The 55,502-nt window shown below is 63.7% G+C and carries 54 protein-coding genes and 1 riboswitch (2 of these 55 only partly in view); of the genes, 32 read left to right on the top strand and 22 right to left on the bottom strand.

Annotation, left to right across the window (positions count from 1 at the left end; translation table 11 throughout):
- Window positions 1-341: the 3' portion of a dihydrolipoamide acetyltransferase family protein gene (locus ACU8YE_RS04710; RefSeq protein WP_446928195.1), read on the top strand. Its footprint begins 787 nt before the window's first position; 341 of the gene's 1,128 nt are visible here — the last part of the coding sequence; its start codon lies off the left edge, out of view; the stop codon is at window positions 339-341.
- Complete coding sequence (locus tag ACU8YE_RS04705; RefSeq protein ID WP_446928194.1) at window positions 338-598, top strand: acyl carrier protein; 261 nt, start codon at window positions 338-340, stop codon at window positions 596-598. Before ACU8YE_RS04710 ends, ACU8YE_RS04705 begins: the two co-directional genes overlap by 4 nt.
- A 143-nt stretch (window positions 599-741) precedes the next feature.
- On the opposite strand, the gene ACU8YE_RS04700 is transcribed toward ACU8YE_RS04705, so the two are convergent.
- Window positions 742-2,559, bottom strand: coding sequence for an adenosylcobalamin-dependent ribonucleoside-diphosphate reductase (locus tag ACU8YE_RS04700; RefSeq protein WP_446928286.1), 1,818 nt, complete (start codon window positions 2,557-2,559; stop codon window positions 742-744).
- A 28-nt stretch (window positions 2,560-2,587) separates the two neighbouring features.
- Here ACU8YE_RS04700 and ACU8YE_RS04695 point away from each other — a divergent pair, with 28 nt between their 5' ends.
- A complete protein-coding gene (locus ACU8YE_RS04695; RefSeq protein WP_232039615.1) occupies window positions 2,588-2,788 on the top strand; it encodes a hypothetical protein in 201 nt (66 codons plus the stop codon).
- 290 nt (window positions 2,789-3,078) lie between these two features.
- Here the strand turns inward: ACU8YE_RS04695 and ACU8YE_RS04690 are convergent, their stop codons facing one another.
- The 6 genes from ACU8YE_RS04690 to ACU8YE_RS04665 form a co-directional block, all read right to left on the bottom strand.
- Window positions 3,079-3,282, bottom strand: a complete 204-nt coding sequence (locus tag ACU8YE_RS04690) for a YgaP family membrane protein (protein WP_232040264.1) — start codon at window positions 3,280-3,282, stop codon at window positions 3,079-3,081.
- Window positions 3,283-3,465: 183 nt separating this feature from the next.
- Window positions 3,466-4,284 (bottom strand): c-type cytochrome, encoded by an 819-nt coding sequence (locus tag ACU8YE_RS04685; protein WP_260801650.1) that lies wholly within the window; start codon window positions 4,282-4,284, stop codon window positions 3,466-3,468.
- Between the two features lie 55 nt (window positions 4,285-4,339).
- Entirely contained in the window at window positions 4,340-5,158 is an 819-nt protein-coding gene (locus ACU8YE_RS04680; RefSeq protein WP_232039620.1) for a sulfite exporter TauE/SafE family protein, read from the bottom strand.
- An 18-nt stretch (window positions 5,159-5,176) separates the two neighbouring features.
- Window positions 5,177-5,608: a DUF6691 family protein gene (locus ACU8YE_RS04675; protein ID WP_446928193.1), complete on the bottom strand. Its 432-nt coding sequence runs from the start codon at window positions 5,606-5,608 to the stop codon at window positions 5,177-5,179.
- A gap of 1 nt (window position 5,609) precedes the next feature.
- Window positions 5,610-6,044 carry a YeeE/YedE family protein gene (locus ACU8YE_RS04670; protein ID WP_260801649.1) on the bottom strand — a complete coding sequence of 145 codons (435 nt, stop codon included), beginning with the start codon at window positions 6,042-6,044 and terminating at the stop codon, window positions 5,610-5,612.
- The gene (locus tag ACU8YE_RS04665) at window positions 6,038-6,376 is read right to left on the bottom strand and encodes an ArsR/SmtB family transcription factor (RefSeq protein ID WP_232039626.1); all 339 of its coding nucleotides are present in this window, start codon (window positions 6,374-6,376) and stop codon (window positions 6,038-6,040) included. Before ACU8YE_RS04665 ends, ACU8YE_RS04670 begins: the two co-directional genes overlap by 7 nt.
- Window positions 6,377-6,458: 82 nt before the next feature.
- On the opposite strand from ACU8YE_RS04665, the gene ACU8YE_RS04660 reads away from it, so the two are divergent.
- From ACU8YE_RS04660 to ACU8YE_RS04650, 3 genes are all read left to right on the top strand, one after another.
- Window positions 6,459-7,319: an MBL fold metallo-hydrolase gene (locus ACU8YE_RS04660; protein WP_446928192.1), complete on the top strand. Its 861-nt coding sequence runs from the start codon at window positions 6,459-6,461 to the stop codon at window positions 7,317-7,319.
- A gap of 289 nt (window positions 7,320-7,608) precedes the next feature.
- A complete protein-coding gene (locus ACU8YE_RS04655) occupies window positions 7,609-8,469 on the top strand; it encodes a sulfurtransferase (RefSeq protein ID WP_414562130.1) in 861 nt (286 codons plus the stop codon).
- A 66-nt stretch (window positions 8,470-8,535) separates the two neighbouring features.
- The gene (locus tag ACU8YE_RS04650; protein ID WP_414562128.1) at window positions 8,536-9,060 is read left to right on the top strand and encodes a hypothetical protein; all 525 of its coding nucleotides are present in this window, start codon (window positions 8,536-8,538) and stop codon (window positions 9,058-9,060) included.
- A gap of 108 nt (window positions 9,061-9,168) precedes the next feature.
- On the opposite strand, the gene ACU8YE_RS04645 is transcribed toward ACU8YE_RS04650, so the two are convergent.
- Genes ACU8YE_RS04645 through ACU8YE_RS04610 form a run of 8 tightly spaced genes read right to left on the bottom strand, consistent with a single transcriptional unit; the run spans window position 9,169 to window position 20,614 of the window.
- Window positions 9,169-10,353 (bottom strand): acetate/propionate family kinase, encoded by a 1,185-nt coding sequence (locus ACU8YE_RS04645; protein WP_446928191.1) that lies wholly within the window; start codon window positions 10,351-10,353, stop codon window positions 9,169-9,171.
- Entirely contained in the window at window positions 10,350-11,795 is a 1,446-nt protein-coding gene (locus tag ACU8YE_RS04640) for a bifunctional enoyl-CoA hydratase/phosphate acetyltransferase (RefSeq protein ID WP_446928190.1), read from the bottom strand. Before ACU8YE_RS04640 ends, ACU8YE_RS04645 begins: the two co-directional genes overlap by 4 nt.
- Window positions 11,796-11,804: 9 nt before the next feature.
- Window positions 11,805-12,317: a hypothetical protein gene (locus ACU8YE_RS04635; RefSeq protein WP_232039638.1), complete on the bottom strand. Its 513-nt coding sequence runs from the start codon at window positions 12,315-12,317 to the stop codon at window positions 11,805-11,807.
- A gap of 10 nt (window positions 12,318-12,327) precedes the next feature.
- A complete protein-coding gene (locus tag ACU8YE_RS04630) occupies window positions 12,328-13,479 on the bottom strand; it encodes an ABC transporter permease (RefSeq protein ID WP_433867974.1) in 1,152 nt (383 codons plus the stop codon).
- A gap of 12 nt (window positions 13,480-13,491) precedes the next feature.
- The gene (gene rbbA / locus ACU8YE_RS04625; RefSeq protein WP_446928189.1) at window positions 13,492-16,335 is read right to left on the bottom strand and encodes a ribosome-associated ATPase/putative transporter RbbA; all 2,844 of its coding nucleotides are present in this window, start codon (window positions 16,333-16,335) and stop codon (window positions 13,492-13,494) included.
- Window positions 16,272-17,345, bottom strand: coding sequence for an efflux RND transporter periplasmic adaptor subunit (locus tag ACU8YE_RS04620; protein WP_440477278.1), 1,074 nt, complete (start codon window positions 17,343-17,345; stop codon window positions 16,272-16,274). Before ACU8YE_RS04620 ends, rbbA begins: the two co-directional genes overlap by 64 nt.
- On the bottom strand, window positions 17,342-18,805 hold the full coding sequence (locus ACU8YE_RS04615; RefSeq protein WP_446928285.1) for an efflux transporter outer membrane subunit: 1,464 nt from the start codon (window positions 18,803-18,805) through the stop codon (window positions 17,342-17,344). The genes ACU8YE_RS04620 and ACU8YE_RS04615 overlap by 4 nt, the downstream gene beginning before the upstream one ends.
- A 60-nt stretch (window positions 18,806-18,865) precedes the next feature.
- Window positions 18,866-20,614 carry a PHA/PHB synthase family protein gene (locus tag ACU8YE_RS04610; RefSeq protein WP_446928188.1) on the bottom strand — a complete coding sequence of 583 codons (1,749 nt, stop codon included), beginning with the start codon at window positions 20,612-20,614 and terminating at the stop codon, window positions 18,866-18,868.
- Between the two features lie 502 nt (window positions 20,615-21,116).
- Between ACU8YE_RS04610 and ACU8YE_RS04605 the strand changes: the two genes are divergently transcribed.
- Together ACU8YE_RS04605 and dbpA are read left to right on the top strand one after the other, a co-directional pair.
- The gene (locus tag ACU8YE_RS04605; protein WP_322018862.1) at window positions 21,117-21,302 is read left to right on the top strand and encodes a hypothetical protein; all 186 of its coding nucleotides are present in this window, start codon (window positions 21,117-21,119) and stop codon (window positions 21,300-21,302) included.
- 14 nt (window positions 21,303-21,316) lie between these two features.
- Complete coding sequence (gene dbpA / locus ACU8YE_RS04600) at window positions 21,317-22,714, top strand: ATP-dependent RNA helicase DbpA (RefSeq protein WP_322018860.1); 1,398 nt, start codon at window positions 21,317-21,319, stop codon at window positions 22,712-22,714.
- 49 nt (window positions 22,715-22,763) lie between these two features.
- Here dbpA and chrA read toward each other — a convergent pair whose 3' ends face one another.
- Window positions 22,764-23,999: a chromate efflux transporter gene (gene chrA / locus ACU8YE_RS04595; protein WP_446928187.1), complete on the bottom strand. Its 1,236-nt coding sequence runs from the start codon at window positions 23,997-23,999 to the stop codon at window positions 22,764-22,766.
- Window positions 24,000-24,123: 124 nt separating this feature from the next.
- Here chrA and ACU8YE_RS04590 point away from each other — a divergent pair, with 124 nt between their 5' ends.
- From ACU8YE_RS04590 to ACU8YE_RS04580, 3 genes are all read left to right on the top strand, one after another.
- Window positions 24,124-25,506 carry an ethanolamine ammonia-lyase subunit EutB gene (locus ACU8YE_RS04590; RefSeq protein ID WP_446928186.1) on the top strand — a complete coding sequence of 461 codons (1,383 nt, stop codon included), beginning with the start codon at window positions 24,124-24,126 and terminating at the stop codon, window positions 25,504-25,506.
- A 20-nt stretch (window positions 25,507-25,526) separates the two neighbouring features.
- Window positions 25,527-26,318, top strand: coding sequence for an ethanolamine ammonia-lyase subunit EutC (gene eutC / locus ACU8YE_RS04585; RefSeq protein ID WP_446928185.1), 792 nt, complete (start codon window positions 25,527-25,529; stop codon window positions 26,316-26,318).
- Between the two features lie 64 nt (window positions 26,319-26,382).
- A riboswitch (glycine riboswitch) is annotated at window positions 26,383-26,488 on the top strand.
- Window positions 26,489-26,633: 145 nt separating this feature from the next.
- Entirely contained in the window at window positions 26,634-27,887 is a 1,254-nt protein-coding gene (locus ACU8YE_RS04580; RefSeq protein ID WP_446928184.1) for a D-amino acid dehydrogenase, read from the top strand.
- Window positions 27,888-27,954: 67 nt separating this feature from the next.
- Here the strand turns inward: ACU8YE_RS04580 and ACU8YE_RS04575 are convergent, their stop codons facing one another.
- Complete coding sequence (locus tag ACU8YE_RS04575) at window positions 27,955-29,019, bottom strand: porin (protein ID WP_316870906.1); 1,065 nt, start codon at window positions 29,017-29,019, stop codon at window positions 27,955-27,957.
- A gap of 125 nt (window positions 29,020-29,144) precedes the next feature.
- Window positions 29,145-31,028 (bottom strand): bifunctional sugar phosphate isomerase/epimerase/4-hydroxyphenylpyruvate dioxygenase family protein, encoded by a 1,884-nt coding sequence (locus ACU8YE_RS04570; RefSeq protein WP_446928183.1) that lies wholly within the window; start codon window positions 31,026-31,028, stop codon window positions 29,145-29,147.
- Window positions 31,029-31,159: 131 nt separating this feature from the next.
- Here ACU8YE_RS04570 and ACU8YE_RS04565 point away from each other — a divergent pair, with 131 nt between their 5' ends.
- From ACU8YE_RS04565 to ACU8YE_RS04545, 5 genes are all read left to right on the top strand, one after another.
- Window positions 31,160-31,927 (top strand): IclR family transcriptional regulator domain-containing protein, encoded by a 768-nt coding sequence (locus ACU8YE_RS04565; RefSeq protein WP_009240699.1) that lies wholly within the window; start codon window positions 31,160-31,162, stop codon window positions 31,925-31,927.
- Between the two features lie 230 nt (window positions 31,928-32,157).
- Window positions 32,158-33,543, top strand: a complete 1,386-nt coding sequence (locus ACU8YE_RS04560; RefSeq protein ID WP_232039654.1) for an MFS transporter — start codon at window positions 32,158-32,160, stop codon at window positions 33,541-33,543.
- A gap of 18 nt (window positions 33,544-33,561) precedes the next feature.
- Window positions 33,562-34,395, top strand: a complete 834-nt coding sequence (locus ACU8YE_RS04555; protein WP_260801633.1) for a shikimate dehydrogenase family protein — start codon at window positions 33,562-33,564, stop codon at window positions 34,393-34,395.
- Between the two features lie 4 nt (window positions 34,396-34,399).
- Window positions 34,400-35,590 carry an MFS transporter gene (locus ACU8YE_RS04550; protein ID WP_446928182.1) on the top strand — a complete coding sequence of 397 codons (1,191 nt, stop codon included), beginning with the start codon at window positions 34,400-34,402 and terminating at the stop codon, window positions 35,588-35,590.
- 83 nt (window positions 35,591-35,673) lie between these two features.
- Entirely contained in the window at window positions 35,674-36,750 is a 1,077-nt protein-coding gene (locus ACU8YE_RS04545; protein ID WP_316870901.1) for a 4-hydroxyphenylpyruvate dioxygenase family protein, read from the top strand.
- 77 nt (window positions 36,751-36,827) lie between these two features.
- Here ACU8YE_RS04545 and ggt read toward each other — a convergent pair whose 3' ends face one another.
- Together ggt and ACU8YE_RS04535 are read right to left on the bottom strand one after the other, a co-directional pair.
- Entirely contained in the window at window positions 36,828-38,558 is a 1,731-nt protein-coding gene (gene ggt / locus ACU8YE_RS04540) for a gamma-glutamyltransferase (protein ID WP_446928181.1), read from the bottom strand.
- Window positions 38,559-38,702: 144 nt separating this feature from the next.
- Window positions 38,703-39,179 (bottom strand): Lrp/AsnC family transcriptional regulator, encoded by a 477-nt coding sequence (locus ACU8YE_RS04535; protein ID WP_232039659.1) that lies wholly within the window; start codon window positions 39,177-39,179, stop codon window positions 38,703-38,705.
- Window positions 39,180-39,304: 125 nt separating this feature from the next.
- On the opposite strand from ACU8YE_RS04535, the gene ACU8YE_RS04530 reads away from it, so the two are divergent.
- The gene (locus ACU8YE_RS04530) at window positions 39,305-40,483 is read left to right on the top strand and encodes a cystathionine beta-lyase (RefSeq protein WP_446928180.1); all 1,179 of its coding nucleotides are present in this window, start codon (window positions 39,305-39,307) and stop codon (window positions 40,481-40,483) included.
- 11 nt (window positions 40,484-40,494) lie between these two features.
- On the opposite strand, the gene ACU8YE_RS04525 is transcribed toward ACU8YE_RS04530, so the two are convergent.
- A complete protein-coding gene (locus ACU8YE_RS04525; RefSeq protein ID WP_433867962.1) occupies window positions 40,495-40,947 on the bottom strand; it encodes a winged helix-turn-helix transcriptional regulator in 453 nt (150 codons plus the stop codon).
- A 132-nt stretch (window positions 40,948-41,079) separates the two neighbouring features.
- On the opposite strand from ACU8YE_RS04525, the gene ACU8YE_RS04520 reads away from it, so the two are divergent.
- The 8 genes from ACU8YE_RS04520 (at window position 41,080) to ACU8YE_RS04485 (ending at window position 46,138) form a co-directional block, all read left to right on the top strand.
- Window positions 41,080-41,982 (top strand): DMT family transporter, encoded by a 903-nt coding sequence (locus ACU8YE_RS04520; RefSeq protein ID WP_446928179.1) that lies wholly within the window; start codon window positions 41,080-41,082, stop codon window positions 41,980-41,982.
- 155 nt (window positions 41,983-42,137) lie between these two features.
- Window positions 42,138-42,407, top strand: a complete 270-nt coding sequence (locus ACU8YE_RS04515) for an H-NS family nucleoid-associated regulatory protein (protein ID WP_232039663.1) — start codon at window positions 42,138-42,140, stop codon at window positions 42,405-42,407.
- Between the two features lie 123 nt (window positions 42,408-42,530).
- Window positions 42,531-43,061 carry a hypothetical protein gene (locus ACU8YE_RS04510; protein WP_027679009.1) on the top strand — a complete coding sequence of 177 codons (531 nt, stop codon included), beginning with the start codon at window positions 42,531-42,533 and terminating at the stop codon, window positions 43,059-43,061.
- A gap of 228 nt (window positions 43,062-43,289) precedes the next feature.
- Window positions 43,290-43,556: a BufA1 family periplasmic bufferin-type metallophore gene (locus tag ACU8YE_RS04505; protein WP_260801628.1), complete on the top strand. Its 267-nt coding sequence runs from the start codon at window positions 43,290-43,292 to the stop codon at window positions 43,554-43,556.
- Window positions 43,557-43,578: 22 nt separating this feature from the next.
- Window positions 43,579-44,448: an MNIO family bufferin maturase gene (bufB, locus tag ACU8YE_RS04500; RefSeq protein WP_446928178.1), complete on the top strand. Its 870-nt coding sequence runs from the start codon at window positions 43,579-43,581 to the stop codon at window positions 44,446-44,448.
- Window positions 44,435-45,193 carry an HvfC/BufC family peptide modification chaperone gene (locus ACU8YE_RS04495; protein ID WP_446928177.1) on the top strand — a complete coding sequence of 253 codons (759 nt, stop codon included), beginning with the start codon at window positions 44,435-44,437 and terminating at the stop codon, window positions 45,191-45,193. Before bufB ends, ACU8YE_RS04495 begins: the two co-directional genes overlap by 14 nt.
- Window positions 45,190-45,660, top strand: coding sequence for a DoxX family protein (locus tag ACU8YE_RS04490; protein ID WP_322018846.1), 471 nt, complete (start codon window positions 45,190-45,192; stop codon window positions 45,658-45,660). The genes ACU8YE_RS04495 and ACU8YE_RS04490 overlap by 4 nt, the downstream gene beginning before the upstream one ends.
- A 61-nt stretch (window positions 45,661-45,721) precedes the next feature.
- Window positions 45,722-46,138, top strand: coding sequence for a BON domain-containing protein (locus ACU8YE_RS04485; RefSeq protein WP_260801625.1), 417 nt, complete (start codon window positions 45,722-45,724; stop codon window positions 46,136-46,138).
- A gap of 13 nt (window positions 46,139-46,151) precedes the next feature.
- Here ACU8YE_RS04485 and ACU8YE_RS04480 read toward each other — a convergent pair whose 3' ends face one another.
- Window positions 46,152-46,574 (bottom strand): hypothetical protein, encoded by a 423-nt coding sequence (locus tag ACU8YE_RS04480; RefSeq protein WP_446928176.1) that lies wholly within the window; start codon window positions 46,572-46,574, stop codon window positions 46,152-46,154.
- Between the two features lie 97 nt (window positions 46,575-46,671).
- On the opposite strand from ACU8YE_RS04480, the gene ACU8YE_RS04475 reads away from it, so the two are divergent.
- From ACU8YE_RS04475 to ACU8YE_RS04445, 7 genes are all read left to right on the top strand, one after another.
- Window positions 46,672-47,073 carry a MerR family transcriptional regulator gene (locus ACU8YE_RS04475; protein WP_446928175.1) on the top strand — a complete coding sequence of 134 codons (402 nt, stop codon included), beginning with the start codon at window positions 46,672-46,674 and terminating at the stop codon, window positions 47,071-47,073.
- A gap of 154 nt (window positions 47,074-47,227) precedes the next feature.
- Window positions 47,228-48,598, top strand: a complete 1,371-nt coding sequence (locus ACU8YE_RS04470) for a TolC family protein (protein ID WP_446928174.1) — start codon at window positions 47,228-47,230, stop codon at window positions 48,596-48,598.
- Between the two features lie 4 nt (window positions 48,599-48,602).
- A complete protein-coding gene (locus tag ACU8YE_RS04465) occupies window positions 48,603-49,748 on the top strand; it encodes an efflux RND transporter periplasmic adaptor subunit (protein ID WP_446928173.1) in 1,146 nt (381 codons plus the stop codon).
- A gap of 2 nt (window positions 49,749-49,750) precedes the next feature.
- Window positions 49,751-52,846 (top strand): efflux RND transporter permease subunit, encoded by a 3,096-nt coding sequence (locus ACU8YE_RS04460; RefSeq protein WP_446928172.1) that lies wholly within the window; start codon window positions 49,751-49,753, stop codon window positions 52,844-52,846.
- Between the two features lie 90 nt (window positions 52,847-52,936).
- Complete coding sequence (locus tag ACU8YE_RS04455) at window positions 52,937-53,413, top strand: Hpt domain-containing protein (protein WP_232039675.1); 477 nt, start codon at window positions 52,937-52,939, stop codon at window positions 53,411-53,413.
- A 290-nt stretch (window positions 53,414-53,703) separates the two neighbouring features.
- Window positions 53,704-55,359, top strand: a complete 1,656-nt coding sequence (locus ACU8YE_RS04450; protein WP_316879530.1) for an OFA family MFS transporter — start codon at window positions 53,704-53,706, stop codon at window positions 55,357-55,359.
- Between the two features lie 28 nt (window positions 55,360-55,387).
- Window positions 55,388-55,502 carry the 5' end (the start) of an FdhF/YdeP family oxidoreductase gene (locus ACU8YE_RS04445; protein WP_446928171.1) on the top strand. 2,225 nt of this gene lie beyond the right edge of the window, so the window shows 115 of its 2,340 coding nt (coding positions 1-115); the start codon lies at window positions 55,388-55,390; its stop codon lies beyond the right edge, outside the window.

Genomic DNA, 55,502 nt, shown 5'->3' with positions numbered 1-55,502 from the left:
CTCTCACCCGGTTGATGCAGGAACTCACGGATCTGGTCAAGCGCTGCCGGGCCGGATCATTGAGAAGTGCCGAGATTTCTTCCCCCACCATCACCGTGACCAATCTCGGCGATCAGGGGGTTGCACAGGTGTTCGGCATCATCTATCCGCCACAGGTTGCGTTGGTCGGCTTCGGCCGCATCGCGGAGCAACCATGGGCTGAGAACGGCGTGCTGAAGATCATGCCAGCCGTTACTGCAAGCCTCTCGGCGGATCATCGGGTCTCCGATGGCCACCGAGGGGCCCTCTTCCTCACAGAGCTACGCGAACAGCTGCAACACCCGGAGGCGCTGGACCAATGAAGGAAGGTGACATCCGTGCAATCGTGATCTCGGCGCTGCGAGCAATCGCCCCCGAGATCGATGCCGCTACGCTACGTGCCGACCGGCCCTTGCGCAGACAGGTAGACCTCGATTCAATGGATTGGCTCAACTTCCTGTTGGGCTTGCATGACAAGCTGAAAGTCGAGATTCCCGAATCCGACTATGCACGCCTGGTGACGCTGGATGATGTCGTGGCCTACATCGTCAAGGCAAGCGCGTCCACTCAACCCCGGTAGCCGCCGCTTTCTCTGCAGGCAACTATCGTCGCCGCGGGCCCGCTCCGCCTGACTTCTCGAGCGTGCCCCCCGGCCCGATCAACCACCGACCGTTCGCCTATGCGCCCCATGGTCCGGTCGCCCTTGCCCCGGAATCGGCATGCTCAGCAGAAGCATGCGGGTCGACCATCAACGATCGGCAACACGGACAGCACATCGTCCAATTCCGCATCCGGCCTGAAGATCGTGACGCCCTTGAGCCGCAGCTGCCACGCATGAAAGAGCAGCGACTCAACATAGCCGCAGGATGTGTCAGTGGGGACAAGGATCGTCTTGGAGATCGAAGCATCAACGAACGGCTGCAGCGTCGCCACCATGCGCAGATGGTCAAAGCCATCGACTTGCCTCGCGGTGACGAAGTAGCCAGGCAACATGGCACGCTGTCCATACTGCGCACGGAAGCTCCGATAGGCGCGGTTCTCTACGCCATACAGCAGTGGTGCGCCATGCTGAATGCGCACTCGACGTTGATACACCCAGTCGAACGCTGGCTCGATGCCACTGGAGCAGTTGTCTCCGAACGCAAGACTGACACTCCCAGTGGGCGCGAGAGACAGCAGGTGGCTATTGCGCAGGCCATGCCTTGCAATGGCTTCTCGCACAGCCCGTGGTAGCGAAGCGCTGAAGTGCCCGGATGCCAGGCTACGCTCGGCCTGAAACAGCGGATACGGCCCGCGCTCGCGCGCAAGCTCGGCTGAGGCTGCGTACGCGTTGTCGCGCAGGCAGCGCGCGATCTGAGATGCCATATTTCGTGCCTCAGGAGCACCGTAGGGCAGGCGCATCATTGTCAGCGCATCGGCAAGCCCGGTCACGCCTACGCCGATCCTGCGCTTGGCATGGGCCTCCTGCCTATGTTCAGCCAACGGCCAGCGGGTGACATCGATCGCGTTGTCGAGCATTCTGACTTGAATGCGCACTACCCGGCCCAATCCGATGAAGTCGAACATGGGTTGCCCGCCCGCGCCAAACGGGCATCGCACCCACCTTGACAGATCGATGGGGCCAAGCACACAACCGCCCCATGGAGGCAACGGTTGTTCACCACATGGGTTGGTCGCCGAGATGGTTTCAATCCCAGCAAGGTCGTTGCCTGCGTTAATCGTGTCGATGAAGAGTAGGCCCGGTTCTGCGCTATGGCGCGCCGCTTCCGCAAGCATGCGCCAGAGTTGCCGTGCAGGTATGACTGCGTAGCACCAGCTTCCGTCAGGCAGCACGTGGGCGCCCTCTTCCAACCGCCGAGCATTAGGCGCAGCGCGATGTTGCAGCTGCCACAACCCATCATCGGCAACGGCTTGCATGAAAGCATCGGTAACAGCCACCGATATGTTGAACGTTGACCAGCGCTTTCGTCCACGCTTGGCGGCGACGAACGCTGCGAGGTCGGGATGGTCACAGCGCAGCACAGCCATCTGCGCCCCTCCTCGCGTGTCGCCTCGTGCCAGCGCCACACACGTTCGATCGAAGGCATCGATGACCGCACAGACGCTCCCCATCCCGCCATTTGATGTTGCCTGCTCGGAATCGACTGGGGCGATGACCGAGAAATCGTAGCCCACCCCGCCACCCATCTGCAGCGTGACGCGCGCCTTCTGCAAAGCCTGTTCAATGTCAGATGCATCTGCAACAGGCTGTCCGCTCAGCGCGACAGGATGAACGAAACAATTCACCATCGTCCCTGACTTCGCACCTCCCGCGTTCGCCATGATCCGCCCCGCGCCAATCGCACCTTGCAGCAGGTTGGAGTAGAACAAGCGAGTGACACGCGTGCGAAGTTGGGGATCCTCCGCAGCAGCAAGGGCACGCGCGACGCGTTTGAAGACGTCCTCGCATGTTGTCTCGCCTGGAGCGAGATAACGATCCGCCAACACAGCGGCGCCCAGAGGCGATGCTGGCATTCTCGAGATCGAATGCTTTGCCCGCATCGACATGCTCCATAGCATGGATACACTCATGCTAGCCAACCCCAATCTGCGGGCGTTGATCCGCATCACGCCGATGCACTTGCATGGAAAGCAGAATATGGCTCAGGCAGCTAACCGCGTAGTACGGCGAGCCCAGCTCCAGAACGCGCGCTTTCGAGTCAAGATGGCGCAGGCCGCACTGGAAAATTTGCGCGAACTGGAGAACCACTCGGCAGCGGCCAAAGACTGAGCACGCTTGCCTGGGCACAGAGCGCTCACATGAAACGGCGATCAAAGCGCAGGCTTGCTGATCTTGAAATCACTGATGGCGATGCTGACGTCAACACCATCGCCCTTGCCTGCCGACCCGAGTGACGCCCAGCCCTTGGTCAGACCCCTAGCCTTGCCAGGCTTGAGACGCCGATACTTCCGCTGACGGCGAAATAGCCAGAGGCCTTGGCTCACGCCTCTCCCTTCGGGAGATGTCGCTCAGTGGGGACAACAGCAGTTGGTCAGGAGAGCTGACCAACTGCTGTGACGTTACTTTGCTTCAGACTTCGGCGCAGCGCACGTTTTCACGCCCAGAATGCTGTAGGCGGGGCAGATGCGCACGATGCCTGTCAGGAGTGGCACGATGCCAATCCAGCCCCAGGCGCCAATGCGCCCTGTCGCGGCCAGGCCGATCAAGACCAACCCGACAACAATTCGAATAACGCGGTCGATCGTTCCAACATTTGCTTGCATGGCGGACTCCTTCATTCAACGACGATTGCACAGGCTTCTTCACCAAGACTGAACGTGCTGCGCAATCCGTTCAGAGGTTGGGCGTCTCATATGCGCCTTGCAAAAATTCTTAACGCAAGTCAAAAGCGGGGTCATGATGTAGCGCAACACTTTGCCAAGTGATTCGCCGTCGGGCCGCCAGCGTTAGCGTGCGTCCTTCGGCCTGTCACCTTTGGGCCAGTCGTTGACACGTGGCGCGTAGTCGGGGCGAGGTTGCTGGGTAAAGAACGCGGCGACATCCACGGCATCCTGCGCTGACAGCGTGCCGCCCTGGCCAAGCGGCATGTTGTGCTTCACGAACGCAGCGGCGGTGTACAGCCGGGCCATCCCCGCGCCCACGTTGAACGAATCATTGCCCCACAGTGGCGGGAAGATGTAGCCACCTTGCGGATTCTTGGTGCCCTGCCCCTCTGCGCCATGGCAGGACGCGCACTGCGCTTCGTAGACGGATTTGCCGTGCTCGCGGTTTGGAACGAGCGAGGTGTCAATCTTTTCGAAACCCCGGCCGACCACATTGGTGCCGGTAGGCACGCCTGTCGACAGCCACTTCATATAGGCCATGATGGCGTTCATCTCTGCCGAGTCGAAGGGCAGCGGTTTGCCGTTCATCGAGCGCTGGAAGCAATCGTTGATGCGCTCCTGGAGCGAGATGATTTTGCCGCTGCGAGACCGGTACTCCGGAAAGGCCCCGGTGAGCCCGACCCAAGGCGATGCATAGGCCGTCGTCCCGCCATTCAGATGGCAACTCGTGCAGTTCAGGCCGTTGCCCACGTTTCGGGGCAACTGTTTGTGGGTATCCGTCAGCAGCTCCTTGCCGCGCTTGATGGCGTCGCCCATGGGTCCCTGTGGGATCGACGACTCTTCCGGCACGTGCATCGGGACGGCCTGAGGTTGCGATAGCGCCGGCATGCTGATTGCCGCCAGAAGCGCTACGACCAGGGTGTGCGGTTTGATTGAGTTCAAGAGTGTCTCCTTTGTATGAGGCGTACCTTTCCAGGGTACGTTTGTGTGTTTGGCTTTACGCTGCCAACGCGACCTTCGCCACCATCCCGATGGCAATAAGACCTGCGATGAACGCGAAACCCTGCTGCAGCCTGTGACCGCTCAACTGGCTAGCCACGACCCGGCCACCCAGCATGGCAAGCATGGCGCCTGTGGCAAAAGGCACGCCGATCTGCCAGTTCATTCGGCCCGACAAGGCCGTTGTAATGACGCCTGAGGCGGACACCAAGGTGATGACTGCCAGAGAGGTCGCCACGATGGAGTGCACCGGGGCATTGGTGGCCTTCTTGAGCGCGGGAACGATGACGAAGCCCCCACCCACACCCAGCAGACCCGAGAGGAAGCCCGCGCCAATGCCCGAAAGCGCGAGCGCGCGGGTGCAGGAAGCAGTCCAGACAAAGCGGCCGGTCTGGTTATCCAGTTGGCACGGTTGCGGGTGCTGCTCGGCTTCCGCTTTGTGTCGAGCACTCGCGCCAGCCTGCTTGAACATGCGCAGCGCAACAAAGGCCAGCACGGCAGCGAAGAGCAGTGTCAGCGGTCCGTTCGGAAGACGGTGCGCGAGCCACAAGCCGGCGGGTGAGAAGACCGTACCGGCCACGGCCATCAGCATAGCGGCGCGGTAGCGCACGATGCCCGCTCGCAGCCCGATGGCCGCCCCAACGGCCGCAGACAGACCCACTGCAAGCAGGGCGACCGGCGCGGCCTCTGCAACATTGAGACGCAGGACGAACAGCAGAAGCGGAACCGCGAGGATCGCCCCACCTGCGCCAGTCAACGCCAGGATGAGGCCGACCACAGCGCCAAGTGCTGCGCTGCTGACAACGATGTTTTCCATTGACTCCCCGTAGCCTGCTTATGCGTGTTGTGCGCTGGATTTCATTCGCTCAAAGACCTCGAAAACAACCATGCCAGCCACCATGGCGGCGACGAAACCAATCGCTTTCGGATAGCCCGCACCCAGGGCCACGAGCGCGGGGCCCGGGCAAAAGCCTGCCAGGCCCCAGCCGATACCAAACGAGGCGCTGCCCAACACCAGCCGCAATGTCACGACCGTGTTTGCTGGCAACTGCATGGACAATCCGAGCAACGATCGCTTGCGGCGTTTGGCAATGAAGAACGCGAGTGAACCCACGGCAATCGCGCCGATCATCACGAAAGCAAGAGAGGGGTCCCACCGGCCTGCCAGGTCGAGAAACCCCTGCACCTTGGCCGGATTGGCCATCCCGGAAATCATTAAGCCCAGGCCAAAAAGCAGGCCAGCGAGCAGTGCGGTAATGGCAGCCATGTCAGCCTCCAATCAGATGCCGTTGCACGAAGACGGTCAGGAAGCCAGCCGCCATGAAGGTCGAGGTCGCAACCAGGGAGCGAACGGAGCCGCGCGAGATACCGCACACCCCGTGGCCGCTTGTGCAACCGCTGGCGTAGCGCGTGCCTAGGCCCACCAGAAAGCCGGCGACCAGGATTTCACTCCAGCCCGCCTGGATATCTGCAACGGGCGGCCTGCCGAGCAAAGTCGCAATGACCGGGGCACCGATCAGACCGACAAGGAAAGTCACGCGCCACACCATGTCGGTGCGTGGCAGGGTCAATAAGCCGCCCAGGATGCCGCTGATGCCTGCGACACGGCCGTTGAACAACACCAGCACGGCCGCCGCCGCACCGATGATCAGTCCGCCGGCCAGCGACAGGCCGGGTGTGAAGTTTGTGATGTCAATCAGCATGTTTTTTCCCCTTTGCCGTCGGCGCAGAACTGTTCGTACAGGACAGTCATGACTGCGAGCGCCGGCCCACTTTCGACCGAATAAAAGATGTTCTTCCCATCACGACGTGACACCACCAAGCCGTTCTCGCGCAGGATGCCGAGCTGTTGCGAAAGCGTCGGCTGCCGGATGCCCAACCGCTCTTCCAGTGCGCCCACGGACAGTTCCTCTTGCGACAACTGGCACATCAGCAGCAGTCGGTCAGGATTGGCGAGCACCTTGAGTAAGGCGCAAGCGTTCGTCGCGGCGGCTTGCATGCTGACGAGGTCAATAGCAGCTTGATCGTTGTCCATAAGTGCTTTCGGTTTGCATGCGTATAGTATATAAAAAAATATATTATTTTCCAGTAGATTGATGTGCGGCATAGGAGGCCCCATGCAACCGATTGTTCAGCCGTTCTTTGACCCGGCAACCTGGACAGTGACCTACGTGGTCCATCAGGAAGCGCGCTCCGAGTGCGCGATCATCGACTCGGTCCTGGATTACGACCCCAAGTCGGGCCGGACGTCGACGGCCAGCGTCGACCGGGTCGTCGCATTTGTGCGCGAGCGTGCGTTGCGCGTCGAATGGATTCTTGAGACGCATGCACACGCAGATCACCTTTCCGCCGCGCCCTATCTCAAGCGTCATCTGGGTGGCCGCATCGGCATCGGCCAGAACATCCGCGGTGTGCAGGCGGTGTTCAAACAACTCTTTAATCTGGAACCGGAGTTCCAGCCAGACGGATCACAGTTCGACCATCTGTTTGAAGACGGCGAGACGTTTTCCGTCGGCGGGTTGACCGCCAAGGCGATTCACGTGCCAGGCCACACACCTGCCGACATGGCGTACCAATTCGAGGATGCGGTCTTCGTCGGCGATACGCTGTTCATGCCGGACGTTGGCACCGCGCGCTGTGACTTCCCGGGCGGCAATGCACACGAGCTGTTTCACTCCATCCGTAAGCTGCTGGACTTGCCAGGCGAGACCCGGCTCTTCATGTGTCACGACTACCCGCCCGAAGGACGGGGGCCGGCCTGGGAAACGACGGTGCGTGACGAACGCAATCGCAATATCCATGTGCACGACGGCGTGACCGAAGCGCAGTTTGTCGCCATGCGACAGGCCCGCGATGCGACGCTGGCGATGCCGACGCTGATTCTGCCTTCGGTGCAGGTCAACATCCGCGCAGGAGAGCTGCCCCCGCCCGAAGAAAACGGGGTTCGCTACCTGAAAATCCCGCTGAACGCCCTCTGAGACCACTTCGCGCGCTCGCCTGCGCGGCAGGTGGCAGGCAGTCCGGGGGAGGCAAAGAGAACGGGCAATTCCGCAACCGTGCAAATTTTGATCGGCCACCTGCGGCGCTGCAGGTGGCCGCTGGTCGGCTTGCCCATTGGCATGATGCGAAACGTGGTCCGTTGCACCCGCGCGCCCAGTTGACGGCCATCAATATCGACTCCGCCACAGTGCCTACATTTTCTTCAGGCGCTTGATTGGCGATTGCCTGCGCCGAAACGCCTTTGTCCATCACACGATGAGGTCGGCCATGCACGAAAGAGTTCTCATGTCTCCTGTCGAGTTGGCGGAGATGATGAAAACCGAGCCACTCGTACTCATCGATACCCGGGACGCGGCCAGTTTTGCTGAAGCGCATTTGCCTGGCGCGGTGAATATCCATGAAATCTTTACTTATTTGGCGACGTCAACGCCGCAAGGCGTGGCGGCATTGCGGCAGGCATTCACCGAAGCCTTTGGCAAGGCTGGTTTGTCCGGGAAGGAAACAGCTGTTGTCTATGAGCAATCGATGACGACCGGCTTTGGGCAGTCTTGTCGGGGCTACGTTCTGCTGCGCTACCTCGGTTATCCGAGAGACAAAATCAAGGTGCTCCACGGTGGCTTCAGCGCATGGCGCGCGGCGGCGCTACCTAGCACGACAGACGTGCCGGCCCCAAAGCCCGCCAACTTTCCCCTGGCAATGCAAGGAAGCCACATCCTCGTCGACCTCGACGAGATGAAAGAGGCCGTCGCCGACCCGCTTGTCGTCAAGCTCGATGTACGGGACGTGGACGAGTGGATTGGCGAGAGTTCATCGCCCTACGGCAAGGATTTCTGCCCGCGAAAAGGCCGTATTCCAGGCTCGGTCTGGCTTGAGTGGTATCGCATGATGAAGCCGACCCCGACTGGGCAGATGTTCAAGTCACCGGCAGAGATTCTTGCCGAATGCGCAACGGTCGGGATTCGCCAGGAAACCCCCGTCATTGTTTTCTGCTTCAAAGGCGCGCGCGCATCCACAACGTTCGTCGCGCTGGAGGAAGCCGGCATCAAGAACGTGCGGCTGTATCTCGGTTCCTGGAACGAGTGGTCCCGGGACCCTTCCCTTCCGATCGAGGAGGGATTGCCCTACTGAGGGCCATCGCCATTGCACGCCACCCTAATCGGATTGGCCTTCATATTTCGCTTCAGGAGATACGTGATGAAAAAAGCAGTGTTGCTGACCATGCTGTCATGTGCGGTCATTTCCAGCGCGCCCGCCTTTGCTCAACAGGCCACTCCCGCGAACAAGGGCGGTCAGACCGCGCAGACGCAAACGAACGTGGCTGAGTTCGACAAAAAGACGGCGGCCGTTCGAGAGAATATGAAGAAGATGCAGGAAGAAATGGACAAGGCCCGCCAGACCCAGGATCCGAAAGAGCGCCAGAAACTGCTCGATGAACATTGGGCAACGATGCAGAGCACGATGGGCATGATGCGCGAGCTGTGGGGCCCCGGAATGATGGGCGGTCCTGGAATGATGGGTGGCCCAGGAATGCGCGGTGGCCACATGATGGGCGGCGGCCCGATGATGGGGTGGCGAGGGATGGGAGGCTACTACTCGCGCCTCACACCCGAGCAGATGAAGGAACGCCAGTACATGTCGGACCAGTACATGGACCTTCACTACGAGATGATGGAGCAGATGATGCTGAACCATCAGATGTGGAGGCAAATGCCACGGTAATGCCGATTTCTGCCAGCCCGTGTCCACTCAGCCAGGTGGACATGGGGCGATGCCGCCCGAGATTGCGTAACCGCCTGCCGAGACCATCAGCGATTTCGCCACGAAGACTCATGAGCATGGATTGCACTGAACCGCATGCCGTGCTGCCACCCACTCCTCGTTTGTAGGCTCGACTGCCACGCGAATGCGGCTCGCTGAACTGGAAATGATCGACGCATGCGCCTGGTTGGCCTCGTCATCCAGGTAGGCACCCAAATAGCCAAGCGCGCTTACAACGCGTTCGCGCACTGCGGCGTTGTGTTCGCCAATACCGGCCGTGAAGACCAAACAATCCAGGCCGCCGAGTACGGCCACCAGGGCCCCGATCTCACGAACGATCCGGCGTACGTAGAGCGCGAGCGCCGCCTGCGCGCGCGGGTTGTCGGCCTCGCGCGCAATCAGTTCGCGCGGGTCGGAAGACAGCCCTGACACCCCAAGCAGCCCCGATTCGTGATACAGGACGTGCCCGACCTGTGCGGGGGATAGATGTTCGGTCTCCATCATGTAGAGCACGGCCCCCGGATCAAGCGCGCCACATCGCGTCCCCATCATCAGGCCGTCGAGGGCGGAAAACCCCATGGTTGTGGCGACGCTCTTCAGCCCGTGCATTGCACACAGGCTGGCGCCGCTGCCCAGGTGCGCGACGATGGTTCGCCCGAGTGCGATAGCGCCATGTCGTTCCGGCAAAGCAATCGACATGTATTCGTACGACAACCCATGAAAGCCATAACGTCGCAGACCGCGCTCCCATGCCGTATAAGGCAGCGGCAGCATCGTCTCGACCTGCGGCAGCGTGCGGTGGAAAGCGGTATCGAAGCAGGCGACTTGCGGCACGTCAGGCAAGTCCGACAGAAGCGCCTCGATGGCCTCCAGAGCAAACGGCTGATGCAGCGGCGCCAGCGGAATGTAGCTGCGTAGATCGGACAGCACATCGGCGCTCACGCGTACCGGCGCGAAGTATTTGGAACCGCCATGCACCACCCGATGTGCCACGGCCATCAGCCGGCGGCCGTCCAGCCTGTGCTCGACACGCCGGCGAATGTGCACGAGCGCGGCATGGTACGGCTGCGCACTGTCAAGCTCCAGCGCTTGTGTTGGCGCGCCAGCCTCTGCTGCCGTGGGGTGCTCGGTGCCGATCCCCTCCACTTTGCCGCTCCACATGGGTGCGCGCGGCAATGGATGCGCGGTGGCATCGAACAACGCAAACTTGATGCTCGACGAGCCGCAGTTCAGTACGACGATGCAATCGTTCATGGCGGCAAGTTGCGGTAACGGTGAGCCAGCAAGGTGGCAACGGCACACGACGCGATGCGCGACTCGCGCGAGTCGGCACGGCTGGTCAGCACAATGGGCACGCGGGCGCCGAGCACGATGCCTGCACTGGCCGCACCGCCCAGGTATTCCAACTGTTTGGCGAGCATGTTGCCGCTTTCCAGATCGGGCACGACCAGCACATCGGCCTGCCCTGCGACTTCCGAAACAATGCCCTTGATACGCGCTGCAGCGGCAGATACCGCATTGTCGAAAGCCAGCGGTCCGTCCAGCACACCGCCCTCGATCTGACCGCGGTCCGCCATCTTGCACAGTGCGGCCGCATCAAGCGTGGCGGGCATGCGCGGGTTCACGGTCTCGATCGCCGCCAAGATCGCCACCCGCGGCCGTTCAACCCCGATCGCATGCGCCAGATCGATGGCGTTGCGGACGATGTCCGCCTTTTGATCCAGGGTCGGCGCGATGTTGATGGCGGCGTCCGTCACGATAAACGGGCGCGGATACGCTGGCGACTGCATCAGGAAGCAATGGCTGATCCGACGTTTGGTACGCAGCCCTGCCTCTTCGCGCACCACTGCCGCCATCAACTCGTCGGTATGCAGGCTGCCCTTCATCAGCGCCTCTGCCCGGCCCTGTGTGACAAGCTCCACTGCGCGGGTGGCAGCGGCGCTGCTGTGCGGCACGTCTTCGATCTCGATGCCCTTGAGGTCAAGGCCGGCTTCGGCGGCTACGCGCATCAGCTTGGCGTACGGTGCAACAAGGCACGGCACGATCAGACCTTCAGCGTGCGCGTCCATCACGGCAGACAGGCTCAGCGCATCGCACGGGTGGACGACCGCCATGCGGATCGCACCCAGAGGCCGTACATGGTCGAGCAGCCGGTGGATGCCATCACTGCCGGTGGTGATGCGCACGTCCGGCAGCGTGGTACGCGGACGTTCGATCCTCTCGGTGGGCGCGATGACCTCAGCCTCGCCCGCGATGGCCACCGTGCCGCTGTCGTTTGTGCAAGTGCATGCCAGCTTGATCCGCTTTCTTTCCTCCTCCTTGCTGATCACCGTCACGCGGATGGTGAGCGTGTCGCCAACGCGCACCGGTGCGAGGAATTGCAGCGTCTGCCCAAGGTAAATCGTTCCCGGCCCTGGCAAGCGGGTCCCGAGCAACGCGGAAATGAGCGCGCCACCCAGCATGCCGTGGGCGATCACGCCATGAAAGCGCGTGGATGCGGCAAAGTCCGGGTCGAGGTGCTGCGGGTTGACGTCCCCCGACAGCACAGCAAATAGCTGAATGTCTTCGGCTGTGAGCGTGCGCAGGATGGCCGCGGTGTCGCCCACGGCAATTTCATCAAAGGTGCGATTGCGCACCACGCTGAGGTCGCTGCCCGGCAGTAGCGCCGGCGGTGCAGGCAGATGATCGGGGCCCATGTGCGCTCGTCAGGAAGCTTTGCGGAGTTGTCCGTTGCCCTTGCCAGGGGCACGCAGAAGATTCGGGGTCGACTGCTTGCTTGCGGAGCGGACCAATGCGTCGGCCGGCACGCCCCACGTCGACAGCATTTCCTGCAGTGCCGTGTGGATCGGCATGGCGTTCCCGGCCATGCTCAGGGCGCGTACGGAAGCCTGCTGCCACTCCAGCATGACGCGCTGGTAATCCGCCACGAAGCTCGACTGGTTCGAGATGGCCGTCTGCAGCACGCCTTGCAGTACATCCATGGTGCGCTGGCTGGCCTGCCAGAATGCGTTGGGCAACAGTGCTGCAAAGGCGTTCCAGTCTTCGACGCTTTGCAGGTCGGCCAGTGCAGACTCCGTGCGGGCAACGTCTGCCGCAAGCAGGTCGGCGCCGAGTTCATACCAGCGCTGCCGTGTTGCCTTGAGCAGACCCAACGTCTGCAGCGCGAACTTGACTTGCGCCTTTTGGAGCGCGAGAGGAACGTTGGCGGGTGTATCCATGTTGGCTCCTTTAAGCCATCTGACTGATGGTTTGGCGAAAGCGCGTCAATGATGCGAGAAACAGCACGGCGCCGATGACGCAGATGGCCAGGCACTGTGGCCACACGACGTCCAGCCCCGCACCCCGATAGAGAATGGCTTGCGACGCCGATACAAAGTGCGTGGTTGGCGCGGCGAGCATGATGTCCTGCACCACGCTGGGCATGCTCTCGCGCGGGGTGGTACCGCCCGAGAGGAGCTGCAGCGGCAGCAGCACCAGAACCAACAGCATGCCGAACTGCGGCATGGACCGCGCCACCGTCGCAAGAAAAATCCCCATGGAAGTCGTGGCAAACAGATGCAGCGTAGCCACCAGCATGAACAGCAGGATCGAGCCCTCGATCGGTACATGCAGCGCGCCCTGCACCACGCACACCAGTGCAACCAGGGCGGCCAGCACCACCACCAACCCCATCGACCAGACCTTGGACACCATGATCTCGAATGGCGTGACGGGCATCACCAGCAGGTGCTCGATCGTGCCGTGCTCGCGCTCGCGGATGAGTGCGGCTCCGGTCAGGATGATCGACAGCATGGTCACGTTGTTGATGATCTCCATCAACGAGCCGAACCACGTCTGCTCCAGATTAGGGTTGAAGCGCGTGCGCAGCACGAGGTCGACCGGCGTTGCGGGCGTGGCGCGGTGGCGCTGCAGAAACGTATTCACCTCGCCCGCGACGATCTGCTGGATGTAGCCGTTGCCGGTGAAAGCCTGGCTCATGCGCGTGGCGTCGATGTTGAGCTGGATGGACGGCGCGCGGCCCGCAAGCACGTCACGCTGGAAGTTGGGCGGAATGTCGAGCACGAACGTGTAGCTACCGCTGTCCATGCCTGGGTCCACCTCGGTGAGCGGGATCAGGGCCGGCGTGCGGAAATGCGGTGGATAGAAGCTCGAGACAATGCGTGCCGACAGCGGTGAGCTGTCTTCATCAACGATGGCGATCGAGGCATTGTGCAGGCTTGCCGGCATGGCAGTGGCCGCCACGTAGATCGACACCGTGAAGGTATAGACAATGAGCACCAGCATCATCGGGTCGCGCGCCAAGCTTCGCAATTCCTTGATGCCAAGACGGAAGATGTTGTTGAGGCGAGCGGTGCGGCGATCGATCGGAAGGCTCGGCATTATGTGGCTCTCCTACCGATCCTGCTTGCGCAGCATTAGCAAGGTGGCACCCAGGATGAACGGCACCGCCGCGAGGAGCGGCCAGAAGGCACTACCCAACGCCCCCATATCCAGCGCCTTGCTGAATACGCCCCGGCTGATGGTCAGGAAATGCGTGGCCGGATACACGCGTCCGATCAAGGCCCCCGCCCCTTCCAGCGACGACACCGGATTGAGCAATCCGGCAAATTGCACGCACGGAATGATCGTGCCGATCATGGTGACGAACATGGCCGCGATCTGGCTTTGCGTGAAGGTGGATGCAAAGAGCCCGAAACCCGTCGAACACGTCACGAAGATCAGCGCCCCCAGCGTGAGCGTCGCGAAGCTGCCCTTGATCGGCACACCGAACACCGTCACCGCCAGCAGCGCCAGCAAGAAGAAGTTCAGCATGGCGAGCACGATATACGGCGCCTGCTTGCCGAGCACAAACTCCGCACGGGTGACCGGTGTCACGTAGAAATTGATGATGGAGCCCAGCTCCTTTTCACGCACCACCGACAACGCCGCCAGCATGGCCGGAATCATCATCAGCAGCATCGGGATCACGGCGGGCACCATGGCAGGCAGGCTTTTCACGTCGGGGTTGTAGCGATAGCGCGTTTCGACGCTGCTGGGTGTCGCAAGACGCACACCCAGCCGGTGTACAGCTGCATCCGCGAGCCAGAGCTGGTGGATGGCCTGCACGTAACCGCGAACAGTTTCTGCGCGGGTGGGCATTGCACCATCCACCCAGGCGCCGATCTGTACGGCCGCGCCGCGTTCAATGTCGCGGGCAAAGCCGGGCGGGATTTCAATCGCCAGCGACAACTCGCCGTTGCGCATGCGGCGGTCCAACTCAGCGTAGTCACGAATCGGGGGTTTTTCGATGAAATAGCGCGAGCCCGCCAGGTTGAGCGTGTAGTCGTGCGAAAGCACGGTCTGGTCGCGGTCGAGCACGGCGTACGTCAGGTTCTCCACATCCAGGCTGATGCCGTATCCGATGATGAACATCAGAATGGCCGTACCCAGCAGGGCCAGCGTGGCACGCACGCGGTCGCGGCGCAGCTCCAGCGCCTCACGCTGCGAATAGCTCAATGCACGAGCAAGACTGAAGCGGCGGCGCGCGGGCATGCCGCTGGGCGCGCTGGCTCCCCCTGTGCGTACGGGCAGCAGCGCGGCAATCTTGGAAGTGCCCTCAGACGCTTCGGCGGCCTCCTGCAGATAGGCTACGAACGCCTGCTCCAGCGTCTGTGTGCCGCGAGCACGCACCAGCGCCGCGGGCGCATCGCTCACCAGCACGCGGCCGGCATGCATGAGTGAGATGCGGTCGCACCGCTCGGCCTCGTTCATGAAGTGCGTGGAGATGAAGATGGTCACGCGATCCCGTCTGGCAAGGTCGATCATGAGGCGCCAGAACATGTCGCGCGCGACCGGGTCCACCCCGGAAGTTGGCTCATCCAGGATCAGCAGCTCAGGCTTGTGCACCATCGCCACGGCCAGCGACAGCCGCTGCCGCATGCCCAGCGGCAAGCTCTGGGGCAGGCTGTCGGACACCTCCTGCAGCCCGAAACGGGTCAGCATCTCGGCCGCACGCGACTGCACCTCCGGCTCAGGCACCTGGAACAGGCGCGCATGCAGCACAAGGTTCTGACGCACGGTCAGCTCGCCATACAGAGAGAACGCCTGCGACATGTAGCCCACGCGCCGGCGTGTGTCGATGTCCTTCGGGTCGACCGGATGCCCAAACAACCACGCTTGGCCCTCGCTGGCAGGCAGCAGACCGGTGAGCATCTTCATGGTGGTCGACTTGCCGCAGCCATTCGAGCCGAGAAAGCCGAAGATCTCTCCACGACGGATTCGGAAGTCGACGTGGTCGACCGCAACAAAGTCGCCAAAGCGCATGGTCAGGCCGCTCGCCTGCACGGCCACATCGTCTTCCGCGCCGGCCACCAAGGGTGGCACCACCACAGCTTGATGACCCTGCCGGCGCGTGAGCGGCAGCAGCGCAATGAAAGCGGCCTCGAGCGAATCGGTACCGGCACGGCTGCGCAGCTCGGCCGGCGTGCCGGTGGCAAGCACCTGCCCCGCATCCATGGCGACCAGCCATTCGAAGCGCTCAGCCTCTTCCATGTAAGCGGTGGCCACGATCACGCTCATGCCCGGGCGCGCAGCGCGAATATCGGCAATCAAGTCCCAGAACTGCGTGCGCGAGAGCGGGTCGACACCCGTGGTCGGCTCGTCCAGGATCAGAAGATCCGGGTCGTGGATCAGCGCGCAGCACAAGGCCAGCTTCTGTTTCATGCCGCCCGACAGCTTGCCGGCTGGCCGTGAAAGAAACGCCCGCAGGCCGGTGCTGGACGTGAGCGCATCAATGCGGTGCCGGCGCTCCGCTGCATCGTGGCCGAACAGCCGGCCGAAGAACTGCAGGTTCTCCTCGATCGACAGCGTGGGGTACAGGTTGCGGCCCAGCCCTTGCGGCATGTAAGCAATGCGTGGACCGACCGCGGCGCGCGCACGGCGATCGGCCATGTCGCTGCCCAGCACGCGCACTGCGCCGTCCTGCAGGGCACGCGCGCCGGCCACCAATGACAACAGGCTGGACTTGCCCACGCCGTCCGGACCGATCAATCCGACCATGCAGCCGGCAGGCAAGTCGAGCGTGACGCCATCCAGCGCCAGCGTCTTGCGATAGCGCAGGCGCACGCCGGCCAGGCTCGCCACTGGCGGCGCAAGGCGCCCCTCATGCAACGCTGATGGGTCGACAGAGGTGGTCACTGCGGAACCTTGATCGCCAGGCTGGCCGGCCAGTCGGCTTGCCCGTCGAGTCTGAGCCATGCCACGCCGGGCAGACCGGTCTTCACGAGCTTCAGGTGTTTGCGCAGCAGATCGCGATCGATCTGCGCCTTGACGCGGAACATCAGCTTCTGGCGCTCGCTGGCCGTTTCCACGGTCTTGGGGGTGAATTGCGCGGTGCTGGCCACAAAGGACACGCGCGCCGGAATCACGAATTGCGGCGCGGCGTCGAGCACGATACGCACCTCGCTGCCCATGGCGATGCGGCCCGCGTCCGTCTCCGGCACGAAGAAGGTCATGTAGACGTCGGACAGATCCACGAGATTGAGCAGGCGCCCGCCGCCGGCCAGAACCTCGCCGGGCTGTGCGATGCGGTATTGCACGCGGGCATCGCGCGGGGCCGTCAGGGCGCTGTCATCGATATCCGCCTTGATGCGCAGTACGGTGGCGTCGGCCGCCTTGACGGTGGCACCGGCACCGGCCACCTGCGTACGGGCGGCCAATACGGCGGCCTGCGCCGCCTCGGCTTGCGCGCGGGCCGCCACCAGCGCGGCCTTGGCGCTGCGCACGCGGGCGCGGTCGTCGTCCAGCTCCTGCATCGACGATGCCCCTTCGTTCGAGAGCGTTTCGGACCGCGCCAACCGCCGTTGCGCGGCGTCCAGATCGCTCTCACGCAGGGCGATCTGCGCCAGTGCGGCCTGCCGATCAGCCTCTCGCACAGCCACCTGGGCCTGCGCACTTGCCACGGCAGAGACCGATTGCTGCTGCCGCGCCAGGGCTTCGTCGCGCTGTGCCTCCAAGGTCTGCACCTGCATGTGAGCAAGCGGCTGGCCGGCCCGCACAAAGTCGCCCTCATCCACAAGGATGTCTTGCACGCGGCCGGGCAGCTTGGTGGCCACGTCGATTTCGGTGGCCTCGATCCGGCCGTTGCCGCTCACAAAGCCCTTTCCGGGCCCGTCGTGCCGCAATGCCTTCCAAGCGAACGCCCCGCCGGCGACCACCAAGGCGGCAGCGAGCAGCGCAATCCATCGTTGTCGGGGAGTCGTGGTCATGGTGTTGTTCCGCCCGTTACGCGCGGTGGTGGCGCTGGGCTCAGATGGGGTTGCGGATCGGGCGCGGAATCGACGGCCTGCGTGCCGCCGCCCAGCGCCGCATACAGGCCAACACGGCTAGAGAGAAGCGCACGGCGCACCTGCACCAGTTGCTGCTGCGCCGCAAGCAAATCGCGCTGGGCGTCAAGCACCTCCAGGAATGTCGATGCGCCGGCGTCGAAACGCAGTTGCGACAGCCGAGCGCGTTCGGTCTGCGCTGCCAGCGCGGCCTTCGCAATGTCGAGCTGTTCGGCCACCCACTTGCGTGCGGACAGCGCGTCGGACACGTCGCGGAAAGCGCTCTGCACGGTCTTCTCGTAGGCAGCCACGGCTAGGTCTCGGCGGGCTTCTGCCAAGTCAAGATTGCTGCGCAGCTTGCCCCCTTCAAACAGCGGGAGGCTGATGGTGGGTGCAAAAACCCACGCGCGCGTGCCGGGCGCAAACAGATTGCCCAGTTCCGGGCTGATCGTGCCGTAAGCGCCGGTCAGGGCCACGCGGGGGAAAAACGCCGCCCGTGCCGCACCGATGCTGGCGTGCGCGGCACGCAGGCGGTGCTCCGCGGCCACAATGTCCGGGCGCTGCGTCAGCAGGTCGGAAGGCAGGCCCGCGCGTAGCTCGGCCAGCATGCGGTGCTCGTCAAGTGGCTCAGAAACCGGTGGCAAGTCGATCGGCTTGCCGACAAGCAAGGCCAGGCCGTGCGCCTGCGCGTCGCGCGCCTGCTGCAATTGCGTCAACAGCGCCTGCGCCTGGGTCAGCAGGGTCTCGACCTGCGTTTGGTTCAATCGTGAAGTCGCCCCCACCGCCACACGGCGCGAGAAGATGCGCAGCGTCTCGGTCCGGCTGTCCACGGTCTGCTGCGCCAGCGCGATGCGCTCGTCCAGTTCACGCAATACCAGGTAGCTGTCGGCCACCTGCGCGATCAACCCAAGCGCGACCGCACGGCGCGCGGCGTCGGACGCTACATAGCTCTCCAGTGCCGCGTCGTTGAGGTTGCGCACGCGCCCCCAGAAATCGATCTCCCAACTGGAGACACCGGCGCCCACCTGGTACTGAGTGGCACGCATGGGCGTGCCGAATGGGCTCAAGTCCGCCGGAATGCTCAGGCGGCTGATGCCGGCCTGCGCGTCGAGGTGCGGAAATGTCTCCGCCCGCTGGATGCCAAAAGCGGCACGCGCCTCTTCCACACGGAGCACGGCGGTGCGCAGATCGCGGTTGTTCTCCAGCGCCTGGCCGATCAATGCCTGCAGGCGCTTGTCCGTAAAGTACGCCTGCCAGCCGGTGGCGGAGGCTGGCAGGCCATCCCGGCCATCGTCGGCGTCGTAGTGCTGGGCCACGGGCAAGGCGGGTGCCTCGTAAGGCGGCGCCATCGAGATGCACGCCGACAGCGCCAGCACGGTGGCGGAGGCGATCATGGCGGCCATGGCGACCAAAGGCGTGCCGGTGAACCTGGCGCATGCCCGGCGTTGTTTCTCCGCACGCATCTATTTCTCCAGCACATAGGTGCCGGGCGCATCAGCCAGTGGCTGCGATCCGGGTATGCCCATCTTCGGCGGTTTGACCGCTGTGGAGCTCGATGCATGCGCGATCAGCCATGCATGCCACGCCGGCCACCACGAACCGTCGGTGGTGGGGGCCGATGCCAGCCAGTCATCCGGCGCCGCCGATGTCTCACCGATGTGGCGCGTCTGCATCTGGAACCGCCGATGCGAGTTGGCCGGCGGGCTGACAATGCCCGCGTTATGACCGCCGCTTGTCAGCACGAACGTCAGCTCCGCCTCGGTCAGGTGATGCAGCTTGTAGACCGAGCGCCATGGCGCCACGTGGTCGGTCAGCGTGCCCACCACGAAGATGGGCAGATCGATGTCGTTGAGTGCCACCGGCTTGCCGTTGACTGGGTAGCGGCCCTCGCTCAGGTCGTCGTTCAGGAACAGGTGCCGCAGATATTGGCTGTGCATCCGCGCGGGCATGCGCGTGGCATCGGCGTTCCAGGCCATCAGATCGTTCATGGGTGCGCGATCGCCCAGCAGGTACTCACCCACCACCCGCGACCACAGCAAATCGTACGAGCGCAGCATCTGGAACGCTCCGGCCATCTGGCTGGCGCGCAAATAGCCGGTCTGCTCCATCTGCGCTTCCAGCAGACTGACCTGTGCCTCGTCGATGAACAGGCCCAGCTCGCCTGGCTCGCAGAAGTCCGTCTGCGCGGCAAAGAGCGTCATGGATGCCAGCCGGGCATCGCCATCGCGCGCCATGGCAGCCGCGGCAATGGCCAATAACGTGCCTCCGAGGCAGTACCCGGCGGCATGTACGCGCTGGCCCGGCACAATGGCATTGACGGCATCGAGCGCGGCAAAGACACCGAGCTTCAGGTAGTCATCCATGTCGAGACCGCGATCTGCCTCGTCCGGGTTTTTCCAGGAGATGCAGAACACGGTATGGCCCTGCTCTACCAGGTAGCGGATCAGCGAGTTCTGCGGCGACAGATCCAGGATGTAGTACTTCATGATCCAGGCCGGCACGATCAGGATGGGCTCGGCCTGGACCTTGCTCGTGGCCGGCGCGTACTGGATCAGTTCGATCAGGCGGTTGCGCAGGACCACCTTGCCAGGCGTGATGGCCACATCGCGGCCCACCGCAAAGCGTTCGGCACCGGCGGCCGGCGCGGCGCTCATGGAGCGCTCCAGATCGTCAAGTGCGTTCAGCGCGCCGCGCACGAGATTGGTGCCGTGCTGCTCAAACGTCCGGCGCAGGACAATCGGGTTGGTTGCCAGTTGGTTGCCCGGCGACATCATGTCGAGCCATTGACGCGCAGCAAAGGCAACCACGTCCTCATGATGCTTGGCGACACCCCACACCCCGCGCGTGGCCGCTTCCCACCATTGTTCGGTCAACAGGAAAGACTGGTGCAGCACGTTGAACGGCCACAGGCGCCACTCGTCTGCCGAGAAACGACGGTCACGGGCCGGCGGCTGGACGCAAAGGCACACATCCTGCGGGCCGGACGCCAGGCAGTTTCGGATGTAACCCTCGAGTTGTTCGGCCTGCGTCAGCGCCAGGCGCCACAAATCCAGCCGCTTGCCAGGCGAGACGGCCAGATGCAGTGCCCAGTCGAGCAACGCCAGCTGCATTGAAACGAGGGACAGCGAGTTCGATGTGCGGGCAAGCGCCGCGTGAAACGGCAGATCGATCTGCTCTGCAGTCGGTAAAGACGGCACGGGGGCGGTGCTCATGGTTGGGGCGTCAAACGATTGCCAATATGCAATCCATTAGATGCCAGCGGCTACCGACCAGACTTGACGCATCTCAAACCGGGACAAGAGCGCGGACTCTAGACAGTGTCAAAGAAATGACATCTGCGAATGCCAGTCGTCGCAGAGGTTTGTCCAGCGCATTACGGCCCTAAACGTGTGTGTTAGAGTCCGGCGGGGAAAACATGACGATCCGCAAGATCGGCCCCATATCTCCATCCCTCCCAACGCTGTACTGGCAAATCTGTTGCACCAACAGGATGCATTGGGCGCATGGCGCAGGCGTCGCCTGAAGTGCGACGCCCAAGGGCCAACTCCTTGACGAGATGTCATCCCTGCCTCTCAGGCTGCGCAATGTCCGCGAATGGCGCGGCAAAGCCATTTGGGATTGAGGTATCCATCCAGATTCGCGTCGGCGCATTCACGCTGCCGGTCTACCAGCCTCGTTATCGAGGCGCAACGAACAATCCATTTAGAGAAAACCGTGTTCACTTGCATCAACCAGAGCTGCGGCACGCAGTGGGAACTGTCCGACGTCGTCATCAAGGATGAGGGCCAAGGAACACTGTTCCGCTGTGCGCTATGCGGCGCGCGCAACTATCTCAAACGCGTCGAAACCAAAGACGGCCGGGTCATTTACAAGCAAATCGAAGGCAAGCCGCTCACGTGATCCAACGCAACGACATGACCATCGAACCAACCGCCACGCCCTTCATCACCCTAGCGCTCGCCCCGGCTGTGCTCGCGAACCTTGCGCAGCTCGGCTACACCGACATGACGCCGATCCAGGCTGCAAGCCTGCCCATCGCGCTTGCGGGGCACGACCTGATCGCGCAGGCAAAGACGGGCAGCGGCAAAACCGCAGCGTTTGCGCTGGCCCTGCTCGCACGGCTCGACGCGCGCAACTTCGACGTGCAGGCGATGGTGCTCTGCCCCACGCGCGAACTTGCCGACCAGGTTGCGCAGGAGATCCGCCGCCTGGCCCGCGCCGAAGAAAACGTAAAGGTGCTCACGCTCTGCGGCGGCACGCCGATGCGCCCGCAGGCAGCCAGCCTCGAGCATGGCGCACATGTCATCGTCGGCACGCCGGGCCGCATCATGGACCATCTGGAGCGCGGCAATCTCGCGCTCGGCGCATTGAAAACGCTCGTGCTCGATGAAGCAGACCGCATGCTCGACATGGGTTTCTTCGATGACATCGCGACGGTCGTGCGCCAGTGTCCGCCTGATCGTCAGACGCTGCTGTTCTCGGCAACGTACCCGGAAGGCATTGCGAAGCTGAGCCAGCGGATTCTGCGCAACCCGAAGGAAGTGAAGCTCGAAGAGCGCCACGACGACAGCAAGATTCGCCAGCGCTTCTACGAGGTGACCGACAGCCAGCGGCTGCATGCGGTCGGGCTGCTGCTCAAGCACTATCGGCCTGTCAGCACGCTCGCGTTCTGCAACACGAAGCAGCAATGCCGTGACCTGCTCGACGTGTTGCGCGCGCAGGGCATTCACGCACTGGCGCTGCACGGCGAACTCGAACAACGCGAGCGCGATCAGGTGTTGATCCAGTTCGCGAACCGCAGTTGCTCGGTGCTGGTGGCGACCGACGTTGCCGCGCGCGGGCTCGATATCGCCCAACTGGAAGCGGTGATCAACGTTGACGTGACGCCCGATCCCGAAGTGCATGTGCACCGCATTGGCCGCACGGGCCGCGCCGATGAGAACGGCTGGGCGTTGAGCCTCGCGAGCATGGACGAGATGGGGCGCGTCGGCAATATCGAAGAGGCGATGGGCCGCGAGGTCGAATGGCACAAGCTCGACGAGCTGGATACCGGCAATGATGCGCCGCTGCTGCCGCCCATGGAAACGCTGCAGATTCTCGGCGGACGCAAGGAGAAGATCCGCCCCGGCGATGTGCTCGGCGCGTTGACGGGCGATGCCGGCTTTCGCGGCGACCAGATCGGCAAGATCAACGTGACCGAATTCTCGACCTACGTCGCAGTCGAGCGCGGCATCGCGCGCGAGGCGCTGCGCAAGCTCAATGCCGGGACGGTGAAGGGAAAGAAGGTCAGGGTTCGGCTGATGGAGGAGTGACGCCCTGCCCTGGGCAGCCACGGGTTGCGGCTCGCAGGGCGCGCGCGACTCAACCCAGCATGGCAGCGGCAACACCCGCCGCCGCACACAACGCCACCACAATCAGCGGTGGCGTTTTCCATCGCGTCAACAGCAGAAACGCAATCGCTGCAACAGCAAAATCGAGCCATGACCGCACGGCGCTCGTCCAGACCGGTGTGTAAAGGGCAAACGCCAGCAATCCCACCACTGCGGCATTCACACCCGCCAGCAGCGCCGCCATGGACGGACGGGCGCGCAACGCCTGCCAGAAAGGCAATGCCGCGATGACCAACAGCAAGCCCGGCAGAAAAATGCCCACCGTAGCAAGCGCGGCCCCGGCCCAGTGATTGAGCCCTGGGCCGATGGTCCAGCCCAGGAATGCTGCGAAGGTGAATAGCGGCCCGGGCACGGCTTGCGCGGCACCGTAGCCGGCCAAGAAATCGTTCGACGCGACCCAACCGGGGGCAACCGTCTGCTGCTCCAGCAGCGGGAGCACGACATGCCCGCCTCCAAACACGAACGCGCCGGAACGATAGAACGCGTCGAACACCTTCGCGGGCATCCACGGATGAAGGTCCGCCACAACGGGAAGCCCGAACAGCAGCGCGCAAAACAGCACGAGGCTCACGACGCTGGCCAAGTGAGGCACGCGGAATGCGCCGCCCCGCCCTGCGATCGGGCCACCACGCGCCGGGCTGGACGATCGGCACAACACCAGTCCCAACACAGCGCCAATCACGATCACGGTCAGTTGCGCGTAAACGGTCGTCAACGCGCTGAGCACGGCGATGCTGATTAAGGCGATGCTGGCGCGCTGCCAGTCGGGACACAGCTTGCGCGCCATGTCCCACACGGCCTGCGCCACCACCGCAACGGCCACCAGCTTCAAACCGTGGATCAGGCCATTTCCGACGGGGCCGCCCAGGCCCGGCGCGACCATCGCAAAAGCCAGCAACAGCACAACCGAAGGCAGCGTAAAGCCGCACCAGGCCGCCAAACCGCCGCGCCATCCGGCCCGAAGCAGCCCGACGGAAAACCCCACCTGGCTGCTGGCAGGCCCCGGCAGAAACTGGCACAGCCCGACCAGGTCGGTGAATGCTGCGTCGTCGAGCCAACGGCGGCGCTCCACGAACTCTCGTCGGAAGTAGCCGATATGCGCGATGGGGCCGCCGAAACTCGTCAGGCCCAGCTTGAGAAAGACCGCCAGCACTTCCAAGGCAGAGCCCGCTTGATGTGTGCGGGCCGGTGTGGCGGATGCGGTCATTGGCTGGCGAGATCGACGTTTGAGACACGCGTATTAGAACATTGCCGCCGTGGCATGGAAGGCAACTAAAGTGGCAGCATAGGCATCGCCGTCACCGTCATTGGACTCTGCCGCGTATCCCATCATGCACTTTGCTCAGACCATTGGCGCACAGCGCCATGTGTTCAACGATCTCAAGACGCTGCTGGCCAAGGCCAGCCCGGCGCGCTCCGGCGACTATCTGGCGGGCGTGGCCGCCGCCAGCGAAGGCGAGCGCATGGCCGCACGCATGGCGTTGGCCGATGTGCCGCTGTCGGTCTTCCTTAACGAAGCGCTGGTGCCTTATGAAGACGACGAGGTCACGCGCTTGATTCTCGATCGCCACGACGCACAGGCCTTCCAGCCGATCGCCTCGCTCACCGTGGGCGAATTTCGCAACTGGCTGCTCCTGCACGAGACCGACAGCGCGACATTGGCGAGCGTCTCCGCCGGCATCACGCCGGAAATGGCCGCCGCGGTCAGCAAGCTGATGCGCAATCAGGATCTGATTTCCGTGGCCCGCAAGTGCCGCGTGGTCACACGGTTTCGCAACACCATCGGTTTGCCGGGCCGGTTGTCAGTCCGGCTGCAGCCCAATCACCCGACGGATGATCCCAAAGGCATTGCTGCGTCGATCATCGACGGCCTGCTGTATGGCTGCGGCGACGCGACCATCGGCATCAACCCTGCCGGCGACAATCTCGGCGCCATCGTTTCGCTGCTGCAATTGGTGGATGAGCTGCGCAACCGCTACGCCATTCCTACGCAGTCGTGCGTGCTGACCCACGTGACGAACACCGTGCGCGCCATTGACCAAGGCGCGCCGGTGGACTTGGTGTTCCAGTCGGTTGCCGGCAGTGAACAGGCCAACGCAGGGTTCGGCATCAGCCTCGCATTGCTGGCCGAGGCGCATGACGCCGCGCAGGGCTTGGCGCGCGGCACGGTTGGCAACAACGTGATGTATTTCGAGACCGGCCAGGGAAGCGCGTTGTCGGCCAATGCGCACCACGGCGTCGATCAGCAAACCATGGAGGCGCGTGCCTATGCGGTGGCGCGAGCGTTTTCGCCTTTGCTGGTGAATACGGTCGTCGGCTTTATCGGGCCGGAGTATCTCTACGACGGCAAGCAGATCATCCGCGCCGGGCTGGAAGACCACTTCTGCGGCAAGCTGTTGGGCCTGCCGATGGGCTGCGACGTCTGCTACACCAACCATGCCGAAGCCGACCAAGACGACATGGATACGCTGCTCACGCTGTTTGGCGTGGCGGGCATCCATTTCATCATGGGCGTGCCGGGCGCCGACGACATCATGCTGAACTATCAGAGCACGTCGTTTCATGACGCACTTTATCTGCGCGACACGCTCGGCCTGCGGCCTGCACCGGAGTTCGAGGCATGGCTGCAAAGCATGGGCATCGTCGACGCTGCCGGCCGCCTGCAAGATGCCACGGCGCGGCAGCCGCTGCTGCAGTTGGCCCACGCGCTGTAAATCCCGCTGGGAAGCCGAACATGCCAAAGCACCCCCTCGTTCAGCCGAATCCGTGGACGCATCTGCGCGCCTTTACCGACGCCCGTATCGCACTGGGTCGCGCAGGCAGCAGCCAGACGACCGATGCCGTGCTCGCGTTTGGCGTGGCGCATGCCCAGGCGCGCGATGCCGTGCATTTGCCGCTCGATAGCACCGCATTGTCGTCCGCGCTTGGGCAGGCAGGCTTCACCGCATTGGACGTACACAGCGCGGCGGCTGACCGCGCCCAGTACCTGCGCCGTCCCGATCTTGGACGCCGGCTTGACGATGCGAGCCACGCTAGACTCGACGCGTTGCGGCCAGCACAGCCATTCGACGTTGTTTTCGTGATTGCCGATGGGCTCTCCGCATTGGCGGCGCAAAGCCACGGCGTGCCGCTCCTGTGCTGCGTGCGCGATCGTCTGCCGCGCGACTGGTCGATCGGCCCCGTCGTGATCGCCAGGCAATCCCGTGTTGCGCTGGGGGACGAGATCGGTGCGTTGCTTGGCGCCCGGCAGCTCGTGATGCTGATCGGTGAGCGGCCGGGGCTGAGTTCGCCAGACAGCCTGGGCATTTACCTGACCTACGCACCGCGCGTTGGGTGCTCCGATGCGCAGCGCAATTGCATCTCGAATGTACGGCCGGCAGGCCTGACCTATGACCAGGCAGCGAGCCGGCTGGTGTTCCTGCTCAACGGCGCACTGGCGCTCGGCCGCAGCGGCGTGGACCTGAAGGACGACACCCCAGCCGCTGCCCCGGGTACAGCCCGACTTGCCGAACGTCACAACCCGTGACACACTCCCTCCCGCTGCCCACACCGGCAGCACGCAGGCGCGGCTGACGCACCAACGACAGCTGCAACACGCCGCAGGAGAGACCGGGCTTAACGCGCACACGCGCAACGCCTGGCGCCGATGGAGCAACCACCCCGGAAACTCTCAGGCAAAAGGACTGTGGCGTCGACTGCGAATCTGGAGAGAGGCGTGCACGCGCGCGCCCACCGAAGGGGATGGCGCCAGCGCTGCTGACGCCCAAGCTCTCAGGTCCCGAGACAGATGGGGTGAGCCGACCGGATCGTCCGGTCATGACATCACTCCATAGGGACCGCCATGACGCACATCGTCATCGTCGGCGCCGGCATATCCGGCGTCACCACTGCTTACACGCTCTCGCAACTCGGCTATCAGGTCACGGTGCTCGACCGCCACCTGTATCCGGCCATGGAAACCTCGTTCGCCAACGGCGGGCAGCTTTCCGCCAGCAACGCTGAAGTCTGGAACAGCACCGGCACGCTGCTCAAGGGCATCAAATGGATGCTGCGCAACGACGCCCCGCTGCTGCTCAATCCCAAGCCGTCGTGGCATAAGTATTCGTGGATCGGCGAGTTCGTGGCCAGCATCGCGCACTACCGCCGCAACACCATCGAAACCACGCGCATGGCCATTGAGGCCCGCAAGCATCTGTTTGCCATGGCTGAGCGTGAGCAGATCGATTTCGACCTACAGAAGCGCGGCATTCTGCACGTCTATCACGACAAGGCGAGCTTTGCAGCAGCAGGCAAGGCCAACGCCCTGCTTGTCGCCGGCGGGCTTGAACGCCACGCCGTGAGCCCCGAAGACATTGCCGCCATCGAGCCCACACTGCGGGGCAACTACTACGGCGGCTATTTCACAGAGTCCGATGCCACCGGCGACATCCACAAGTTCACGCGCGGTCTCGCGCAGGCGTGCGAAAAGCGCGGCGTGCGCTTCATGCACGGTGTGGATGTCCGCGATGTGCAAACCACTGAAGGCGGCGTTCGCCTCCTGCTGCAGACCACGCTTGATGACCGCCTTTCCACCAGCGAAGCGAATGTCGTGCAGGACATTGCCGCCGATGCGATGGTCGTGTGCGCGGGCGTCGGCAGCCGGCATATCGCGCAAATGGTGGGCGATCGCATCAACGTGTATCCGGTCAAGGGTTATTCGATCACGGTGCACCTGGACGACGAAGCCAGCGTGCAAGGCGCGCCATGGGTCAGCGTGCTCGATGAAAGCGCGAAGATCGTGACCAGCCGACTTGGCACCGGCCGCTTCCGCGTGGCCGGCACGGCCGAGTTCAACGGTTACAACCGCGATATCCGCGCGGATCGTATCGAACCCCTGGTGGCCTGGACGCGGCGCAACTTCGCCATTGGCACGTCGCGCGTGGTGCCGTGGGCCGGCTTGCGTCCGATGATGCCCGACATGATGCCGCGCGTCGGCCGTGGGCGGCATGGGCGCGTGTTCTACAACACGGGCCACGGGCATCTGGGATGGACGCTATCCGGCGCCACCGCCGCAATGGTGGGCGACGTGATCGCGCGAGATTGCCCGCTGCATTGATCGCGGCAAACGAAAAAGCCCGCCGGGACGCTGGCGGGCTTTTTCATTGCGAGAACGATCCAAGCGATCAGAACTTGTGCCGCACGCCCAGCATCACGCCCAGGCGCGAGTTGTTGCCGTACAGGTTGCCGGAGTTGTTGAACGCGGCGGCGCTGTCCAACGCCACCCAACTACCCTGCAGATGCGTGTAGTCCACCTCGGCATACACATCGGTGCGCTTGCTGAAGGCGTAGTCGAGCATACCGGCAGTGGTGAGGCGCTTGCCGCTGGTATCGAGGTGCTTCATCCAGTCGTACTGCACGGTGCCGATGAAACTGAGTGCGCCGGAGATCGGCACCTTCGCGCCCACATAGGCAGCCTGGTTCTTGTAGTCGGCCACGTCGAGGCGGCTGTTCGTATAGCCGAGGTACCACGTGGCAATCGATGTATCCAGCTTGCCGCCAAAGCCCCAGACCGTCTGCTTGCTGGCCAGCGCTGCCGGCACCGCACCGAAGAACGCCGATGACACATCGTGGGTGACCTGGTACACGGCGCCCACTTCTGCCGGGCCCATGCTGTAGACGATCGAGCCGGCGCCCGCCGAGCTCTTGCTGAAGCTGCCAGCTGCTTCGCCAAAGGTCCATGCGCCGGCCAGTTGCAGCCCGCCGAACGACTTGATGTATTTGACCGTGTTGTCGTAACGCAGGCCGGTGTAGTTGCCGCCCTGGTAGCCGACGATGGAGTTGTTGGCGAACGCCATCGCCTCGTATGAAGACAGCACTTCGTGCGCGAGCGTGTATTGGCGGCCGAGGTAAAGCTTGCCGTAGTCGCCTTCCAGGCCAACCACCGCGGTGCGCCCGAACAGACGCCCGCCCTGCTGGCTGTTACCGGTGTCCGGCGAGAAACCGGATTCAAGAATGAACATGGCCTTGGTGCCGCCGCCCAGATCTTCGGTGCCGCGCAAGCCCCAGCGGCTGCCGGTCAGGACCCCATCCGTCATCTGCAGATTGTGGTTGCCCGCTGCGTTCTCATGCGTGCTGTAGCGGATGGTGGTGTCGATCAGTCCGTAGAGCGTGACACCGCCGGCGGTTTGCGCTGCCGCTGGCAGGCTCGTGGCTCCGAGCACCAATGCGGCAATCATTGTCTTGTTCATGGCTCCCTTGTCTCCTTTTCTCGATATGACGGGTGTGGATGTGCGATGGCCGCCCGCGCAGCCGTTGCTACGTTGAAATCGCCCATGACTGCACTGGCCACGGGCGTGGGATTCGTGTTGTTGGTTCAGCCGCCCGGGTTAGGGCCGTGGCGACTCAGTTGCGCCTGCACCGCCATGCGCACGGCAGCGTTTGCAGCGCCATAGCCCAGGTAGCCGTTGCGCTGGACAAGCTCGAAGAAGAAGCGGTCGCGAAAGGGTTCGGTATAGGCGTGCAGAAAATCGCCGTGCGGGTCGCGGTCGTAGAGCAGACCGTCGTCGTGCAGGCGGGTGAGCAGCGCGTCATCCAGCCCAAGCCGGGCGGCAACATCGTCGTAATAGTTCTCTGGCACGTGCTGCAGGCGGGCCGCGCCACGGTCGATGGTCTCCATGGTCTCGAACAGCCGCTCCGTGCGGAATGCAATGTGATGCACCCCCGAGCCCGCGTAGGCGGCGATGAACCTGCCCGTGGCTGTGCGCCCGCTTTCCGACACGTTGAGGGGAATCCGCACGTTGCGGTCCGGGCTGACCATCGCCCGGCTTTTCACGAGGCCGTACGGATCGGCAATCTCCTGTACGGCTTCGGCGTGCATGCCGAAGATGGCCCGGTAGAACAGCACAAAGCTGTCGAGCCGGTGCGCGGGCAGCGCCTGCGCAACATGGTCAATCGATGCCCACCCCGCTGCATCGTCTTGCACGCCAGGATGCAAGACAAAATCGCTTTCGTAGATGCTGCGATCGGCCTCGCGATCGTCGATCAGATAGAGCAGCGTGCCATCGGGCGCGCGCAGCGCGGGAATGCTGCGCTCAGTCGGCCCCACCGGCCCGCGCCACTCCTGGGCGCACAACTCGCGTGCGCGTGCCATGGCGCGCTCGGCATCGTCCACCTTCAGGCCAATCGCACAGACAGATGGCCCGTGTAGCTGAAAGTGCTCCGACGCCGCGCTGTCCTGCTCCATGTTCAGGATCACGTTGACGCGGCCTTGCCGATACAGGTCCACGGCCTTGGAGCGGTGGTGCCCGGCAAGAGCAAAACCCAGCGCACGCAGGCGCGTTTCAAGCTCACGCCCTGCCGCGGCATCCACGGCAAACTCCAGGAAATCCACGCCTTCAAACCGGGCTGCCGCCGGCAGTTCCGCACCCCCAGCTTCGGACTCCAGCCAGAGGAGCGAACGCATGCCGTCCTGCGCCGTCAACCGTGCGGGCGCCGACCGGAATTCGTCATTGAAGACTTCGAGCGACAGCGGCCCGGCATAGCCTGCGGCAAGCAAGTCTCGCGCAAAGCCCGTCACCGCCAGATCGCCCTGCCCCGGGAAGTTACGGTGATGCCGACTCCAGGACAGCACGTCCATCGACAACTTCGGGGCATCCGCAAACTGCACAAAAAAGAGCTTCTCCGCCGGCACGTCGTGAATGCCATCCAGCGTGTCACCCAGCGACAGCGTATGGAAGCTGTCGAGAATCAGCCCGAGCGCCGGGTGGTCAGCCTGCCGCACGATCTGCCAGGCTTGGCGCCAGGTCCGGGTGTGCCGCCCCCAGGCAAGCGCCTCATAACCCACGCGCAGCCCGCGCCGCGCCGCTGCTTCTGCCATCTGACGCAGGTCGTCCGCCGCGCGCGCCGGATCATCGATGGCGATGTCCTGCACGTTGCTGCAGACCAGTACCGTCTCGACGCCCAACTCGGCCATCACGTCGAACTTACGCTCGGCGCGTGCCAGGTTACGTGCGAGCAGTTCGCCGGGCATTGCCTCGAAATCGCGGAACGGCTGGTACAGCATGATCGCCAGCCCAAGTTCCGCCGCCATTTGCCGCACGCGCGCCGGCGAGCCGTCGAAATTCAACAGATCGTTCTCGAAGATCTCGACACCGTCGAAGCCCGCGGCGGCCGCAGCTTCCAGCTTTTCAGGCAACGTGCCGGACAGGCACACGGTGGCGATGCATTTGGGATGGCGCCCTGCGCGTAGCGAATTCATGGCAATGCGTTGGTCTGACGATGCCCGCAGCGTAGGTGGGCGCACCATCCCTTCACAAGCGGCATTCGCGCAACAACGTGCGATGATCGTACAATCGTGCGCACATATCGCTCGTTTTTAGGGTTATCGCCATGACGAAGGAACCGCTGAACCGGCGCGACTGGATCGCCGGGCTGGAAAAAGGGCTAGCCATCCTGGAAGCCTTCGACCACGAGCACCCGCGGCTGACGCCCACCCAGGCCGCTGAACTGACGGGCCTGACCCGCACGGCCGCGCGCCGCTACCTGCTCACGCTCGAACACCTGGGCTACCTCACCAGCGAAGGCACGCTGTTCAGCCTGACGCCGCGCGTGCTGAAGGTGGGCTGGTCCTACTTCGATTCGGCGCGCTTGCCGCGCACGGTGCAGCCCTTCCTGCAACAGGTGACCGCCGCCGTGGGCGAGGTGGCATACCTCAGCGTGCTGGACGATTGGGAGCTCGTTTTCATTTCGCGCACCAGCACAAGCCGAGTCATGAGCACGGGATTCGTGCTCGGTGCGCGCGTGCCGGCGCCGCTTGCCTCGGCCGGCGTGATGATGCTGGCGGCGCAACCCGAGCAGAAGGTCAAGGCGTGGCTGGAAACCTGTGTGCTGACGCCCTACACGCCTTACACGATCCTGCAGCGGGACCGCCTGTTCGATGAAATCCGCAAGGCCGGCCGGCAGGACTACGCCGTGGTCGAACAGCAATTGCAGATTGGCGTGCGTGGTGTGGCGGTGCCATTGCGCGATCGGCATGGCAACGTGATTGCCGCGCTGAGCGTGAACATGCAAGTCGGTGAAGAAACTACCGAGCACGCCTTGCAGCGCGTGTTGCAGGTGCTTCAGGACACTGCGCTGTCGATCATGCGTGTGCTTTAGGTCGCGGCGGATTTCCGGCCCGCCAAGCCCTGTTCTTTGAAACACCTACGGACTCGGAAAAACCCTTGAGTCGTACGTTATTCGCACCATATTGTGCGATTATCGAACGAATTCACTCGGCCATCGCTTGTGCCCCGCCCCGGCGGCGGACTACGCTGCGTTGCGTGTACAGACGGCCCTTCATCGAACGAATCGCCCGATAGGCCGCACAGATAAAACCGGAGACAACCATGACCGCAGCCCCTGCCCATGAACCCCTGGGCAAGCACCAGTCGAAGAAAGCCGCCGCCAGCGGCTGGATCGGCTCGGCGCTCGAGTACTACGACTTCTTCATCTACGCCACCGCAGCGGCGCTGATCTTTCCGCAGATCTTCTTCCCCAAGGGCGATCCGAAGACGGCCATCATCGCCTCGCTGGCGACGTACGGCGTGGGCTATATCGCGCGACCGATCGGCGCGTTCGTGCTCGGCCACATGGGCGACACGCACGGGCGCAAGAACGTGCTGCTCTGGTGCATGTTCCTGATGGGTTTTTCGACCATTGCCGTGGGCCTGCTGCCCACGTACGACCAGGTTGGCCTGTGGGCGCCGACACTGCTGGTCATCATGCGGCTGATCCAGGGGTTTGCCGTGGCCGGTGAAATTTCGGGTGCCAGCTCGATGATTCTGGAGCACGCACCGTTTGGCCGGCGCGGGTTCTTTGCAAGTTTCACGCTGCAAGGCGTGCAGGCCGGGCAGATCCTGGCCGCGGCCGTATTCCTGCCGCTGGCACACTACATGCCCGCAGAACAGTTCAACTCGTGGGGCTGGCGCATTCCGTTCGTGCTGAGCTTCGTCGTCATCATCGCCGGCTATGTCATCCGCCGCGAAGTGCACGAAACCCCCGCGTTTACCGCTGAGCAACAGCAGCAAGGTCGCCCCCGCTCCCCCGTGATCGACGCCTTCAAATACAGCACGCCCGACATGTTGCGCGTGGTCTGCATGGCGCTGATGAACGTGATTCCGGTGGTGGCGACCATCTTCGGCGCGGCCTATGCCGTGCAGCCGGCGTACGGCATCGGCTTCGCCAAAGACATCTACCTGTGGATTCCGGTGGTGGGCAACATCGTTGCCGTGCTGGTCATTCCGTATGTTGGCGACCTGTCCGACCGCATCGGCCGCAAGCCGCCAATCGTGATCGGTTCGCTGCTCGCTGGCCTGCTCGCGTTTGCCTACCTGTACGCCATCAGCATCAAGAACGTGCCGCTGGCCTTCGTCATCTCGATTCTGATGTGGGGCGTGGTCTACCAAGGCTACAACGCGGTGTTCCCGAGCTTCTATCCGGAGTTGTTCCCGACGCGCACCCGTGTGTCCGCCATGGCAATTTCGCAGAACGTCGGCACGGCTATCACGGCCATGCTGCCGGCCCTCTTCACCGCCGTGGCGCCGCCGGGAGCCACCAACATCTGGCTGACCGTGGGCGCGATTGCCTTTGGCGTAACCGTGATTGCCGCCGTGGCCGCCATGACCGCACGCGAGACGTATCGCATCCATATGGACGACCTGGGCCAGCCAGCCGCCCAACCCGTCGACAAGGCCGAATATGCCCGCCAGCGGGCCGGAGCCTTGGTCGCCTGAAATACGCACGCCTGAACCATGATTTCTGGAAAAACCACCCTCATCGCCCACATCGGCTACCCGACCGAGACCTTCAAGTCGCCGATGATCTACAACCCCTGGTTCGAGCAAAAAGGCATCGACGCCGTTGTGGTGCCCATGGGGGTGAAGGCAGAGGATTATGCGCAGAGCTTCCACTCGATCTGCCGCTTCACCAACCTGCGTGGCGCCCTCATCACCATGCCGCACAAGGTCACCACGGTGGAACTGGTCGATGAAGTTACGCCGGCCGTGCGCATCGCAGGCGCCTGCAATGCCGTGCTCAAGCGCGATGACGGCACGTTGCTGGGCGACCAGTTCGACGGTGCCGGGTTCGTGCGCGGCGTGCTGCGCAAGGGGCGCAAACTGGAAGGGGCGCGCGTGCTGCTGTCGGGGGCCGGCGGTGTCGGCTCGGCGATTGCCGCGTCGCTGGCGGCTGCGGGGGTGGGCGAGCTGGCCCTGTACGACACGCGCGCAGAATCGGCTGAATCGCTGGGCCGACGTCTGCGCGAGCACTACCCCGCGCTGGTGGTGCGCACCGGGTCGAATGATCCGGACGGCTTCGATGTGGTCGTCAACGCCACGCCGGTGGGCATGAAGGAAAACGATCCGCTGCCCTTCGACGTGGCACGCATCGCACCGAGCTGCTTTGTCGGCGAGGTAGTGATGAAATCCGAGTACACGCCGCTGCTGCGCGCGGCGCTCGACAAGGGCTGTGATGTCCAGGTCGGCACCGACATGCTGTTCGAGATGATTCCCGCGTACCTGGAGTTCTTCGGCTTCGGCACGGCCACCGCAGATGAACTGCGGCGCAGCGCTGCCATTGCATACTGAGCTGATGACGCGTCGCCCTCTGAGTTTTGCCCTGCTTCTGCCGCTCTTGCTGTCGGCACAGCCGGTTGCAACCGACAGTTACCTCCCCGCCCTGCCTGCCATTGCCCAGACGCTGGGATCGGCCAGCACGAGCCTCACGGTCTTCGCGCTGGCCTTTGGCATTGGTCAACTGCCGATGGGCAGCCTGGCCGATCGCTTTGGCCGCCGCCAGGTGCTGCTGATCGGGCTCGCGTGCTATGCCGTGGCTGCACTGGCTGGCGCCCTGGCAATAACCGCTTCCATGCTGACCGCCGCACGGGCCCTGCAAGGTTTCTCGATGGCCTCCATCCTGGTGTGCGCACGCGCTGCGGTACGCGACCTGCACCCGGCACGCGATGGTCCGCACGTCATGGCGCGTGGCCTCACGGGGCTGGGTTTCGTAGCGTTGATGGCACCGATTCTCGGTGCCTTTGTCGCGCAACACGCAGGCTGGCGCTGGGTGCTGGCGGGCATGAGCTTCTATGCAATCGTGCTGTGGGCGATGTGCTGGTATGGCTTTTCCGAAACCCGACAAGAAACGCACGCCCAGGCGGGCAGCGTGCGCGAGATCTTCGCCAGTGCGGACTTTCGCGTCTGGGGGTTGCTGGCAGCCACCACCTACGCCGGCATCTTCTGCTTCCTGCTGCTCTCGCCGATGGTCTACATCGCATACCTCGGCCTGTCCCCCGAGCTGTATGGCTGGATACCGGCCGGCGGCTCGCTCGTCTATATCGTGAGCACGACCGGCTGCCGGCGCCTGCTGCGCCGCCAGAGCCTCGTGCGGACGGTGCAGCAAGGCGCAACGCTCAGCCTGCTAGGCGCCTGCATCCAGGGATTGGGCTGCTGGCTGCTTCCCGGGCAAGCGTGGCCGCTGCTGCTGGGGCACGGCATCTATTGCATGGGCCACGGTATCCACCAGCCTTGCGGCCAGGCGGGCGCGGTGGGCGAGCTGCCGCATCTTGCAGGGCGCGCGGTGTCATGGTCCGGCTTCATCATGATGCTGGCGGCCTTCTGCCTGGGCCAGACCGCGGCCGCCTTTGACGACAGATCGCACAGCCTGGGTGCCTGGCCCATGGTGGTGCCGATGATGCTTGCCGGCGCCGTACTGGCGTCCATCGCTTTCCTGTGGCTACCGAAGCTACAGAGCCAGCCGGATCCACAAAGGGCTGCCGCATAGCAACGGCTGGGGATGCGCATTGCCACGCCGGTGGTACACAATGCGGTGTCCGCATTCTTTGCTTCAGCCACAGGAGTTTGACCATGAGCCGCAACGCCGACCTGCCTTTCAAGACCGCCGGCTTGGAGTTCATCGAGTTCGCCACGCAAGCGCCGGCAGCGCTCGGCCAGGTGTTCGCATCGCTGGGCTTCAAGGCCATCGCGCGGCATGTGAGCAAGGACGTCACGCTGTATCGGCAAGGCGACATGAACTTCCTCGTCAACGCCGAAGCCGATTCCTTCGCGCACCGCTGGGCCGAGGAATATGGCGTGGGCATCTGCGCCATCGGCATCCGCGTCGACGATGCGCAGCACGCCTACGATCGTGCCGTTGAACTGGGCGCATGGCCGGCCGAAGCCGAGCCGATCGGCCCAAGCGAACTGGTGATCCCGGCCATCCAGGGCGTGGGCGATACGCACCTGTATTTTGTCGACCGCTGGCGCGGCAAGCACGGTGCCCGGGGCGGCCTGGGCGACATCTCCATCTACGACATCGACTTCCGGCCGCTGGACACAGCGACCGCGCATGAGGACTGGCACCACGCCGGCGTGGGGCTGGCACGCGTCGACCACCTGACGCAAACCGTCGGCCCCGGCCGCCTGCAGGATTGGATCGATTTCTACCGCAACCAGCTCGGCTTTCGCGAGATCCACGAGCTGCACGCTAACTGGCACGTCGCGGCAGATTCGCGCGTGATGGTGTCGTCGTGCGGCACGATCCGGATTCCGCTCTATGAAGAAGGCACGCACCGCGCACACCTCATGCACGCCTACCTGCCCGACCACCCCGGCGAAGGTGTGCAGCACATCGCGCTGGCCACCGACGACATCCTGCGCACAGCAAGCGCGCTGGCCGCCAACGGCCTCACCTTCGTCGAGCCCCCGGCGCACTACTACGACACTGTCGACGCGCGCCTGCCCGGCCACGGGTTGGACCTGGAAGCCTTGCGCCGATACGGCATCCTGGTCGACGGCGAGATCGTCGACGGTGTGCCGAAACTGTTCCTGCAAACCTTCATCAAGCGCCATCCAGGCGAGATATTCTTCGAGATCGTGCAGCGACGCGGGCACCACGGGTTTGGCGAGGGCAATCTGCCGGTGTTGACTGCTGCCGCGACCTGACCCGGAAGGCGTTGCAAAGAAAAAGCCCGCCAAGTTTCGGCGGGCTTTCTTTTCGTACTACGGTGCGGCAATGCCAATCAGTAACCGGCTGCCAACCCCGTATTGCGACGCGGATCATTCGCGCCATAGAAGCGGTTGTTACCGACCGGCTTGCCACCCAGCGACGGCGCCCCGACGATGATCGCCGCCAGGTGGTTGGCCGGCTGCGGCGCCCCCAGGTTGTGGCCCATCGACGTCAGGATCTTGCGCGTATCTTCCGACAGCGCATACGGCTCGACGTTGGTCACGTCCGGCAGCCATTGCTGATGGAAGCGCGGCATGTCGACAGCTTCCTGCACGTTCATGCCGTAGTCGATCGCGTTGATCATGGTCAGCATGACGGCGGTGATGATGCGGCTGCCGCCGGGCGTACCCACCACCATGACAGGCTTGCCATCCTTGGTAACGATGGTCGGGCTCATCGACGACAGCGGACGCTTGCCCGGGGCGATCGAGTTGGCCTCGCCCTGCACCAGGCCGTACAGGTTCGGCACGCCGACCTTGGCCGTGAAGTCGTCCATTTCATCATTCAGGACCACGCCCGTCTTGGCGGCCGTCACCTTCGCACCAAACCAGTCGTTGAGTGTGTACGTGACCGACACCGCGTTGCCGTACTTGTCGGCAATCGAGTAGTGCGTCGTGTTGCTGCCTTCATGCGGCTCGACGCCCGGCTTGATGTCCTTCGACACGCCAGCCTTCTTCGGGTCGATCACAGCACGGATCTTGGCTGCGTAGTCCTTGCTCAGCAGGCGGTCCAGCGGGTTCTTCACGAAGTCCGGGTCGCCCAGGTAGCTGTTGCGGTCCACATAGGCGTGGCGCATGGCTTCGATCTGGTAGTGCGTGGCCTGCGCGGAATGCCAGCCCAGCTCCTTGAGTGGATAGCCTTCCAGGATGTTCAGCATTTCGCAGATGATCACGCCGCCCGAGCTCGGGGGCGGTGCCGACACCACGTGATAGCCACGGTAGTCGCACTCGACCGGTGCCAGCTCGCGCGTTTTGTAGCTGACCAGATCTTCTTGCGTGATCAGGCCACCACCGGCCTTGCTCGATGCAGCAATGGCCTGCCCAACCCAGCCCTTGTAGAAGCCGTCGGTGCCCTTGTTGCTGATCTCGCGCAGCGTCTTGGCCAAGTCATGCTGGACAAGCTTCTCGCCCACCTGGAACGGCTGCCCCTTGTTCAGGAAGATCGCGCCCGATGCAGCGTCTTCCTGGAAGTCCTTGGTGGAGGTGTGCAGCATGTCGACGTCGCCCTGGTCGAGGACGAAGCCCTTGTCGGCCAGCGCAATGGCCGGCGCGATCAGTGCAGCGCGTTGCATGGTGCCGTACTTCTGGCGCGCGTACTCCATGCCCGACACGGTGCCCGGCACACCCACGGCCAGGTGGCCCTTGGTGGACGCGCCCTTGATGACGTTGCCGTCCTTGTCGAGGTACATGTTGGCCGTGGCACCCTTCGGTGCGACTTCACGGAAGTCGAGGAAGGTCTTGCGGCCGTCCGCCAGTTGAATGGTCATGAAACCACCGCCACCCAGGTTGCCGGCGGCCGGATAGACCACGGCCAGCGCGTAACCCACGGCAACTGCTGCGTCGACAGCATTGCCGCCGCGCTTGAGCACTTCCACACCGACCTTGCTGGCCAGATGCTGCGCCGCAACGACCATGCCGTTTTCTGCGGCCACGGGGGCGACGGATGCCGCGTGTGCGACGGTCGTGATGCTGATCGAGGCGATTGCGGCGGCGATCCACCGCATGCCTGTTCTTGGATTCTGCATAGGAGCTCCTTTGGTACCTTCAAGGACGCCGGTCGTGCCAGCGTACGTGTTATGGCGCGCAAACCTTATCAGGCGGCGCGCTGGGGCACTATAGCCTCATCCCCGTATTGACGCATTGCGCAGGCGGTTGAACGGCATGCATCGCTAGCCCAGCGGCACTTCGAGCCCAACCTTCACGCGGTTGAGCACCACGGCCGTGCGGTACCACTTGATGTTGTCGTTGTCGTCGAACAGGCGGCGCGCGAGGGCTTCGTACTCCGTCATCGTGGCCACGTTGAGGATGAGGACGAAATCGGCCTCGCCCGTCACGTAGTAGCACTGCTGCACCTCGGGGCCGGAGAGCGCCTTCTTGAGCGCAGCCATTGCCGCGGTATTGGTACGCTCGGCATGCACCTCGACGATCACGGTGATGGGTTTGCCCACATGCTCCGGGTCCACCACGGCCACGTTGCCGACGATGACGCCCGCTTCCTCCATCCGCTTGATGCGCCGTTGCACGGCGGCGGTCGATAGATTGACCTGCTCTCCGATCACGCGCAGGGGCGTGGTGTAGCACCGCTGCACGGTGTTGAGGATGGCAATGTCGAATGCGTCGAGTTCGAGCGACTTCTGTGCGGCCATAACGGATGCGGAGCGAGCGGATGCGGAGCGAGAAATTTTTGCGTCTGGCTGGGCAGAATAGCTGAAATTGCTCGGCTGACGTGACATAGGATTTCGTGGTCCATGTGTTCGCAGAAGGCCATCCCATGCATTGGAAATCCCAGCTTGTCAACCCGGAAGCGCTTGCCCCTGGCGGTTTTCGGTCATTGGTAACCCCGGTCTACCGTGGTTCAACCGTGCTGTTCGACAACGCAGCGCAGGTCGTCGACGACTGGCGCCATGCGCAGCACGGCTATACCTACGGCCTCTATGGCACACCGACCGCCATTGAACTCGGCGCGCGGATTGCGCAACTGGAGCGCGCCCGCCACAGCTTTATCGTGCCCGGCGGGCAGGCTGCCATCGCGCTCGTCTACCTGGCCTGCTGCGGGGCGGGCAGCCATGCGCTGGTGCCGTTCAGCGCGTACGGGCCCAACCGCAGCATGGCCGACGGCCTGCTCAAACGCATGGGCATCGAAGTCGAAACCTACGACCCGCTCATCGGCGCGGGCATCGCCGGGCTCATCCGTTCGAACACCGCACTGGTTTGGACTGAAAGCCCCGGCTCGGTCACGATGGAAGTGCAGGACGTGCCGGCCATCGTGGCAGCAGCGCATGCGCGCAGCGTGCCGGTGGCGCTGGATAACACGTACACGGCCGGCGTGTATTTCGACGCCTTTGCACACGGCGTGGATATCAGCATGCAGGCGCTGACGAAGTACGTGGGTGGCCACAGCGACCTGTTGCTCGGCTCGGTCTCGGTCAACTCGGAAGCGATGTTCGAGCGTGTGGGCAGCGCGTTTGCCGATCTCGGCATGGGCGCCTCGCCCGACGATTGCAGCCTGGCGCTGCGTGGCCTGCAAACGCTGGGGCTGCGGCTGGAGCGTCTGCAGGCTTCCACCATGGCGGTGGCGCGGTGGCTGCATCTGCAGGATTGCATTGCCACCGTGCTGCATCCGGCGCTGCCGTCATGCCCCGGTCATGAACTCTGGAAGCGCGACTTTACCGGCGCAACGAGCGTGTTTTCGTTGGTGTTTCAGGAAAGCGTCTCGGCCGAACAAGTCAACGCATTCATTGATGCGTTGCGCATGTTCCGGATCGGCATGAGCTGGGGCGGCACGAGCAGCCTGGTGATGCCATATCCCGATCTGGCGCGGCCGAACCGCCACTATCGCGGCCGCCTGGTGCGGCTCAATGTCGGGCTGGAGGCGCCGGAAGATCTGATTGCCGATCTGCGGCAAGCCATGGCGCGCGCAGCCATCCAGGAGCCCGCTGTTGTCGCATAGCCGCCGGCACCTCAGCCAGCCTGTGCAAATGGCGGCGCACGCCGCTTAACCGGTTGCGTCTTGACGATGGCGGTGTTGGTTTCAGCGTGATACGCCACGCGATCGAGAATCTGGTCGAGCTGATCGATCGAGCGCACATACAGCCGTGCGATGAAGCAGTCCTCGCCCGTCACCTTGTCGCATTCGCCAATCTCGGGAATCTCTTCGATCAGCTTCTGCACGATATGCAGCTTGCCCGGCATGGGCCGCACGCGCACGATGGCCTGCAGCGTATAGCCGAGCGCGGCGGGGTCAATGTCGACGGTGTAATGCCGGATCACGCCGCGCTCTTCCAGCCGGCGCAGGCGCTCCGACACGCTGGGGGACGACAGTCCCACCTGTTCGGCCAACTGCTTGAGCGAGATGCGGGAATCGGTCAGCAGGACGTCAAGAATGCGTTGATCCAGTGCGTCAATCATGGTCATTGCACCTCCATCGTCAATTTGGCATTTCGCCTTACTTCATTAGAAAGAATGCCAATTTTGCCTTAGAAAAGCAATGGAAGTCAGGCCATCCGCATGCGATCCTTATCGCATTCAACGCTCAAGGTGGTTCGCATGAACGATAAGACGCGCGGCACGGTGGAGATGACCACCGCCATGGTCATTTCCGGAACGATCGGCTGGTTCGTTGTCCGCTCGGGCCAGCCGGTGGCCGACGTTGTGTTCTGGCGCTGCGTGTTCGGCGCGCTGACGCTGCTGGGGGTGTGCGCCGGCCTGGGGCTGCTGCGCGGCGCCATCACATGGCAGCGTGCCGGCATTGCCGCGCTGGGCGGCGTGGCGATCGTCGTCAATTGGCTGCTGCTGTTCGCGGCATATCCGCGCGCATCCATCTCGATTGCCACGGCGGTCTACAACACGCAACCGTTCATGCTGGTCGGGCTGGGCGCGCTGTTTCTGTCGGAAAAGCTGACGGCGGCCAAGCTCACTTGGCTGGCCATCGCCTTTATCGGCGTCGTGCTGATTGTGCAGGTGGGGCCTGCAGCCAGCGTGGGAACCGATTACCTGACGGGCATTGCGATGGCGCTGGGCGCGGCGTTTGCCTATGCGGTGGCCGCGCTTCTGATCAAGAAGCTGGCCGGTACGCCGCCGCATCTGATCGCGCTCATCCAGGTGTGCGTGGGCGTGCTGATGCTGGCGCCGCTGGCCAACCTGGGGCATCCGCCGGCCGATGCACATACATGGGTGATGCTGGTCACGGTGGGCGTGGTGCATACGGGGTTGATGTACATCCTGCTCTACGGCGCCATCCAGCGGCTGCCGACGCATCTGACCGGGTCGTTGTCGTTCATCTATCCGATTGTTGCCATCGTGGTGGACATCGTTGCGTTCGGGCATCGGCTTCAACTGGCGCAGTTTCTGGGTGCGGGGGCGATCCTGCTGGCGGCGGCGGGCATGAACCTCGGGTGGTCGCCGTATCGCTGGTTGCGGGCACGGGCCGAATCACCGGTTTCCAAATAACGCAATACGCGCAATAGCCCCCCGCATTCGCAACACAAATGGGCGGCCCAACTGCTGTTATTCTTGTGCGTTTTCCGCTGGCGCCCGGCGCGCCCTGCGCCTGCCTCTCTCCCCCTTGGCAGCCAGCGGACAGAAACCCCAAACATACGTACAAGATGAAGGAAGGTCACCCGCCGGAGCCGGGTCGCGAAGCCGCGATCGCCTGGATCCTGGAACAAATGCAGACGTACGACCTGTCTGTCGACGATTTGCAGGCACATGGCTGCTTTGACGCGCCACCGCCGCCGCCCGCACCAGCCGCTCCCATCGGTCCCGTCTACATGAGCGCCGACGGCCAACACTGGGACGGCTCCGGCGACATGCCAGACTGGCTGCAACGCGCCGTCAACGCCGGACAGAGCATCGAGCATTTCCGCGTGGGCTGACGCGCAGTTAGTGCAGGTACGCCGGTTGCGTGGTCTGTTGGCGTCAGCGCTGCCGGTTCGTTGCTCTGTGAGTTGATCCACTGCATTGCCGGCTGGCGCTCCAACCCAACGGAGGACGTCATCATGCCGGAACGCAAAACCGTAGAACGTGCGCGCGCCGACAAGCGCCACGGCAAGGCCGCCTCGACCCAGGCAGGCAACTTCGTGAAGGAAGAGATGGATCACATCCGCGAAGGCAAGCACGGTGCAAAAAACACCAAGCAGGCCATCGCGATCGGCCTATCGAAGGCACGCCGCTCCGGCGTTGCCGTCAAGCCGCCGGGGGAAGGCAAGGCGTCGGCCGCCACGCGCAAGAAGGCGGAGCATGACGTCAAGGCCGGCAGCAAGACGGGCGGCAAGAAAAGCAGCCACGCCAGCGCGAGCAAGGAATCCACGGCCAAGCGCAGCAAGACCACGACACGCACGCTGAAGAAGGAAGGCCATTCGGCGGCATCCAAGTCGTCGCTGTCAAAGCAGGCGCATAGCGCGGCCTCCAAGCGGTCGAGCAGCGAGCGCTCGGCGGCGGCCAAGAAGGGCGCCGCCACCAAGGGTGCGGCCGGCCGATCCGCTGCCGCCAAAAAAGCGGCTCGCACACGCGCTGCGCACGCCAGGTAAATCTTTCCTGTTCAGCCTGAAGGCGACCCATCGGGGTCGCCTTTTTTATGGCTGCTTGCTGCGCCGAAAAAAGAAATAAAAAAATTTCTGTTCTCCGTGTCAGGAACGCGTCCATGCGCCGACGAAGGTGCACGGAACACATCTGCGCGATGCCGCAGTGCACCGTACGGCAAGGGATTTCACCCTGTCCGCCGTTCAACGACACCCGCTCACTCAAGGAGAACACAAATGAAACAACACGCCATGATCGCCGCCGCTCTGGGTAGCCTGCTCGCACTGGGCGCACTGTCGACACCGGTGCAAGCCGCCGATGCCGCCGGCAAGGAAAAGTGCTACGGCGTTGCGAAGGCCGGCCAGAACGATTGCGCCAGCCCCGGCAGTGCGCATGCCTGCGCGGGCCAGTCGAAGATCGACAAGGATCCGACCTCGTGGAAGTACGTGCCGGCCGGCACCTGCGCCCAGATGGGCGGCATGATGCAGGCCCCGTCCAAGTAACGCGCGACGCCGGGTGACCGCCATGCAGAACGCTCTGCCAACCTGCGCCGGCGCAGGCCTGCGCGCACCGCACTTTCCTGCCCTGCTACACGGGGAGGCCCGCTTCCCCTGGGTGGAAGTGCACAGCGAGAACTATCTGTATGGCGGCCCCGCCCGCGCGGCGCTGCTGGCCGCCCGAGCGCACCAGCCGGTGAGCCTGCACGGCGTCGGCATGGGGCTTGGCAATGCAGATGGGCTGGACGTCGAACACGTACGCGCCATCGCCACGCTGGCCGATGCCGTGGCGCCCGCCGCCATTTCCGAGCACCTGTGCTTCAACCGCAGCGGTGCGCAGGTCGTCAACGATCTGCTGCCCCTGCCCTATTCCCGCGAATCGCTGGATGTCGTCTGCGCCAACGTCATGCGTGCACAGGACATCCTCAAGCGGCCGCTGCTGATCGAGAACATTGCCGCGTACATCGACTGCCGCGCGCTGGTCGACGCCGACGAGGCCGTCTCCGAAGGCACATTCATGACCGCCCTCGCCCGGCGTACGGGCTGCGGCATCTTGCTGGACCTGAACAACCTGTACGTGAACAGCGTCAACCATGGCGTGACCGTCGAAGCGGTACTCGCCGATATCGACCCTCTGCTGGTCGGCGAGATTCACCTGGCTGGCTTCAGCGAGGAAGACGGCATGCTGATCGACACGCACAGTGCGCCGGTCCATGCACGCGTGTGGGCGCTGTACGACGCATGGATCGCCAAGCACGGCGCACGCCCGACGCTGATCGAATGGGATGCCGAACTGCCTCCCGTGCACGTGTTGCTAGACGAAGCGGCACGCGCCCAGGCAACGCTCGATCGCCACGCCAATGCACCCATGCAGGAGCCACGCCATGCGACTGCCTGACTGGGAAGCCCACCTGATTGGCGCACTGACCAACCCTGCAGGCCACGAAGAAGCGCGCGGTATTGCCATCTACCGCAACGCGCGTCTGGCCATTCTGCGTAGTGCGCTTGCGGGGACGTATCCCGTCTGCCGGGCGCTCGTCGGTGACGACTGCTTTGACGCGCTGGTCCGCGACACGCTAGCCGTGCAGGCGTCTGCATCGCCGAATCTGCATCGCTATGGAAATGCGCTGCCCGAAGTCATTGCGCAATCGCCATTGGCGCACAGCGTGCCGTATCTGGCTGACGTAGCGCGGCTGGAATGGTGCGTGCACTGGGCGCATTACGCTCCCGACGCGCACGTTGAAGCAACGGACGCCACGCTGCTCGCGCAGCCTGCGGACACCATTCGCGCGGGATTGGCCGAGGGGGTGCAGTGGGTGGCTTCGCCATGGCCCATCGTTTCGATCTGGCGCGCACACCAGCCCGGCGCAACCATCTCACTCAACGAAATCGACCTGGGTGTGGGCGAAGCCGCAGCGATTGCCGTACGCGGGCATCGCGTTGCTGTGCTCGATCTGGATGCCCCCACAGCCACGTTCCTCGCAGCTTGTGGCGCGACGCCGTCGCTTCAGACCGCGCTCGAAACCTCGCTGGCTGCGCGACCGGATTTTGATTTGACCGCATGCCTGTCTGGCCTCTATCGCTCGGGGCTGCTCGCCCTGTCTGCACGCCCAACAACTCCGCCTACTGGAGACACGCCATGAACACCCTCGCCACGACCTTTGCCCCGCTTACGCGCATCCGCGCTTCGCTTGACCGGTTCGCCGGGCCGCAAAGCGCGCTCTGCTCGCTCATCCTGTTGATCGCGCGGGCATATCTGTTCTACGTGTTCTTCCGCTCGGGCCTGACCAAGCTGCACGACTGGGACACAACCGTGCTGCTCTTCACCGAGGAATACAAGGTGCCGCTGCTGCCGCCCGCCCTGGCTGCCGCGCTCGGCACGTTTGGCGAACTGGTCTTTCCCTCGTTGATGCTGGCCGGCATCGTGCCGCGGCTCGCGGCGGCGGGGCTGTTCTTCGTCAACGTGGTGGCGGCAATATCCTACTGGGCCAATCTGTCGGCATCGGCCATCGAGTTTCATTTTGTGTGGGGCGTGCTGATTGCGCTCGTGGCGACGGTGGGGCCGGGTTGGCTGGCGGCGCAGACCCTATGGGAGCGCCGCACGCGTTAAGCAGAATGCGCAGGCGACGGGCTTATGATGTTGGCTTGTCGCCCTCTTTTCAGGAGCATCGATGCGCTTCCCTCAGTTGTCCTTCGCTGCCTCGGCCGGTGTGTTGGCTGCAATCGCCGCCGCAACTGTTCTGACTGCCTGCGCGTGGGGCGATAGCCCGAATAGCACCGGCGCGCACATGCTCGACGATTCGCTGCTGACGTACCAAGTCAAGGCAGCGCTGGACCAGGACACGGCGCTCAGCACGCGCCAGATTCGCATCCGCTCCACCCCGGACGGCAAGGTCACGCTGACGGGCTGGGTCGATACCGCCGAAATGGCTCGCCGGGCCGGCGACGACGTCAAACGCTTTGTTGACTCGGCCAAGCTCGACAACCAGCTGCGCGTGCTCTCGCGCATGCAGGTGCTGGGCGGCGGTCCGTTCATCCCCGCCGGCTTGCCGCCCGAGGCACCGGCCAGCGCGCCGGCCGCGCGCTGACGCGTTCAAGCTCTTAAACGGCCTGCGTGCCAATCCGCCGTGGCAAGCGGCCCACGGGCACCGATTGCAGCAGGCCGAAGCCGATCTCCACAATCAGGAACGGCAACACCAGCAGCGTGGCACCCGATGCCAGCGCATAGGCCAGCCACGCCGCAAAGAGGCCGCGCGCCACGGCGTCGTACCGGCCCAGCGCCACACTCGGCTGTCGGATACGCAGCGCCGACCATACGCACACCACCGACCCCATCAGATTGGCCATCAGCAGGTGCTCGGGCCCAAATGCCGGCAAGCTGCCGATGCCTAGCGCATGCGCCAATGCGGTGAGCGCTTGATGCAATAGGGCAAACGTCCACGGCGTGGCAAACGGTGCAGTCACGATCAGGTCATACCAGCCGCTGGCGCGCACAAAGCGCAGGAAGGTCGACTCAGAAACCATGGTGAAACTCCAGGAATGAAGTGAAGGAGCCGCCACGGTAAAGCCTGGTGTACGCTCCAAGGTCAAGCCCTCCGCCGTCTTACCTTTCCAAACAACCATGTCTGCTGCACTCCCCGCTTCCGCTTCCACTGCGCGTACCGGCGACCTTTCCATCGGCGACCTGGCCGCCGCCACCGGCGTCTCGCGGGACGGTCTGCGCTTTTACGAGGCACGCGGCCTGATCCGTGCGCGACGCCGCAGCAACGGTTACCGTGCTTACCCGCCCGAGGCCGTGGAACTGGTGCAATACGTGCGCACGGCGCAGCAACTGGGCTTCACGCTGGCAGAAATTGGCGAAGGGATGACGCAGGTGTGGCAGCAACCCGACATCGATGCCGCCGTTACGGCGCTACTGCGGGAGAAACTTGCCGCCATCGATGTCCGCATCGCCAGCTTGCAGGCCACGCGTGATGCACTTGCTGCCCGCGTCGGGATGCCGTGCCCGCTTGCACCGGACTGAAACCCCGCCATGTCTTGTCATATGACTGTCGCAGACCGGCGCCGCTAGGTGCGTTTTGCGCGTTTCCCACGCCCTGACGGCTTGCCGAGTCGTGAAAGGCGCTTGAAAGTTCGCGTCGGTAAAAACGCTCCCGTCTCAAGGGGAGTCTGCTGCAGTGAAACATCGGGGTGCGTTCCATCCACGGGTGAGGGCCGTGCTGTGCGCGGTGGCTTGCCTGCCATTTGCCGCTGCCTGGGCAGCCACGCCGGCATCGGCACCAGCTGCGGCCAGCATGCCGGTGGCGACCATGCCGCCGATCAAGCCTTCCGTGCCGGGCGTGACAGGCGCCGGGTTCAACCTGGTCGAGCTTCTGCAAGAACTGAAGGGCAACAACCCGCAGTTGATCCAGGCACGCCATAACTACCTGTCGGCCAAGTCGATCCCCCCGCAACTTGCCGCGCCCAATAACTCGCAGCTCGGCTACATCTGGAACAGCATCCCCAAGGGGTTTCCGCTTGCGGTCAACCGCGCGGGCGGCAGCCAGTACAACCTGACGCAGCAGATCCCGTTTCCGGGCAAGAAAGCGCTGGCGGCCGAGATTGCCGATCGTCAGGCCGAATCGCTGAACGCGCAAAACGATGCGCTGTACCTGCAGCTCTATGCGCAGCTTTCCACCACGTATTACCAGGCGATCGCGCTGCAGAAACAGATCGATGTACAGAAGCTGGCAATCACGCGCCTCGAGCAGGTCAAGCAGATCACGCGCGTGCGCTACGCCAACAACGCCGCCGCGTACGCCGACTTCCTCAACGCGCAGGTCATGCAGAGCAGCGCGCAGAACGATCTGTTTGCCGCGCAACGCCAGTACGACAGCACGCTGCAGACCCTCAACACGCTCATCGGCAAGGAGCCGAGCTTCCCGCTCGTGCTGCGAGCCGACGACGAGTCCGTGCACCTGCCGGAAGAGCCGCTGCCCGAGCTGGAAAACCAAGCACTGCGCGAACATCCGTCGATCAAGGCGTCTGCCGACCTGATGGACGCCGCACGCAAGAGCGTGACGCTTGCGCGCAAGGCGTACCTGCCCGATTTCCAGGTCATCGCCACCGTCACGACGGACAACCCGCCGTATGGCGTGCGCCCGAACAGCTACCAGATCGAGCTGGACGTGATCATTCCATTCTGGTTCCTGACCAAAGAGAAGTACGGCGTGAACCAGGCCGTGGAAAGCCAGATTGCCACGGAGGCAAATGACGTGTCGGTGCGTCAGCAGACGTTATTGGCCGTCGATACCGCCTACAACACGCTGCGCCAGACGCTTGCCCAGCTCGACTTCAACAAGCAGCGGCAACTGCCGCAGGCGCTGGCGGCCTATCGCGTGACGATGACCAACTACGCCAGCAACAACGCCGATTTCAACGACCTGCTCACCGCCCAAGGCGCGCTCAAGAACGCCGAACTGTCGGTCGCGCAGGCACAGGCCACGGCCTTGCAGGCCTATCACGCGCTGCTCGCGGCCACGGGTCGCTCGCCGGTTCAAGCTCAATAACATCATGAAGACGTTCTCTCCCGTTGTGGCAGTCATCGCCTTGGCCGCAGCCCTTGCTGTCGGTGTGGTGGTCGGACGCAAGTGGCCTGCCGCCGTGCCGGCCGAGACCGCAAAACCCCCTGCCACCGCATCCGCTCCTGCAGCCACGGCGCGCGCCAAGCCCGACTCCGTGGAAATTCCCGCCGGCGGCTTCGACCCGCAGCAGGTGAAGGTCGCGCAGGTCAGTCAGCTTTCCGTACCGGTGGAGCTGTCCACGCCCGGCAAGCTCGCCTACAACGCCGAGCGCACCAAGCTGGCATCGGCGCGCGTGGCTGGCCGGCTGGACCAGATCCTCCTGTTCGAAGGTGCGCAGGTGCGCGAGGGCCAGCCGATTGCCCAGCTGTACGCACCGGATTTCATCTCCGCACAGAAGGAATACCTGCTGGCGCTGAATACCGCCCGCCAGCTCAAGGGCTCCAACATGAAGGATCTGCAGGACGACGCAGATGCCACCGTGCAGTCGGCAGCGGGCCGCCTGCACGTGTTGGGCATGTCGGATGCCGATGTCGCGCAGGTTGCCAAGCGCGGCACGCCGGCTGAACACCTGACGCTGCGCGCACCCATCTCGGGCACGATCGTCAAGCGCAACATGGACCCGGGCGCCTTCCTGAACGTGGGCGATTCGTTCATGAGCATCGTCGATACGCGCGTGCTGTGGTTCACGGGCAATGTGTATGAGAACGATATTGCGAGCGTGCGCATTGGCCAGCCGATCTCACTGCATACCTCGGCGTATCCGGACCGCGAGTTCACCGGCCGCGTGAGCTTTATCGCCCCGAACATCGACCCGGCAACGCACACGTTGACCGTGCGCTGCGACGTGCCCAACACCGACGGCCTGCTGCGCCCCGAGATGTACGCCACGGCGCGCATTCAGACCGGCAGCGGCCAGGCCACGGTGGTGCCGAAGTCGGCGCTGGTGAAAGACCACGGCAGCTACTTCGTGATCGTCCAGAGCGATGCCACGCACTTCAAGCGTGTGGAAGTGCACGGCAAGGACACCGGCACCGACGGTAACTTTGCTGTGACGGCCGGGCTTGAGGCTTCGTCGCAGGTGGTCGTGCGCGGCGCCGCGCTGCTCAACGAGATGATCGTCAAGGCGGGGGCGTAGGCATGGGCTTCAACCCCATCGCGGGCATTCTCAAGCGGCGGCTGCTGATTGTCTTCCTGGCGATCGCGCTGCTGGTGGCGGGCGTGCTGGCGTTTCGCGAGCTGCCGCTGCAGGCGTATCCGGGCGTGGCGCCGCTGTCGGTGCAGGCCATCACGCAGTGGCCGGGCCGTAGCACAACCGAAGTCGAACAGCAGATCACGATCCCGATCGAGAATGCGCTGGCCGGCGTGCCGGATGTGCAGTCGTTCCGCTCGGTATCGCTGTTCGGGCTGTCGGTGGTCACGCTCAAGTTCAAGGAAGGAACCGACGGCTTCAAGGCGCGGCAGAACTTTGCGCAATACGTGGCGGCAGCCAATTTGCCGACCGGTGTGCAGCCGTCGCTGAGCCCGGACTCTGACGCCACCGGCGAGATCATGCGCTTTCGCCTCGTGGGCGACGGCGTCGACCTCACCACGCTCAAGAGCTACCAGGACTACGACATCACCAAGGAGCTGAAGCACGTGCAGGGCGTGGCCGATGTCAGCTCCTTCGGCGGCAAGGTGAAGGAGTATCACATCGTGCCGTCACCGGCGAAGCTGCAGTCGTACGGCATCACGCTGTCGCAGCTCATCACGGCCATCGGCAACGCCAACAACAACACCGGCGGCAACCTGCTGCGCGACGGAGAGCAACAGTTCGTCGTGCGCGGCGTGGGCCTGCTGCAGACGGTGGACGACATCCGCAACGTGGTGGTGGCCGCCAACAACGGCGTGCCGGTGCGTGTGCGCGACATTGCCGAGGTGGAAATCGGCAACGTGCAGCGCCTGGGCCAGGTGCAATACAACGACCAGCCCGACGTGGTCGAAGGCATCGTGCTGCTCAAGCGCGACGCCAACGCCAGCGAGGTGCTGGCCAAGGTGCGCGAAAAGGTCACGGAGCTGAACAACGGCATCTTGCCCAAGAGCGTTCAGATCAAGCCGTTCTACGACCGCCAGGTGCTGCTCGACATCACCATGGGCACGGTCGAACACACGCTGGTGGTGGGCATCTCGCTGGTGCTGGCGGTGCTGTTCGTCTTCCTGGGCAATTTCCGTGCTGCGGCCGTGGTGGCGGCGGTGATTCCGCTGGCGCTGTGCGTGTCGTTCATCAGCATGGAGCACTTCCATGTGCCGGCCAATTTGATCTCGCTTGGGGCAATCGACTTTGGGGTGATTGTCGATGCGGCCGTGATCGTGATGGAAAACATCATGCGGCACCTGGAAGAAGGCGCCGAGAAGCTGGACGACGCCATCGTCAAGGCGACCAGCGAAGTGCAGCGCGCGATGATCTTTTCCACGGGCATCATCATCGTGGCGTATTCGCCGCTGTTCTTCATCGGCGGCGTGGAAGGCATCATCTTCAAGCCGATGGCATTCACAATGGGCTTCGCCTTGATGGCGTCGATCGTGCTGAGCCTGACCTTCGTACCGGCCACCACCTCCTTCGTGTTCGGCAAGACGCTGCATCCGCATTCGCCGGCGTTTATTACGGCGATTCTGCGCTGGTACAAACCGCTGCTGCGCAAGCTGATTGCGCGCCCGATGGCCGTCTTTGCCACGGCCATCACGGCGCTCCTGCTGACGTTGTATAGCGCCACGTTCCTCGGCACGGAGTTCCTCCCCACGCTGGAAGAAAACAACCTGTGGCTGCGCATTACGTTGCCCAACACGGTCGACCTCGATTACTCATCTTCAGTGGCCAACGACCTGCGCGCGTACTTCGTCAAGCAGCCGGAAATCAACCAGGTTTCGGTGCAGATCGGCCGCCCCGATGACGGCACCGATTCCACCGGCGTGTTCAACGAGGAGTACGGCCTGTACTTCGCGCCGCCCGACCAATGGCCCGCCGGCATGACGAAGGCGAAGCTGGTCGAGCGGCTTTCCAAGCGTCTGGAGAAGATTCCGGGCATCGAATTCAACTTCTCGCAATACATCCAGGACAACGTGGATGAAGCGCTCTCGGGCGTGAAGGGCGAGAACTCGGTCAAGCTGTTCGGCAACGACCTCAACGTGCTCGAAGCCAAGGCCAACGAAATCCAGGCGCAGCTCAAGAAGGTGCCGGGGCTGGTGGACGTGGGCATCTTCCGCGAACTGGGCCAGCCGACGCTGAACGTTTCGATCGACCGCCAGGCGGCTGCGCGCTTCAACATCAACGTGAGCGATGTGCAGAACCTCGTGCAATACGCCATTGGCGGCGCGCCGGTCACGCAGATCCTGGAGGGCGAGAAATCGTTCGGCCTGGCGGTGCGCCTGAACCAGCAGGCACGTGCGTCGTACGACGCCATCCGCGAGTTGCTGATCGATACGCCCGATGGCCAGCACATTCCGCTGTCGATGATCGCCAAGGTGGAAATGACCGATGGCCCGTTCTTCATCTACCGCGAACTCGGCAAGCGCTACATCGCCATCAAGTTCGGCGTGCGCGGCCGTGATCTGGGCAGCGCCGTGGACGAAGCGCAGCGTGTGGTGGGCGACAGCGTGCAACTGCCCGAGGGCTACACCGTCAAGTGGGACGGCCAGTTCAACGAGATGAAGGTCGCCCAGAGCAAGCTGATGGTGATCGTGCCGTTGACGATTCTCGTGATCTTCCTGCTGCTGTACAGCACGTTCGGCAACTTCAAGGACGCGCTGATGGTGGTGCTGAATGTGCCGTTTGCCGCCATCGGCGGGCTGCTGGCGCTGCATATCGCACACGAAACGTTGTCGATTTCAGCGGGGATTGGCTTCCTGTCGTTGTTCGGGATTGCCATCCAGGACGGGGTGATCCTGATCTCGTACGTCAATCGGTTGGCGCAATCGGACAACGTGCGGGAAGCCACCGTGGACGGGGCCGCGCTGCGCCTGCGCCCGGTCATCATGACGGCCATGCTGGCGGGGCTGGGTCTGTTGCCAGCGGCGCTGTCGCACAGCATCGGCTCGGAAGCGCAGCGCCCGCTGGCGCTGGTGATCGTCGGCGGCATGGTCACCACGACGATTCTCACGCTACTGGTGCTGCCGGTGGTCTTCACGTGGGCGCACCGTCATCGCCGGCCGCCCTCGCGCGATTCGGACGTGAATCCGACAGCGGCCATGCTGCCTTAAGCCGCGTGCGCTGAAAGCACAACGGGCGCATCGCTTTGCCGGCGATGCGCCCGTTTTCATTTGGGCTCACACCAGAATCGGACCAATCTCATGGTGACGCGTAGCCGAGGCGAGCAGAGTGCGCCTCTGGTTCTCATCGCACGCATCGCCACCATGCTCCCCACGCCCAACGTATCCCCCAGCGTCGCCGCCCAGTTTCCGCCGCAGGTCGTCGCCACACTTATCGAGCTGTTTGGCAATGATCTGCAGCAATGGCGTTTTATCGTCGATCTATTTTGCGAGACGGCAGAACAGGATCTCGCCAACCTGGCGGACGCCATCCGCAGCGGCGAAGACGCGCAGATCGTTGAAGCGGCGCATCGCATCGTCGGTTCCGCGCGCATGCTGGGGCATCAGCCGATTGGCGATGCTGCCCGCCGCATCGAGCGCGCTGCGCAAAGCATCGGGCCCTATCAGCAGCGTGCGCAAGAAATGCAATCCGCCCTCTCCTGCCTGCGCGCCTTGGCCGATGAATTCCGCCGGCAGGCCAATGCCTGCGCCTGGCCAAACGCGGCGGTAGCGGGCTAACGTCGCGCCATACTCCGCAAGCCATCGACTGCGGAGCAGCGTCACCCTTGGCCTAATCAATTTATGTTTTATGAAACATAAATTAATTGATTAGGCTACAAATTGCGTGATTCGCAATACAACGGGTGATTACAACTATTGATCTAGAGCAGGCTGCCCCACTATCTTTCGCGGGCAACGTCGGCGCACTCCAACTGCAGCCGCCTGGCACGCGCCGGCCATGACCGGCACGGCCGCACCGTTTCACCACGTACGTCACAACACGGGCTCAACTTATCCGGGGGGATTCGATGTCCGAAGCAGTCCTGCATCCATTTTTCTCGCGCGAGCGCACCGTCGCCGCGGTTGGTTTCAACCGCTGGCTGGTTCCGCCTGCCGCGCTGGCCATCCATCTGTGCATTGGCATGGCCTACGGTTTCTCCGTCTTCTGGCTGCCGCTTGGCCGCGCACTGGGCATCACCAAGCCGCTCACCTGCGGCGCCGATGTCTCGCTGATCGCCGAGCTGTTCACCACCACCTGTGATTGGCGCGTGTCCAGCCTGGGCTGGATGTTCACGCTGTTCTTCGTTTTCCTGGGCGCATCCGCAGCCATGTGGGGCGGCTGGCTCGAGCGCGTCGGCCCGCGCAAGGCTGGCGTCGTGTCGGCCGTGTGCTGGTGCGGCGGCTTGCTGATTTCCGCGCTTGGCATCCAGATGCACCAACTGTGGCTGCTGTGGGTGGGCTCTGGCGTGATCGGCGGCATCGGCCTGGGGCTGGGCTACATCTCGCCCGTGTCGACGCTCATCAAATGGTTTCCGGACAAGCGCGGCATGGCCACCGGCATGGCCATCATGGGCTTTGGCGGCGGCGCAATGATTGGGGCTCCGCTGGCTGACCGCCTGATGAAGATGTTTGCCACGCCCGAATCGGTCGGCGTGTCGCAAACGTTTATCGTGCTGGCCGGCATCTACTTCGTGTTCATGATGGCTGGCGCGCTGGGTTACCGCGTGCCGCCCACGGGCTGGAAACCCGCCGGCTGGACGCCCTCGCCTGCCAAGGCGAAGGACACGATGGTCACGCAACGCCACGTGCACGCAAACGAAGCGCTGAAGACGCCACAGTTCTGGCTGATCTGGGCCGTGCTGTGCCTGAACGTTTCGGCCGGTATCGGCGTGCTCGGCATGGCCTCGCCGCTGCTGCAGGAAGTGTTTGGCGGCAAGCTGCTGGGCGTGACGACGTCGTTCATGGACCTGACCGCCGCGCAAAAGGGCCAGATTGCGGCCATCGCTGCGGGCTTCACGGGTCTGCTGAGCCTGTTCAACATCGGCGGCCGTTTCTTCTGGGCATCGCTGTCGGACCGCCTGGGTCGCAAGATGACGTACGCCGTTTTCTTCGTGCTCGGCTTCGTGCTGTACGCCTCGATTCCGTGGACGTCGCACACGGGCAATATCGCCCTGTTCGCACTGGCCTTCTGCGTGATCCTGTCGATGTACGGCGGCGGTTTTGCGACTGTGCCGGCGTATCTGGCTGACATGTTCGGCACGCAGATGGTGGGCGCCATCCACGGCCGCCTGCTCACGGCATGGTCGACGGCAGGCATTCTGGGCCCCGTGCTGGTGAACTACCTGCGCGAATACCAGATCGCTCATGGCGTGGAACGCGCAGCCGTGTACGACATCACGATGATGATCCTGGCCGGCCTGCTGATCCTGGGCTTCATCTGCAACCTGCTGGTGCGCCCCGTCAACGCGAAGCACTTTATGACGGAAGCGCAACTCGACGAGCAACGTCACGCTGCGGCAACCAAGAGCCCAACCCCGTCGGTGGCCTCGCCGGAAACGTCACTGGAATGGAAAGCGCATCCAGGCTCTGCCGTGGCCGTGGTACTGGCCTGGGCCGCAGTGGGCCTGCCGTTGGGCTGGGGGGTTTGGATTACACTCCAAAAAGCTGCCGTTCTGTTCTCCTGATACGTGATTTAAAGCCGCCCCGCCACCCATGAAGCACCAGAAAATCGAGTTCTACCGTCATCCGGCCGGTGGCTGGGGCGCGCTCAAGAGCGTTGCACATCAATTGCTGTCTCAGGGCATCGCGGCCAAGGGCGCCAAGACGA

Source organism: Ralstonia sp. VS2407 (genome assembly GCF_052950655.1).
This window is presented reverse-complemented; position numbering and strand designations above follow the sequence as displayed.

What these genes read in the sequence shown, in the direction of transcription:
- ACU8YE_RS04705 (WP_446928194.1), top strand. Translation starts at nt 338, where the DNA reads ATGAAGGAAGGTGACATCCGTGCAATCGTGATCTCGGCGCTGCGAGCA.
- ACU8YE_RS04700 (WP_446928286.1), bottom strand. Translation starts at nt 2,559, where the DNA reads ATGCGGGCAAAGCATTCGATCTCGAGAATGCCAGCATCGCCTCTGGGC.
- ACU8YE_RS04695 (WP_232039615.1), top strand. Translation starts at nt 2,588, where the DNA reads ATGCTAGCCAACCCCAATCTGCGGGCGTTGATCCGCATCACGCCGATG.
- ACU8YE_RS04690 (WP_232040264.1), bottom strand. Translation starts at nt 3,282, where the DNA reads ATGCAAGCAAATGTTGGAACGATCGACCGCGTTATTCGAATTGTTGTC.
- ACU8YE_RS04680 (WP_232039620.1), bottom strand. Translation starts at nt 5,158, where the DNA reads ATGGAAAACATCGTTGTCAGCAGCGCAGCACTTGGCGCTGTGGTCGGC.
- ACU8YE_RS04675 (WP_446928193.1), bottom strand. Translation starts at nt 5,608, where the DNA reads ATGGCTGCCATTACCGCACTGCTCGCTGGCCTGCTTTTTGGCCTGGGC.
- ACU8YE_RS04670 (WP_260801649.1), bottom strand. Translation starts at nt 6,044, where the DNA reads ATGCTGATTGACATCACAAACTTCACACCCGGCCTGTCGCTGGCCGGC.
- ACU8YE_RS04665 (WP_232039626.1), bottom strand. Translation starts at nt 6,376, where the DNA reads ATGGACAACGATCAAGCTGCTATTGACCTCGTCAGCATGCAAGCCGCC.
- ACU8YE_RS04660 (WP_446928192.1), top strand. Translation starts at nt 6,459, where the DNA reads ATGCAACCGATTGTTCAGCCGTTCTTTGACCCGGCAACCTGGACAGTG.
- ACU8YE_RS04655 (WP_414562130.1), top strand. Translation starts at nt 7,609, where the DNA reads ATGCACGAAAGAGTTCTCATGTCTCCTGTCGAGTTGGCGGAGATGATG.
- ACU8YE_RS04650 (WP_414562128.1), top strand. Translation starts at nt 8,536, where the DNA reads ATGAAAAAAGCAGTGTTGCTGACCATGCTGTCATGTGCGGTCATTTCC.
- ACU8YE_RS04645 (WP_446928191.1), bottom strand. Translation starts at nt 10,353, where the DNA reads ATGAACGATTGCATCGTCGTACTGAACTGCGGCTCGTCGAGCATCAAG.
- ACU8YE_RS04640 (WP_446928190.1), bottom strand. Translation starts at nt 11,795, where the DNA reads ATGGGCCCCGATCATCTGCCTGCACCGCCGGCGCTACTGCCGGGCAGC.
- ACU8YE_RS04635 (WP_232039638.1), bottom strand. Translation starts at nt 12,317, where the DNA reads ATGGATACACCCGCCAACGTTCCTCTCGCGCTCCAAAAGGCGCAAGTC.
- ACU8YE_RS04630 (WP_433867974.1), bottom strand. Translation starts at nt 13,479, where the DNA reads ATGCCGAGCCTTCCGATCGATCGCCGCACCGCTCGCCTCAACAACATC.
- rbbA (WP_446928189.1), bottom strand. Translation starts at nt 16,335, where the DNA reads ATGGCTCAGACTCGACGGGCAAGCCGACTGGCCGGCCAGCCTGGCGAT.
- ACU8YE_RS04620 (WP_440477278.1), bottom strand. Translation starts at nt 17,345, where the DNA reads ATGACCACGACTCCCCGACAACGATGGATTGCGCTGCTCGCTGCCGCC.
- ACU8YE_RS04615 (WP_446928285.1), bottom strand. Translation starts at nt 18,805, where the DNA reads ATGGCCGCCATGATCGCCTCCGCCACCGTGCTGGCGCTGTCGGCGTGC.
- ACU8YE_RS04610 (WP_446928188.1), bottom strand. Translation starts at nt 20,614, where the DNA reads ATGAGCACCGCCCCCGTGCCGTCTTTACCGACTGCAGAGCAGATCGAT.
- dbpA (WP_322018860.1), top strand. Translation starts at nt 21,317, where the DNA reads ATGACCATCGAACCAACCGCCACGCCCTTCATCACCCTAGCGCTCGCC.
- chrA (WP_446928187.1), bottom strand. Translation starts at nt 23,999, where the DNA reads ATGACCGCATCCGCCACACCGGCCCGCACACATCAAGCGGGCTCTGCC.
- ACU8YE_RS04590 (WP_446928186.1), top strand. Translation starts at nt 24,124, where the DNA reads ATGCACTTTGCTCAGACCATTGGCGCACAGCGCCATGTGTTCAACGAT.
- eutC (WP_446928185.1), top strand. Translation starts at nt 25,527, where the DNA reads ATGCCAAAGCACCCCCTCGTTCAGCCGAATCCGTGGACGCATCTGCGC.
- ACU8YE_RS04580 (WP_446928184.1), top strand. Translation starts at nt 26,634, where the DNA reads ATGACGCACATCGTCATCGTCGGCGCCGGCATATCCGGCGTCACCACT.
- ACU8YE_RS04575 (WP_316870906.1), bottom strand. Translation starts at nt 29,019, where the DNA reads ATGAACAAGACAATGATTGCCGCATTGGTGCTCGGAGCCACGAGCCTG.
- ACU8YE_RS04570 (WP_446928183.1), bottom strand. Translation starts at nt 31,028, where the DNA reads ATGAATTCGCTACGCGCAGGGCGCCATCCCAAATGCATCGCCACCGTG.
- ACU8YE_RS04565 (WP_009240699.1), top strand. Translation starts at nt 31,160, where the DNA reads ATGACGAAGGAACCGCTGAACCGGCGCGACTGGATCGCCGGGCTGGAA.
- ACU8YE_RS04560 (WP_232039654.1), top strand. Translation starts at nt 32,158, where the DNA reads ATGACCGCAGCCCCTGCCCATGAACCCCTGGGCAAGCACCAGTCGAAG.
- ACU8YE_RS04555 (WP_260801633.1), top strand. Translation starts at nt 33,562, where the DNA reads ATGATTTCTGGAAAAACCACCCTCATCGCCCACATCGGCTACCCGACC.
- ACU8YE_RS04550 (WP_446928182.1), top strand. Translation starts at nt 34,400, where the DNA reads ATGACGCGTCGCCCTCTGAGTTTTGCCCTGCTTCTGCCGCTCTTGCTG.
- ACU8YE_RS04545 (WP_316870901.1), top strand. Translation starts at nt 35,674, where the DNA reads ATGAGCCGCAACGCCGACCTGCCTTTCAAGACCGCCGGCTTGGAGTTC.
- ggt (WP_446928181.1), bottom strand. Translation starts at nt 38,558, where the DNA reads ATGCAGAATCCAAGAACAGGCATGCGGTGGATCGCCGCCGCAATCGCC.
- ACU8YE_RS04535 (WP_232039659.1), bottom strand. Translation starts at nt 39,179, where the DNA reads ATGGCCGCACAGAAGTCGCTCGAACTCGACGCATTCGACATTGCCATC.
- ACU8YE_RS04530 (WP_446928180.1), top strand. Translation starts at nt 39,305, where the DNA reads ATGCATTGGAAATCCCAGCTTGTCAACCCGGAAGCGCTTGCCCCTGGC.
- ACU8YE_RS04525 (WP_433867962.1), bottom strand. Translation starts at nt 40,947, where the DNA reads ATGACCATGATTGACGCACTGGATCAACGCATTCTTGACGTCCTGCTG.
- ACU8YE_RS04520 (WP_446928179.1), top strand. Translation starts at nt 41,080, where the DNA reads ATGAACGATAAGACGCGCGGCACGGTGGAGATGACCACCGCCATGGTC.
- ACU8YE_RS04515 (WP_232039663.1), top strand. Translation starts at nt 42,138, where the DNA reads ATGAAGGAAGGTCACCCGCCGGAGCCGGGTCGCGAAGCCGCGATCGCC.
- ACU8YE_RS04510 (WP_027679009.1), top strand. Translation starts at nt 42,531, where the DNA reads ATGCCGGAACGCAAAACCGTAGAACGTGCGCGCGCCGACAAGCGCCAC.
- ACU8YE_RS04505 (WP_260801628.1), top strand. Translation starts at nt 43,290, where the DNA reads ATGAAACAACACGCCATGATCGCCGCCGCTCTGGGTAGCCTGCTCGCA.
- bufB (WP_446928178.1), top strand. Translation starts at nt 43,579, where the DNA reads ATGCAGAACGCTCTGCCAACCTGCGCCGGCGCAGGCCTGCGCGCACCG.
- ACU8YE_RS04495 (WP_446928177.1), top strand. Translation starts at nt 44,435, where the DNA reads ATGCGACTGCCTGACTGGGAAGCCCACCTGATTGGCGCACTGACCAAC.
- ACU8YE_RS04490 (WP_322018846.1), top strand. Translation starts at nt 45,190, where the DNA reads ATGAACACCCTCGCCACGACCTTTGCCCCGCTTACGCGCATCCGCGCT.
- ACU8YE_RS04485 (WP_260801625.1), top strand. Translation starts at nt 45,722, where the DNA reads ATGCGCTTCCCTCAGTTGTCCTTCGCTGCCTCGGCCGGTGTGTTGGCT.
- ACU8YE_RS04480 (WP_446928176.1), bottom strand. Translation starts at nt 46,574, where the DNA reads ATGGTTTCTGAGTCGACCTTCCTGCGCTTTGTGCGCGCCAGCGGCTGG.
- ACU8YE_RS04475 (WP_446928175.1), top strand. Translation starts at nt 46,672, where the DNA reads ATGTCTGCTGCACTCCCCGCTTCCGCTTCCACTGCGCGTACCGGCGAC.
- ACU8YE_RS04465 (WP_446928173.1), top strand. Translation starts at nt 48,603, where the DNA reads ATGAAGACGTTCTCTCCCGTTGTGGCAGTCATCGCCTTGGCCGCAGCC.
- ACU8YE_RS04460 (WP_446928172.1), top strand. Translation starts at nt 49,751, where the DNA reads ATGGGCTTCAACCCCATCGCGGGCATTCTCAAGCGGCGGCTGCTGATT.
- ACU8YE_RS04455 (WP_232039675.1), top strand. Translation starts at nt 52,937, where the DNA reads ATGGTGACGCGTAGCCGAGGCGAGCAGAGTGCGCCTCTGGTTCTCATC.
- ACU8YE_RS04450 (WP_316879530.1), top strand. Translation starts at nt 53,704, where the DNA reads ATGTCCGAAGCAGTCCTGCATCCATTTTTCTCGCGCGAGCGCACCGTC.